Annotated in this window: 56 protein-coding genes and 1 tRNA gene (1 of these 57 cut by a window edge); 26 read left to right on the top strand and 31 right to left on the bottom strand. The window is 68.3% G+C overall.

The window, feature by feature from the left end:
* The 11 genes from QZ749_RS13005 to QZ749_RS12955 form a co-directional block, all read left to right on the top strand.
* A protein-coding gene (locus QZ749_RS13005; protein ID WP_296947472.1) for a methyl-accepting chemotaxis protein crosses the window boundary here: on the top strand, window positions 1–1,399 show its 3' portion. The gene continues 260 nt to the left of window position 1, outside the view; only the last 1,399 of its 1,659 coding nucleotides appear in the window; the start codon falls outside the window, past its left edge; its stop codon occupies window positions 1,397–1,399.
* A 42-nt stretch (window positions 1,400–1,441) separates the two neighbouring features.
* On the top strand, window positions 1,442–2,710 hold the full coding sequence (locus tag QZ749_RS13000; protein WP_296947469.1) for a cytochrome c: 1,269 nt from the start codon (window positions 1,442–1,444) through the stop codon (window positions 2,708–2,710).
* Window positions 2,707–3,168: a (2Fe-2S)-binding protein gene (locus QZ749_RS12995; protein WP_296947465.1), complete on the top strand. Its 462-nt coding sequence runs from the start codon at window positions 2,707–2,709 to the stop codon at window positions 3,166–3,168. The genes QZ749_RS13000 and QZ749_RS12995 overlap by 4 nt, the downstream gene beginning before the upstream one ends.
* The gene (locus tag QZ749_RS12990) at window positions 3,165–5,393 is read left to right on the top strand and encodes a molybdopterin cofactor-binding domain-containing protein (RefSeq protein ID WP_296947461.1); all 2,229 of its coding nucleotides are present in this window, start codon (window positions 3,165–3,167) and stop codon (window positions 5,391–5,393) included. The genes QZ749_RS12995 and QZ749_RS12990 overlap by 4 nt, the downstream gene beginning before the upstream one ends.
* 404 nt (window positions 5,394–5,797) lie before the next feature.
* Window positions 5,798–6,331 (top strand): carboxymuconolactone decarboxylase family protein, encoded by a 534-nt coding sequence (locus tag QZ749_RS12985; protein WP_296947459.1) that lies wholly within the window; start codon window positions 5,798–5,800, stop codon window positions 6,329–6,331.
* A 79-nt stretch (window positions 6,332–6,410) separates the two neighbouring features.
* Entirely contained in the window at window positions 6,411–7,250 is an 840-nt protein-coding gene (locus tag QZ749_RS12980) for an enoyl-CoA hydratase/isomerase family protein (protein WP_296947457.1), read from the top strand.
* A 47-nt stretch (window positions 7,251–7,297) separates the two neighbouring features.
* Entirely contained in the window at window positions 7,298–7,930 is a 633-nt protein-coding gene (locus QZ749_RS12975) for a glutathione S-transferase family protein (protein WP_296947455.1), read from the top strand.
* A 330-nt stretch (window positions 7,931–8,260) separates the two neighbouring features.
* Complete coding sequence (locus QZ749_RS12970) at window positions 8,261–8,737, top strand: alpha/beta fold hydrolase (protein ID WP_296947451.1); 477 nt, start codon at window positions 8,261–8,263, stop codon at window positions 8,735–8,737.
* Window positions 8,734–9,405, top strand: coding sequence for a peroxiredoxin-like family protein (locus QZ749_RS12965; protein WP_296947448.1), 672 nt, complete (start codon window positions 8,734–8,736; stop codon window positions 9,403–9,405). Before QZ749_RS12970 ends, QZ749_RS12965 begins: the two co-directional genes overlap by 4 nt.
* Before the next feature lie 58 nt (window positions 9,406–9,463).
* Window positions 9,464–10,186: an SDR family oxidoreductase gene (locus tag QZ749_RS12960; RefSeq protein ID WP_296947446.1), complete on the top strand. Its 723-nt coding sequence runs from the start codon at window positions 9,464–9,466 to the stop codon at window positions 10,184–10,186.
* Window positions 10,186–10,347 (top strand): hypothetical protein, encoded by a 162-nt coding sequence (locus tag QZ749_RS12955; RefSeq protein ID WP_296947444.1) that lies wholly within the window; start codon window positions 10,186–10,188, stop codon window positions 10,345–10,347. The genes QZ749_RS12960 and QZ749_RS12955 overlap by 1 nt, the downstream gene beginning before the upstream one ends.
* A gap of 285 nt (window positions 10,348–10,632) precedes the next feature.
* Here QZ749_RS12955 and QZ749_RS12950 read toward each other — a convergent pair whose 3' ends face one another.
* On the bottom strand, window positions 10,633–11,340 hold the full coding sequence (locus tag QZ749_RS12950) for an SDR family NAD(P)-dependent oxidoreductase (RefSeq protein WP_296947442.1): 708 nt from the start codon (window positions 11,338–11,340) through the stop codon (window positions 10,633–10,635).
* Between the two features lie 83 nt (window positions 11,341–11,423).
* On the opposite strand from QZ749_RS12950, the gene QZ749_RS12945 reads away from it, so the two are divergent.
* Together QZ749_RS12945 and QZ749_RS12940 are read left to right on the top strand one after the other, a co-directional pair.
* The gene (locus QZ749_RS12945) at window positions 11,424–12,347 is read left to right on the top strand and encodes a LysR family transcriptional regulator (RefSeq protein WP_296947440.1); all 924 of its coding nucleotides are present in this window, start codon (window positions 11,424–11,426) and stop codon (window positions 12,345–12,347) included.
* Window positions 12,348–12,475: 128 nt separating this feature from the next.
* On the top strand, window positions 12,476–13,654 hold the full coding sequence (locus QZ749_RS12940; RefSeq protein ID WP_296947437.1) for a beta-propeller fold lactonase family protein: 1,179 nt from the start codon (window positions 12,476–12,478) through the stop codon (window positions 13,652–13,654).
* A gap of 15 nt (window positions 13,655–13,669) precedes the next feature.
* On the opposite strand, the gene QZ749_RS12935 is transcribed toward QZ749_RS12940, so the two are convergent.
* Window positions 13,670–14,233, bottom strand: coding sequence for a sigma-70 family RNA polymerase sigma factor (locus QZ749_RS12935; protein WP_296947955.1), 564 nt, complete (start codon window positions 14,231–14,233; stop codon window positions 13,670–13,672).
* A gap of 55 nt (window positions 14,234–14,288) precedes the next feature.
* Entirely contained in the window at window positions 14,289–15,119 is an 831-nt protein-coding gene (locus QZ749_RS12930) for a DUF1109 domain-containing protein (protein WP_307726663.1), read from the bottom strand.
* 192 nt (window positions 15,120–15,311) lie between these two features.
* Here QZ749_RS12930 and QZ749_RS12925 point away from each other — a divergent pair, with 192 nt between their 5' ends.
* The 4 genes from QZ749_RS12925 to QZ749_RS12910 are packed head-to-tail and all read left to right on the top strand — an operon-like array spanning window position 15,312 to window position 17,873.
* Entirely contained in the window at window positions 15,312–16,133 is an 822-nt protein-coding gene (locus QZ749_RS12925) for a DUF1223 domain-containing protein (RefSeq protein ID WP_296947435.1), read from the top strand.
* On the top strand, window positions 16,130–16,726 hold the full coding sequence (locus tag QZ749_RS12920; RefSeq protein WP_296947432.1) for a cytochrome b/b6 domain-containing protein: 597 nt from the start codon (window positions 16,130–16,132) through the stop codon (window positions 16,724–16,726). Before QZ749_RS12925 ends, QZ749_RS12920 begins: the two co-directional genes overlap by 4 nt.
* 20 nt (window positions 16,727–16,746) lie before the next feature.
* The gene (locus QZ749_RS12915; RefSeq protein WP_296947430.1) at window positions 16,747–17,529 is read left to right on the top strand and encodes a molybdopterin-dependent oxidoreductase; all 783 of its coding nucleotides are present in this window, start codon (window positions 16,747–16,749) and stop codon (window positions 17,527–17,529) included.
* A gap of 56 nt (window positions 17,530–17,585) precedes the next feature.
* Window positions 17,586–17,873 (top strand): pentapeptide MXKDX repeat protein, encoded by a 288-nt coding sequence (locus QZ749_RS12910; protein ID WP_296947428.1) that lies wholly within the window; start codon window positions 17,586–17,588, stop codon window positions 17,871–17,873.
* 271 nt (window positions 17,874–18,144) lie between these two features.
* Here QZ749_RS12910 and QZ749_RS12905 read toward each other — a convergent pair whose 3' ends face one another.
* On the bottom strand, window positions 18,145–18,705 hold the full coding sequence (locus QZ749_RS12905; protein WP_296947425.1) for a carboxymuconolactone decarboxylase family protein: 561 nt from the start codon (window positions 18,703–18,705) through the stop codon (window positions 18,145–18,147).
* A 145-nt stretch (window positions 18,706–18,850) separates the two neighbouring features.
* Here QZ749_RS12905 and QZ749_RS12900 point away from each other — a divergent pair, with 145 nt between their 5' ends.
* Window positions 18,851–19,765, top strand: coding sequence for a LysR family transcriptional regulator (locus tag QZ749_RS12900; protein WP_296947423.1), 915 nt, complete (start codon window positions 18,851–18,853; stop codon window positions 19,763–19,765).
* Between the two features lie 18 nt (window positions 19,766–19,783).
* Here QZ749_RS12900 and QZ749_RS12895 read toward each other — a convergent pair whose 3' ends face one another.
* The 8 genes from QZ749_RS12895 to QZ749_RS12860 form a co-directional block, all read right to left on the bottom strand.
* Window positions 19,784–20,398, bottom strand: a complete 615-nt coding sequence (locus QZ749_RS12895; protein WP_296947420.1) for a TadE family protein — start codon at window positions 20,396–20,398, stop codon at window positions 19,784–19,786.
* Entirely contained in the window at window positions 20,385–20,855 is a 471-nt protein-coding gene (locus QZ749_RS12890; protein ID WP_296947417.1) for a hypothetical protein, read from the bottom strand. Before QZ749_RS12890 ends, QZ749_RS12895 begins: the two co-directional genes overlap by 14 nt.
* The gene (locus QZ749_RS12885; RefSeq protein WP_296947416.1) at window positions 20,852–22,240 is read right to left on the bottom strand and encodes a Tad domain-containing protein; all 1,389 of its coding nucleotides are present in this window, start codon (window positions 22,238–22,240) and stop codon (window positions 20,852–20,854) included. Before QZ749_RS12885 ends, QZ749_RS12890 begins: the two co-directional genes overlap by 4 nt.
* Window positions 22,241–22,577: 337 nt before the next feature.
* Window positions 22,578–22,651, bottom strand: a tRNA-Cys gene (locus tag QZ749_RS12880).
* 142 nt (window positions 22,652–22,793) lie between these two features.
* Window positions 22,794–23,486 (bottom strand): hydrolase, encoded by a 693-nt coding sequence (locus QZ749_RS12875; RefSeq protein ID WP_296947414.1) that lies wholly within the window; start codon window positions 23,484–23,486, stop codon window positions 22,794–22,796.
* Between the two features lie 188 nt (window positions 23,487–23,674).
* Complete coding sequence (locus tag QZ749_RS12870; protein WP_296947411.1) at window positions 23,675–24,949, bottom strand: LysR family transcriptional regulator; 1,275 nt, start codon at window positions 24,947–24,949, stop codon at window positions 23,675–23,677.
* A 62-nt stretch (window positions 24,950–25,011) separates the two neighbouring features.
* The gene (locus tag QZ749_RS12865; RefSeq protein ID WP_296947407.1) at window positions 25,012–26,244 is read right to left on the bottom strand and encodes a gallate dioxygenase; all 1,233 of its coding nucleotides are present in this window, start codon (window positions 26,242–26,244) and stop codon (window positions 25,012–25,014) included.
* A gap of 13 nt (window positions 26,245–26,257) precedes the next feature.
* Window positions 26,258–27,406 carry an aromatic ring-hydroxylating dioxygenase subunit alpha gene (locus QZ749_RS12860; RefSeq protein WP_296947404.1) on the bottom strand — a complete coding sequence of 383 codons (1,149 nt, stop codon included), beginning with the start codon at window positions 27,404–27,406 and terminating at the stop codon, window positions 26,258–26,260.
* Window positions 27,407–27,508: 102 nt separating this feature from the next.
* Between QZ749_RS12860 and QZ749_RS12855 the strand changes: the two genes are divergently transcribed.
* Window positions 27,509–28,459, top strand: a complete 951-nt coding sequence (locus QZ749_RS12855; protein ID WP_296947402.1) for a LysR family transcriptional regulator — start codon at window positions 27,509–27,511, stop codon at window positions 28,457–28,459.
* Window positions 28,460–28,602: 143 nt separating this feature from the next.
* Here the strand turns inward: QZ749_RS12855 and QZ749_RS12850 are convergent, their stop codons facing one another.
* From QZ749_RS12850 to QZ749_RS12790, 13 genes are all read right to left on the bottom strand, one after another.
* Window positions 28,603–29,031, bottom strand: coding sequence for a nuclear transport factor 2 family protein (locus QZ749_RS12850; protein WP_296947400.1), 429 nt, complete (start codon window positions 29,029–29,031; stop codon window positions 28,603–28,605).
* Window positions 29,018–29,737, bottom strand: coding sequence for an alpha/beta fold hydrolase (locus tag QZ749_RS12845; protein WP_296947398.1), 720 nt, complete (start codon window positions 29,735–29,737; stop codon window positions 29,018–29,020). Before QZ749_RS12845 ends, QZ749_RS12850 begins: the two co-directional genes overlap by 14 nt.
* Before the next feature lie 62 nt (window positions 29,738–29,799).
* On the bottom strand, window positions 29,800–30,483 hold the full coding sequence (gene ligK, locus QZ749_RS12840) for a 4-carboxy-4-hydroxy-2-oxoadipate aldolase/oxaloacetate decarboxylase (protein WP_296947950.1): 684 nt from the start codon (window positions 30,481–30,483) through the stop codon (window positions 29,800–29,802).
* A gap of 17 nt (window positions 30,484–30,500) precedes the next feature.
* A complete protein-coding gene (locus QZ749_RS12835; protein WP_296947396.1) occupies window positions 30,501–31,538 on the bottom strand; it encodes an amidohydrolase family protein in 1,038 nt (345 codons plus the stop codon).
* 1 nt (window position 31,539) lies between these two features.
* Window positions 31,540–32,667, bottom strand: a complete 1,128-nt coding sequence (locus QZ749_RS12830; RefSeq protein ID WP_296947393.1) for a 4-oxalomesaconate tautomerase — start codon at window positions 32,665–32,667, stop codon at window positions 31,540–31,542.
* Window positions 32,668–32,684: 17 nt separating this feature from the next.
* Window positions 32,685–33,638, bottom strand: coding sequence for a PDR/VanB family oxidoreductase (locus QZ749_RS12825; protein ID WP_296947390.1), 954 nt, complete (start codon window positions 33,636–33,638; stop codon window positions 32,685–32,687).
* A gap of 56 nt (window positions 33,639–33,694) precedes the next feature.
* Window positions 33,695–34,891, bottom strand: coding sequence for a formaldehyde dehydrogenase, glutathione-independent (fdhA, locus tag QZ749_RS12820; protein WP_296947388.1), 1,197 nt, complete (start codon window positions 34,889–34,891; stop codon window positions 33,695–33,697).
* Window positions 34,892–34,941: 50 nt separating this feature from the next.
* Complete coding sequence (locus QZ749_RS12815) at window positions 34,942–36,054, bottom strand: porin (RefSeq protein ID WP_296947386.1); 1,113 nt, start codon at window positions 36,052–36,054, stop codon at window positions 34,942–34,944.
* A 95-nt stretch (window positions 36,055–36,149) separates the two neighbouring features.
* Window positions 36,150–36,872, bottom strand: coding sequence for an ABC transporter ATP-binding protein (locus tag QZ749_RS12810; RefSeq protein WP_296947384.1), 723 nt, complete (start codon window positions 36,870–36,872; stop codon window positions 36,150–36,152).
* Complete coding sequence (locus tag QZ749_RS12805; RefSeq protein WP_296947382.1) at window positions 36,865–37,617, bottom strand: ABC transporter ATP-binding protein; 753 nt, start codon at window positions 37,615–37,617, stop codon at window positions 36,865–36,867. The genes QZ749_RS12810 and QZ749_RS12805 overlap by 8 nt, the downstream gene beginning before the upstream one ends.
* Complete coding sequence (locus QZ749_RS12800) at window positions 37,614–38,618, bottom strand: branched-chain amino acid ABC transporter permease (RefSeq protein WP_296947379.1); 1,005 nt, start codon at window positions 38,616–38,618, stop codon at window positions 37,614–37,616. Before QZ749_RS12800 ends, QZ749_RS12805 begins: the two co-directional genes overlap by 4 nt.
* Window positions 38,615–39,493 (bottom strand): branched-chain amino acid ABC transporter permease, encoded by an 879-nt coding sequence (locus tag QZ749_RS12795; RefSeq protein ID WP_296947377.1) that lies wholly within the window; start codon window positions 39,491–39,493, stop codon window positions 38,615–38,617. The genes QZ749_RS12800 and QZ749_RS12795 overlap by 4 nt, the downstream gene beginning before the upstream one ends.
* Before the next feature lie 196 nt (window positions 39,494–39,689).
* Window positions 39,690–40,865, bottom strand: a complete 1,176-nt coding sequence (locus QZ749_RS12790; protein WP_296947374.1) for an ABC transporter substrate-binding protein — start codon at window positions 40,863–40,865, stop codon at window positions 39,690–39,692.
* Window positions 40,866–41,178: 313 nt separating this feature from the next.
* Here QZ749_RS12790 and QZ749_RS12785 point away from each other — a divergent pair, with 313 nt between their 5' ends.
* Together QZ749_RS12785 and QZ749_RS12780 are read left to right on the top strand one after the other, a co-directional pair.
* Window positions 41,179–42,282, top strand: coding sequence for an aromatic ring-hydroxylating dioxygenase subunit alpha (locus QZ749_RS12785; RefSeq protein ID WP_296947372.1), 1,104 nt, complete (start codon window positions 41,179–41,181; stop codon window positions 42,280–42,282).
* Window positions 42,283–42,300: 18 nt separating this feature from the next.
* Window positions 42,301–43,071: a GntR family transcriptional regulator gene (locus tag QZ749_RS12780; protein ID WP_296947370.1), complete on the top strand. Its 771-nt coding sequence runs from the start codon at window positions 42,301–42,303 to the stop codon at window positions 43,069–43,071.
* 1 nt (window position 43,072) lies between these two features.
* On the opposite strand, the gene map is transcribed toward QZ749_RS12780, so the two are convergent.
* The 4 genes from map to QZ749_RS12760 all read right to left on the bottom strand — a co-directional run bounded on the left by map (window position 43,073) and on the right by QZ749_RS12760 (window position 45,530).
* A complete protein-coding gene (gene map / locus QZ749_RS12775; protein ID WP_296947367.1) occupies window positions 43,073–43,840 on the bottom strand; it encodes a type I methionyl aminopeptidase in 768 nt (255 codons plus the stop codon).
* The gene (locus QZ749_RS12770) at window positions 43,837–44,049 is read right to left on the bottom strand and encodes a ParD-like family protein (protein ID WP_296947947.1); all 213 of its coding nucleotides are present in this window, start codon (window positions 44,047–44,049) and stop codon (window positions 43,837–43,839) included. Before QZ749_RS12770 ends, map begins: the two co-directional genes overlap by 4 nt.
* Before the next feature lie 74 nt (window positions 44,050–44,123).
* The gene (locus QZ749_RS12765) at window positions 44,124–44,549 is read right to left on the bottom strand and encodes an Rrf2 family transcriptional regulator (RefSeq protein WP_296947365.1); all 426 of its coding nucleotides are present in this window, start codon (window positions 44,547–44,549) and stop codon (window positions 44,124–44,126) included.
* 63 nt (window positions 44,550–44,612) lie between these two features.
* Entirely contained in the window at window positions 44,613–45,530 is a 918-nt protein-coding gene (locus QZ749_RS12760; RefSeq protein ID WP_296947363.1) for a LysR family transcriptional regulator, read from the bottom strand.
* Between the two features lie 167 nt (window positions 45,531–45,697).
* On the opposite strand from QZ749_RS12760, the gene QZ749_RS12755 reads away from it, so the two are divergent.
* The 5 genes from QZ749_RS12755 to QZ749_RS12735 are packed head-to-tail and all read left to right on the top strand — an operon-like array spanning window position 45,698 to window position 50,952.
* Window positions 45,698–46,702 (top strand): hypothetical protein, encoded by a 1,005-nt coding sequence (locus QZ749_RS12755; RefSeq protein ID WP_296947359.1) that lies wholly within the window; start codon window positions 45,698–45,700, stop codon window positions 46,700–46,702.
* Window positions 46,699–47,256, top strand: coding sequence for a DUF4123 domain-containing protein (locus QZ749_RS12750; RefSeq protein WP_296947356.1), 558 nt, complete (start codon window positions 46,699–46,701; stop codon window positions 47,254–47,256). The genes QZ749_RS12755 and QZ749_RS12750 overlap by 4 nt, the downstream gene beginning before the upstream one ends.
* Window positions 47,250–47,597, top strand: a complete 348-nt coding sequence (locus tag QZ749_RS12745) for a hypothetical protein (protein ID WP_296947353.1) — start codon at window positions 47,250–47,252, stop codon at window positions 47,595–47,597. The genes QZ749_RS12750 and QZ749_RS12745 overlap by 7 nt, the downstream gene beginning before the upstream one ends.
* Entirely contained in the window at window positions 47,590–48,585 is a 996-nt protein-coding gene (locus tag QZ749_RS12740) for a peptidoglycan-binding domain-containing protein (RefSeq protein WP_296947350.1), read from the top strand. Before QZ749_RS12745 ends, QZ749_RS12740 begins: the two co-directional genes overlap by 8 nt.
* 18 nt (window positions 48,586–48,603) lie before the next feature.
* On the top strand, window positions 48,604–50,952 hold the full coding sequence (locus tag QZ749_RS12735) for a hypothetical protein (RefSeq protein WP_296947347.1): 2,349 nt from the start codon (window positions 48,604–48,606) through the stop codon (window positions 50,950–50,952).
* A gap of 138 nt (window positions 50,953–51,090) precedes the next feature.
* On the opposite strand, the gene QZ749_RS12730 is transcribed toward QZ749_RS12735, so the two are convergent.
* Window positions 51,091–53,526: a TonB-dependent receptor gene (locus QZ749_RS12730; protein ID WP_296947343.1), complete on the bottom strand. Its 2,436-nt coding sequence runs from the start codon at window positions 53,524–53,526 to the stop codon at window positions 51,091–51,093.
* A 231-nt stretch (window positions 53,527–53,757) separates the two neighbouring features.
* The gene (locus tag QZ749_RS12725; RefSeq protein WP_296947944.1) at window positions 53,758–55,059 is read right to left on the bottom strand and encodes an enolase C-terminal domain-like protein; all 1,302 of its coding nucleotides are present in this window, start codon (window positions 55,057–55,059) and stop codon (window positions 53,758–53,760) included.
* Window positions 55,060–55,375: the final 316 nt, after the last annotated feature.

Here is a 55,375-nt window from a genome sequence, read left to right as displayed (position 1 = left end):
CGGCTACGTGTCGCTGACGGGCATGGACGGCCGCCAGATCCAGAACCCGGGCAAGCCGGACAACGACGGCAAGGACATGAGCGCGTTCCGCTCGCCGGACGGCATCTTCGTCTACCGCGAGATCGCCCGCCTGGCCGCGTCCGACGCCGGCCAGGGATTCATTTCCTATCTGTGGCTGCGGCCGGGCCGGCAGGAGACGTCGTCCAAGCTGGCGCGCATCGACAGCTACAAGCCATGGGGCTGGGCACTGGTCACCGGCGTGTACGTCGACGACATCGAGGCGGCGTTCCGCGAGGCGCTGGGCCAGGGGCTGCTGGTGATCGCCGCGGCCTGCGCCTTGCTGTCGGCCATCGTCGTCGGCGTCAACCGCAGCCTGCAGCGCACCATCGGCGGCAGCCCGGAGTATGCGGCGGACGTCGCGCTGCGCATCGCGGCCCACGACCTGAGCATGACGGTGCGCACCGGCGCGGCCGACCGTTCCAGCCTGCTGTTCGCGATGAAGACGATGCAGGAAAACCTGGCCGGCATGATCGGCGCCATCCGTTCCAGCGCCGACACCATCGCCACCGCCTCGTCGCAGATCGCCGCCGGCAACGCCGACCTGTCGAACCGCACCGAATCGCAGGCCAGCTCGCTGGAAGAGACGGCGGCGTCGATGGAGCAGCTGACCCAGGCGGTGGCACAGAACGCCGAAAGTTCGCGCGATGCGAACGCGCTGGCCGTGTCGGCGTCCGACGTGGCGCGGCGCGGCGGCGGCGCCGTCGCGCAGGTGGTGCAGACGATGGACGCGATACACGCCAGCGCCGGCCGCATCGAGGCGATCATCGGCGTCATCGAAGGCATCGCCTTCCAGACCAATATCCTGGCGCTCAACGCCGCCGTCGAGGCGGCGCGCGCCGGCGAACAGGGCCGCGGCTTCGCGGTGGTGGCGGCGGAGGTGCGCAACCTGGCGCAGCGCAGCGCCGCGGCCGCCAAGGAAATCAAGGTGCTGATCGACGACAGCGTGCGCAGCATCGGCACCGGCGGCCAGATGGTCGCGCGCGCCGGCGCCACGATGGACGAGGTGGTGGGCAGCGTCGAGCGGGTCGGCGCCATCATCGCCGCCATCACCGCGGCCTCTGCCGAGCAGCGCACGGGCATCGGCCACGTGAACATCGCCATCACCGAGATGGATGCGGTCACCCAGCAGAACGCGGCGCTGGTCGAGGAAGCGGCCGCCGCCGCCGGCAGCCTGCACGAGCAGGCCGGCGCGCTTGCGCGCCTGGTCGGCAGCTTCCGCCTCGCGCACGACGCCGGCGCCGCCGTGCCCGCGACCGCGCCGTCCACGGCAGCAGCAGCAGCAGCGGCAGCGGCGGCGGCCGGCACACAGCGCGCGCCCGCGCTGCGCCTGGTGGCGTGACGGCGTCCTTTCCACCGACTCTTTCACCATGAACGGAACACGATGAGACTACGCATCACCGCCGCCGCCGTGGCGGCGCTCGCCGTCGCGGCGGCCGGCCTGGCCCTGTGGACGCGGGCCGAGCCGATCGCCCCGGTCGATCCACCCGCGGCGGCGGCCGCTCCCGCCGTGCTCGCCGCCGGCGCCCGCGTCGTGGCGCTGGGCGACTGCATGGTCTGCCACACCGCCAGGGGCGGTGCCGCCTACGCCGGCGGCCTGGGACTGGACACGCCGTTCGGCACCATCTACAGCACCAACATCACGCCGGACCCGGAGACGGGCATCGGGCGCTGGTCGGCGCAGGCGTTCCGGCGCGCGCTGCGCGAAGGCGTGTCGCGCGACGGGCACCTGCTGTATCCCGCCTTCCCCTACATCCACACCACGCGCATGTCGGATGCCGACATCGAGGCCAGCTACCACTACCTGATGTCGCGCGAGCCGGTGCGCGCGACGCCGCCGGACAACGCGCTGGTGTTACCGCTCAACTTCCGGCCGCTGCTGGCGTTCTGGAACATGCTGTACCTGCGCCCCGGCGACGCCGGCATTCCGGCGCGCCAGGCGACCCCGCTCGAGCGCGGGCGCTACCTGGTCGACACGCTCGGCCACTGCGCCTCCTGCCACAGCGGCATGAACCTGCTCGGCGGCGAGCGCCATCCGCCGTTCCAGGGCGGGAACATCGACGGCTGGGACGCGCCCGCCCTCACCCGCCTGACCGGCGGGGCCGCGCCGTGGACGCAGGCCGAACTGGTGGACTACCTGCGCGGCGGCCTGTCCGGCGCGCACGGCGCCGCCAAGGGGCCGATGCGCCCGGTGACCGAGCGCCTCGCCGGCGTGCCGCGCGAAGACGTGGACGCGATGGCGGCCTACCTGATGTCGATCCAGGATGCCGGCCCCGCCGCCGCGCCCGCGGCCGCCCCCACGCCGCCTTCCGCCGACCTGTCCGCCGACCTGCCCGGCAGGCGCCTGTTCGCCGCGGCCTGCGCCGGCTGCCACGCGCCGGCCGCGCCGATGATGCGCGTGGATGGCCGCCCCGGCCTGGCGCGCAGCAGCGCCGTGCTGGGCGAGCGGCCCGACAACTTCGTCCAGACCGTCCTGCACGGCATTCCCTGGGAAACCGGGTCGAAGGTGTACATGCCGCCGTTCGCCGACACGCTGAGCGATGCCCAGGTGGCCGAGCTGGCCGCCTATGTCCGCACCGGCCTCGCCGGCCGGGCCGCCTGGCCCGACACCGCCACCAAGAGCGCCACGCTGCGCAAGGAGACCCCGCAATGACGACCCGCGTCACCATCAACGGCAGGCCGCACGCGCTGCAGGCCGATCCCGCCACCCCGCTGCTGTACGTGCTGCGCAACGAGCTGCGCCTGAACGGGGCCAAGTTCGGCTGCGGCATGGGCCAGTGCGGCGCCTGCACCGTCATCGTCGACGGCAAGCCGGTGTTTTCCTGCCTGACGCCGCTGGCGGCCCTCGAGGGCCGCGCCGTGCGCACCGTCGAGGGCATGGGCAGCGCCGAGCGGCCGGGCAGGCTGCAGGCCGCCTTCATCAAGCACCAGGCGGCGCAGTGCGGCTACTGCATCGCGGGGATGCTGACGCGCGCGCAAGCCCTGCTGGACGCCCATCCGCACCCGAACGAGCAGCAGATCCGCCGCCACATGGAACCCAACCTGTGCCGCTGCGGCACGCACCACCGCATCCTGGCGGCGATCAAGGACGTCGCCGGAGGTGCCGCATGAACGCGCCCGACCACGCCCGCCGCGCCATCCTGAAGGGCGGCGCGCTGATCGTCGGCATCTCGCTGCTGCCCTCCGCCCTGGCCGAGTTCAACGCGATGGGCCTGCCGAAGCTGGCCAACCCGAAGCTGCCGGGCAGCCTGAAGAACACGCCGCTGCTGGACGCCTGGATCCAGGTCGCGCCGGACGGCAAGGTCACCGTCTGCAGCGGCAAGGTCGAACTGGGCACCGGCGTGCGTACCGCGCTGATGCAGGTGGCGCTGGAACCGCTGGAGCTGGCCCCGGCCGACATCCGCTTCGTCGGCGGCGACACGCTGCTGACGCCGAACGAAGGCTATACCGCCGGCAGCCACACGATGGCCGACAGCGGCACCGCGCTGCTGCACGCGGCCAGCCAGGTGGCGGCGCTGCTGCGCGCCGGCGCCGCCGCCCAGTGGCGGGTGGCGCCCGATACCGTGCGCCTGCAGGCCGGGCGCGTGCTCGGCGCGGGCGGCGCCAGCATGCACTACGGCGACGCGCTGAGGGGCCTGGACGGCGCCGGCCTGCACCGCGAAGCCGCGCCGACCTCGCCGTTGCGCGACCCGGCGCGCTACCGCCTGATCGGCAAGAGCGTGCCGCGCGTGGACATCCCGGCCAAGGTGAGCGGCGGCGCGGCCTACGTGCAGGACATGCGCCCGCCCGGCATGCTGCACGCGCGCGTGGTGCGCCCGCCGCGTCCCGGCGCGCGCCTGGCATCGGCCGACCTGGCCGGGGTGCGGCGCATGGCCGGCGTGCGCCAGGTGGTGCGCGACGGCGACTACCTGGCCGTGCTGGCCGACGACGAATGGCGCGCGATCGGCGCCATGAACGCGCTGGCGGCCAGCGCGCGCTGGGCCGGCGGCGCCGCGCTGCCGCGCCCGGACGCGATCCACGCCACGCTGCAGGCGCTGCCGGCGCAGGACATCGTGATCCTGGACAAGGGCGAGCGGCGCGCGCCGGCCGGACCGACTGTCGCCGCGCGCTACACCAAGCAGTACGTGCTGCACGGCTCGATCGGGCCGTCGTGCGCGCTCGGCCTGTTGAAGGATGGCGTGCTGACCGTCTGGACCCACACCCAGGGCGTGTATCCGCTGCGCGCGGCGCTCGCGGAAATGGTGCGCATGCCGCTCGAGAAGGTGCGCTGCATCCATACCGAGGGGTCGGGCTGCTACGGCCACAACGGCGCCGACGACGTGGCCGCCGACGCCGCGCTGCTGGCCTGCGCGGCGCCCGGCAGCCCGGTGCGCGTGCAGTGGATGCGCGACCAGGAGAACCTGTGGGAGCCGTACGCGCCGGCGATGGTGACGACGGTGCGCGCCAGCCTCGACGCCGGCGGCCGGATCGACCAGTGGGACTACGCCTTGTGGAGCGGCTCGCACAACGAGCGCCCCGGCAATGCCGGCAAGCTGCTGCCGGCGCGCCTGCTGGCCACGCCCTTCGTGCCCTCGCCCTCGCTGCCGATGCCGCAGCCGGAGGGTGGCGGCGACCGCAACGCGCTGCCGCTGTACGACATCCCGAACGCCCGCGTCGTCAACCACTTCCTGCCGGTGACACCGCTGCGCACCTCGGCCATGCGCTCGCTCGGCGCGCACCTGAACGTGACCGCGATCGAGAGCACCATCGACCAGCTGGCGGCGCTGGCCGGCGCCGATCCGGTGCGCTTCCGCCTCGACCACCTGGCCGCCCAGCCGCGCGCCCGCGCGGTGGTGGAACGCGCCGCCGCGCTGTTCGGCTGGAAGGCCGGCGCCAGGGCCGCGCGCCGGCACGGCCTCGGGTTCGGCTTCGGCCAGTACAAGAACCGCATGGCCTACGTCGCCATCGCGGTCGAGCTGGCGTTCGACGCCGACCGCGAGGAGGTGCGCATCCTGCGCGTGGCCTGCGCGGCCGACTGCGGCCAGGTCGTGAATCCCGACGGCGCCCGCAACCAGCTCGAAGGCGCCATCATCCAGTCCGCCAGCTGGACGCTGCAGGAGCAGCTGCGCTACGGTCCGCAGGGCATCGCCAGCTTCGACTGGAGCGCCTATCCGATCATGCGCTTTTCCGGCGTGCCGGAGCGGATCGACGTGGACTTGATCGACCGGCCGGGCGAACCCCTGCTGGGCGTCGCCGAAGCCGCGCAGGGCCCCATGGCGGCGGCGCTGGCGAACGCGCTGGCGCAGGCCGCCGGCACGCGCCGCAACGACCTGCCATTGCTGCGCCGGCCGGCGTGATCGTCCGTGGCCCCTGCCGCCGCGGGGCGCACGCGTCGGGACGGGCAGGCGCGGGAGAGGATGCGCAAGCCGAGGTCGCGCGGCGTGCACGCGGGCGTCAGGGTGTCCGGGATCGTCGACGTGAAGGGGAGCGCAGGACTCGACGCCGTCCGGGCGGTGTCGCAGGCGGGCCTGCGTTCCACCACTCCATGAGTCGGCGCACCACCGCGCATGCGTATCCCATCAGTCCAGCCGCATGGACATGCAGGCGCAGCCCCGAGCGCCTCCGGCGGCCCCCGCGGCGAGTTCTACGCTCCAGGGAATAAACCTTATGCCTCCCGGCTTGCTACTCTGAAAAGTCCGAAAACCTCATAGTTCGTCCTGTCGCAACACACCTCAACGACAGCAAGCACAAAGGACGAATCATGAAAACCTTCACCATCCCGACCGCCGCCACCGTCTCCCCCGCCAACCAGGCCATCTTCGAAAAACTGCAGAAAGGCCTGGGCATGGTGCCCAATCTGTACGCCACGCTGGCGTACTCCGAGCACGCATTGGGCAACTACCTGGCCCTGCAGAACGGCAAGAGCTCACTGAACCAGAAAGAGCGCGAAGTCATCAACCTGGTGGTCAGCCAGGTCAACGAATGCGCGTACTGCCTCGCGGCGCACACCGCGCTGGGCGGCATGGTCGGCTTCACCCCGGACCAGATCATGGCGATCCGCAAGGGCGGCGCGCCCTTCGACGCCAAGCTCGACGCCCTGGCCCGCCTGGTCAAGAGCGCCACCGAACGCCGTGGCCACGCCGAGCCGGCGCTCGTCGATGCGTTTTTCGCTGCCGGCTATACCGAAGGCCAGCTGGTCGACGCCGTGATGGTCATCGGCGACAAGATTATCACCAATTACCTGCATGCACTGACCCAGGTCCCGGTCGACTTCCCTGCCGCGCCGGCCCTGTAAAGCATCGCCTGCGAGCCGTCGGCGCATGGCGGACGGCTCGAGCATGCCCCCCCCGACCAGATACCGAGAGAGAACATCCATGCATACCTTGCGTACGCTCGCCGCCGCCCTCGCCGCCGCCGCCGGCATGACCAGCCTGGCCCACGCCGCCGATCCGGCCTACTTCACCCAGACCGACGACATGCGCATGACGCGCGACGCCCAGGGCGTCCTGCTGGTCGAGATGAACACGGGCGGCGGACCGTTCACGTTCACCGCCAAGGCCCACGAAGCCTTCGTCGACGCCTTCTATCGCATCAGCCGCGACCGCGATAACAAGATCGTCATCCTGACCGGCAAGGGCGGCCAATGGATGGGCGACATCGACTTCGCCTCCTTTGGGGACGTGAGCGACCCCGATGTCTGGTCCAAGGTGCATGACGAAGGCACGCAAATCGTCGAAAACATCGCCAACATCCGCGTCCCGATGATCTGCGCGGTCGAGGGCAAGGGCTGGGTCCACACCGAGTACTGCGCCCTGGCCAACGTGATCGTGGCCGGCGCCGGCGCCACCTTCGACGACGCCCCGCACTTCGCCGGCGGCATCGTTCCGGGCGACGGCATCTTCACGACCTGGTCCTACCGCATGGGTCCGACGCGTGCCGAAGCCCTGCTGCTCGACCCGAAGCCGTTCACCGCGGCCCAGGCCAGGGACTACGGGCTGGTGTCCGACGTGGTTCCGGATGGCCAGGCCGTCACCAAGGCGCGCGAGCTGGCCGCGCGCTACCTCGCCAAGCCGGAAGTCACGCGGCGCGACACCCGCACCTTGTTCATCCAGCCGATCAAGCTCGCGCTGATCCAGCAGACCGGCTACGGCCTGAGCCTCGAAGGCGGGAGCGCCGCCGCACTGGCCAAGTCGATGAAGGCCGCCAAACAATAATGAACGGGCCGGCATGCGCCGGCCTCACCTCATCCAAAGGACATGCCATGTACCAGCTCCACGCTTTCGCCACGCCCAACAGCATCAAACCCGTCATCGCCCTGGAAGAGCTGGGTCTCGACTACGAACTGCACGCCGTGAACGTCCGCAAGGGCGAACAACGATCCTCGCAGTTCGTCGCACGCAACCCGAACGCCAAAGTACCCGTGCTGACGGTGCTGGAAAGTGGGCTATCGATGTCGCTGACCGAATCGGCCGCGATCCTGGTCTATCTGGCCGAACGGCACGGGACGTTGTTGCCAGCGGCCGGCGAGGCGCGCGCCCGCGTCTTCGAGCAGCTGTTCTTCCACGCGTCCGCGATCAGTCCGGCGTTCGGTCAGGCCGGCTATTTCCAGAAGCTCGCGCCTGAGGTGTTGCCGCACGCGATCCAACGCTTCCATGGGGAAGCCCTGCGTACGCTGGGACTGCTCGACGGCGTGCTGGCCAGGCGCGAATTCGTCGCCGGCGACGCGTACTCGATTGCCGACATCGCGCACTTCGGCTGGATCTGGCGGCGCGCCTTTGCCGGCGTCGATCTCGACGCAAGCCCGCACGTCGCACGCTGGTTCGACAGGATGTCGCAGCGTCCGGCCGTACAACGCGCCATCACGCGCGTCGAAGCGCTCGTGCCGGCCACCTGACCACGGCATACATCGTTTCACTCACTTCAAGGGGACCATCCTGTCGATTGACACCCAGTCTCGCCGTCCGACCATCCATGCGACCGCCGCAGATGGCGTCGACGTGGTTTATCGCGAAGCCGGCCCTGCCGACGCGCCCGCCCGCCCTGCTGCTGCTGCACGGCTTTCCATCGTCGTCGCACATGTTCCGCGACCTAGAACGGCAACGCCTGCCTGGAGGGCCTCGGCGACGCCTGGGCGCCGATCCAGGCGTACTGGAACGATGCCAGCGTCGAAAACCGCGATGCCCTGCGCGACGCGCTGACGCTGGACGGCACGAAGTGGCAGTACGTGCACGGCGTCGCCGATCCCGCAAGCGTGGCGCCGGAAGCGTATCACCTGGACGCGGCGCTGATGCAACGCCCCGGCAACGCCGACATCCAGCTCGACCTGTTCCTCGACTACGCCAACAACCTCGCGCTGTATCCGGTATTCCAGCAGTTCTTCCAGTCGACGCAGGTGCAGACCCTCGTCATCTGGGGCAAGAACGATCCGTTCTTCATTCCGCCGGGCGCCGCAGCCTTCCGTCGCGACAATCCGAACGCCGAGGTCCGTCTGCTCGATACCGGCCACTTCGCACTCGAGACCCATGTCGACACGATCGCGGCCGAGATCCGGCGCCTGCTCGCGCGGGCCGCGCCCTGGGCCGGCCATTCCCGGCCGGCATACAGGCTATGCCGGCCAGGCGGCTACCGCCGGCCTCCCGCGACCGTCACCATCCGTCTTACCGAAACGCTTCACACACCCCGACAGGAGAACACATCATGACGCTGCAAGCCAGACTCGACGCCTTCAAAGCCGACTTCAAAGGCGGCAAAGCCCCTTATTTCGCCCCGCCCGACATCCATCCGATCATGGAACGCGCGACTGCCGAACTGGTCGCCTCCGGCCAGGCCGGCCGCGCGCTCAAGGCAGGCGACCGTGCCCCCAGCTTCACCTTGAACGACCCGGAAGGCAAGCCGGTGTCGTCGGCCGACCTGCTGGCCAAGGGCCCGCTCATCATCAGTTTCTACCGCGGCGTCTGGTGCCCGTACTGCAACTTCGAGTTGCAGGCGCTGCAGGAGACGCTGCCGCAATTCCAGGCGCTGGGCGCCAACCTGGTCGCGATTTCCCCGCAGACCGCCGCCAACAGCCGCAAGTCGCAGCGCCAGAACAAGCTCGACTTTCCCATCCTGAGCGATACGCACAACGATGTCGCCGCCGCGTTCGGCCTGCGCTTCGCCTTGCCGGACTACCTGGTCGACTTGTACAAGAACCTGAAGAACGACCTGCCGGCCTTCAACGACGACCCGGCCTGGACGCTGCCGATGCCGGCCCGCTACGTCGTCAAGCAGGACGGCGTCATCGCCTACGCCGAGGTCAACCCCGACTACACGCGTCGCCCGGAGCCGGACAGCATGCTGCCCGTCCTGCAGCGCCTGCTGGCGACCGCCTGATCCATCGACGAACCTCGTGCGGCCGGCATGCGCCGGTCCGCTTTTGCAGGAGCACACCATGACCAAACGAACCTTCCTCGTCACCGGCGCCAGCCAGGGCATCGGCCTTGCGATCTCCGGGCGACTCGCGCGCGCCGGACATCGCGTCGTCGGCCTCGCGCGCAATACGGAATGGCCGGACTTTCCCGGCACGCTGGTTGCCGTCGACCTCGCCGACCGCGCCACCACCGCCGCAACCCTCGACCGTCTCACCTCGCAGTACCGCTTCGACGGCGTGGTGAACAACGTCGGGCTGGTGCGGCCCCAGAGGCTCGGCGACATCGCGCTGGACGACCTGGATGCCGTGCTCGCCCTGAACCTGCGCCCTGCCGTGCAGACGGCGCAGGCGATCCTGCCCCACATGCGCGCGCAAGGCTGGGGACGCATCGTCAACATCGCCAGCCTGACGGTACTTGGCACGCCCGAGCGCAGCGCCTACGCCGGCGCCAAGGCCGCACTGATCACGTTCGCACGTACCTGGGCGCTGGAACTGGCCACCGCCGGCATCACCGTCAACGCGGTCGCGCCCGGTCCCACCGAGACCGCGCTGTTCCGCAAGAACAACCCGCATGGCAGCGAAGGCGAACGGCGCTACCTGAATGCGGTGCCGGTGGGACGCTTCGGCCAACCGGACGAGATCGCCGCAGCCGTCGCCTTCCTGCTGAGCGACGACGCCGGCTTCATCACCGGCCAGACGCTGTTCGTCGACGGTGGCGCGTCGGTAGGCAAGGCGATGATCTGATGAAAACCGTCCATGCGACGACGCAGGTCGACGGCCTGGACGTGTTCGACCGCGAGGCCGGTCCGCAGGACGGTCCGGCAGGCCTGCTGCTGCACGGCTTTCCGTCGTCCTCGCGCCTGTACGCGCCCCGCTCCAGCGGCTGTACCGCAGCGACCGGCTGATCGCGCCGGACTTGCGGGGCTTCGGCCACTCGGGCGCCGGCTCCCGGGCTGTTTCACGCCACCTTCGACCACCTGGCCGAAGTCATCATGGGCTTCGTCCGTCAGTTGCACCTGCAGCGCCATGCCGCGATCCCTCGTTCGACGTGGCTGCGGCGCATGCCGATGCGCGCGAGGTCGCGGGTGCCGAGGTCCGCTTGCTGCGCGCCGGGCCTCTCGCGCTGGATGAATGCGCCGACGCGATCGCCCGATGGTCGCGTTCGTTCATGGAGCGCCTGGCGTAACGCCTTACCAGGGCAGGACCTCGTCGCGATAGTTCACGTAGGCCAATCCGCCGCTGCCGCTGCGACGCGCGAGGGTATCGACGACACCGGCGATGCTGGTGTCGATGTCGAGCGGCGCGTCGGCACCGCCCATCTCCGTGCGCACCCATCCCGGCGCCACGACGAAGACGCTGCGGCTGTCGCCCTGGTGGCGGGCCACCCACGAACGCATCAGCGAGTTCAGGGCAGCCTTGCTGGCGCGATAGGCTTCCCAGCCGCCGTCGACGTTGGCCGCCACGCTGCCGAGCTCCGACGACATCAGGGCGATGGTGCCGTTGTTGCCCACCAGGTCGCCCAGCCGTTCCACCACGCGCATCGGCGACAGGGTATTGGTCAGCATGACGCGCATGAACTCGTCGTTCGATACGTCGCCGATGCGCTCGCTCGGATCGTTGCTCACGCCGGCATTGACGAACATGAGGTCGAAACGGCGCCCGGCGCAGCGCGCGCGCAAGGCCGCGATCTGGTCCGGCAGCGTGATGTCGAGCACCTCGATCTCGAGGTCCTGATGGTCGTTGCGCAGGGCGTGCAGCGGCGTGTCCTGGCTGCCGGCGCGGACGGTGGCGACCACGCGCCACCCACGCCGCAGGTATTCGCGCGCCAGCCCCCATCCCAGGCCGCGGGAAGCGCCGATGATGAGTGCAGTGTTCTGTTGGTTCATGCGATTCTCCATGGATCTGACGGCCGCATTGTCGCGCCACGCGATTCATTTGGCGATAACATGGACAGCATTTGATTTATGCCCAGGGATCATGAATGCAGAATCCTGACCAACACCTTCTCGCAGGAATGGGCGTGCTGTCGGCGATCGTCGACAGCGGCAGCTTCGGCGCTGCCGCCGAGGTACTCGGGATGTCGCAATCCGGTGTCAGCCGCGCCGTCGCGCGCCTCGAGACCCGGGTCGGCGTCCGGCTGCTCGACCGCACGACCCGCTCCGTCACGCTGACCGACGACGGACGGCGGCTGCTCGACCAGGTCATGCCGCTGCTGGCGGCGCTGGAAGAGGCCATGTCGACCGCACTCGGAGGCGCCGCGCGCGTGCACGGGCGCTTGCGTGTCAATGCCGATCCGTTCTTTTGCCAGCGCGTGCTGGCGCCTCACCTCGGCGATTTCCTCGCCCGCTACCCGGAGCTGCAAGTGGAAATCGTCAGCCGCGACCAACTCGGCGACATGGTCGCGGATGGATTCGACCTCGCGATCCGCTTCGGCGTGCCGCGCCCGTCCAGCCTGGTCGCGCGCAAGCTGCTCGAAACACGGATCCTGACCGTCGCGGCGCCGGCCTATCTGGCACGCTATGGACGCCCCGCCAAGCCGGAGGAACTCGCGAATACAGCGCATACCTGCATACGATACCGGGATCCGGAGACCGGACGCCCCTTCGAGTGGGAGTTCAAGCGCCGGCGCAGGACGGTCAAGGTCGATGTCGCGGGACGCCTCACCGTCAACGACGTCGCCACGATGCATGGCATCTGCCTGGCGGGCGAGGCGATCGCGCAGGTCATGACGCTGGGCGTCGAACCCTACATGGCCGATGGCCGCCTGGTGGAACTGTTCGCGGACTGGCCCGACGACGTGTTTCCGGTGTACGCGTACTACCCGTCGCGACACCACATGCCGGCCCGTGTGCGGGCCTTCCTCGATTTCGTCATCGCCATGACCGAAAAACTCGCCGCTCTGTAACCGCGGCGCGCGCCGCGGCGAACTATTCACTGGATCTGCAGCAGCCATCGCGACACGGCAGCGCGTGCAGTCCACGGCAGGCTTGTCCATCCCCGGTGCAGGCCAGATGCAACTCAGTGGAGAGTTCAATGAGCAAGCACTTTGCAGTAGCGGCCGCGGTTGCCGTCCTTCTCGCGGCCTGTGGCGGCAGCGACGACCACGCGGCGGCGGCGCCGGTCGCCCGGTTGTTCGCGCAGACGAACGACACGAACAACATGGTCCTGCACTACCTGCGCAATGCCGACGGCTCGCTCGTGCCGCAAGCGCCCGTCGGTACCGGCGGCAAAGGCACCAACGGCGTCAACTACTTCATGGGCAATACCGTTGGGCCGGACGCGCTGACCAGCAACCACAGCGTCGTGGTCTCCGACGATGGCCGCCGGCTGTTCGTGGCCAACGCGGGCGACAACACGGTCAGCGTGTTCTCGATCGCTCGGGCGGGCAGCCTGGCGCTGCAGGCGGTGTCGCCGACCGGCGGCATCCAGCCGACCTCGCTGGCGTTCACCAACGGCGTGTTGTACGTGACGCACCAGCGCGGCGCGAACGAGCTGGGCGCCTACCGGGTCGGCGACGACGGCAAGCTGACGGCACTCGGACAGTATCCGGTCCTGCAACAGGACGCGCTGCCGACCGAGGTATCGATCAGCCCGGATCGCAAGTACGTGGTCGTGAACGGCTTCCTGAGCGCACTCACGCCGGCCACGCCGGGCAACACGCTGCTGGCCTACCCGATCAATGGCGACGGCACGCTGGGCAAGGCCGTGAGCTCGGCCACGGTCGGCGTCGGTCCGTTCGGCGGCGTGTTCGGGCATGGCGACCAGGCCGGCACCTATGTGACCGCCGATGCGGCCGGCACGACCGCCACCTCGTACAGCTTCAGCGCGGGCGGCGCGTTCTCCGCATTGCGTGGACCGGTCAAGGTCGCCGGCCAGATGGCGCCGTGCTGGGTCGCGATCACGCCGGACAACCGATTCGTCTATGTCAGCAACGGCGGCGGCACGGTCTCCCAGTTCGCGCTCGACGCGACCGGCAAGCTCACGCTGGTCAATGCGACTGCCGCCGCAGAGCCGGGCGTCAAGGCCGGGGCATCCAGCTTCGCCGCCGATGCCTGGATCAGCCCGGACGGCAAGTACCTTTACCAGGACTATGCCGGCAACGACAAGATCGTCGTGTACAAGATCGGCACCGACGGTTCGCTCGCCCGCATGAGCGAACAGCCGGCAGGCACCCGGTCGGGCATCGGCCTGCAAGGCGCTGCGGGCATTTGAGCCAACGCCGGGGGCTCAGCGCTCACCGCGGATACGGGCTGCCAAGGCCTTCAATCCGCGGTGCACGCCGACCTTCACGGCCGATTCCGACATGCCGGTGCGGCTGGCGGTTTCGGCCACGGACAAGCCCTGCAGTTTCACCATCTCGATCGGCAGGCGTTGGCGGTCCGGCAGCGCCTCGAGCAAGGCGGCGACGTCGCGACGCGCGTCGCTGGCCTGCTCGGCCGACTCTTCGAACAGCGCCTGCGCATCCTCCAGCGGATCGTTGAGCGCATCGTGGCGCATGCGCGCACGCAGGAAATCCATCAGCTTGTAACGTGCGATCGCATACACCCAGGCGGTCACCGGCTGGCCGCGCCGGTAGGTCAGGCGCGCATTGTGCACCGCCAGCAGGGTCTCCTGCACGATGTCTTCGACCTGGTCCTGCATGTCGAACAGGCGCCGCCGCAGGAAGGCACGCAACCGTTTGGTCAACTCCTCCAGGAATTGGCGATAGGCGCGCGCATCACCATTCAGGCCCGCCAACAGCAAGGCTTGCAGTTGCTCCTCGAGGGGAGATCGTGGTCCGGTATCTTGCATCTGTGCCGTGGGTTCGGTGTGGTTCAAACGTTCTTCCTGTGCTCGATGGTCGGGCTCACCACCGCAGCAGGATCCGACCGAGGAGCGCACCCAGCGCCGCCGGCGCCAGCATGCCGAGCAGGTACCAGACACCCCAGAACGGCAACGTCATTTCCGGGCAATGCAGGCAGTACACGAGCAGGCCCTGCGCGCCGGCCAGCAAGCCGGCGGCGGCGCCTGCCTGGTGCGGCTTGGTCGGCGCAAGGCCGCGCAGCGCCCAGAACACCGCGCAAAACGCCGGCAAGGACAGGACCGTCACGCACAACGTGCAGACCCGCCAGGTATCGCCGAGAATCAAATGAGGGCGCATGGCCGGCGGCGCGGCGATCAGGATGGCGCCGGCGCCGATCCAGAGCGCTGCCAGGATGGCGGCCGACAATAGCCAGCCGGCGCCCGCGCTGCGTCCGGGCCGCGCCAGGTTCATCGTGACCGACAGCGTCGCGCCCAGCGCGGCAGCGGGAAACGCCAGCTTGAGCCAGAAGATGCCGGTCATCGCGACCTGGGCCAGGTCGGGACGCACGCCCAGCAGCGCAACCATCAGGATGCCCGCGCCGGACAGGCCGACGGCCAGCGCCAGCGCAAAGCGCTTTTCCACCGCGCGCGGGTCGACCGCGTCGATACCGGTCGCCAGCATCGCTACCAAATCATCCGTTTTCATGCCATTCCTCATGAGATACCGGCAGCATGCCGGTACATCCCTTCTTAGTTCGTCGCCCGGCGCATGCCGGTTACACGGCCCCGCGAAAATGCGCAAGACATGCTGGAGGGTGTAACCGAACGCCGGCTGGGCCCGTATTAGAGCATGGGCCGCGCGGGTGCGTAGACCATCGGCAGGCAGTGCCATCATGGTGATGCCTGCCGGCTCGCGAGGGAACACGCCATGCAGGAATAGCGACGATTCCTGGGTGGAATGTCCTGGTCGCCGGACATGGTGACGGGCCGCTCGGCCTGCCGGTTCGGAAAAAACTTGTCGTTGCATGTAACCGGCATCCCGATCGGCGCGAATTATCCAGCGTCATCCCCAAACGAGCGATCCTCTATGATTATTGTGCGTTACACCGCAGCGCTTGCCGGCGCCGTACTGCTGGCAGCCGCCTGGCCGGCGCCGCCGGCCCGTGCCGCTGCGATCTGCGAAGTCCGAAGCGGCCCGGGGACCGCCGCCCTGGTCGAGCTGTACACCAGCGAAGGCTGCTCGAGCTGCCCGCCCGCCGATCGGCGGTTGCGCGCCCTGCGCAGCCAGTTGCCGGCAGGCGCCCTCGTCGTTCCGGTCGGCCTGCACGTGACCTACTGGGACGGCCTGGGCTGGCACGATCCTTTTGCGCAGCCCGCGTTCGATGCGCGTCAGCGCGCGCTGCTCGACCAGCGCCGCGCCCGGGTCGCCTACACGCCGCAGTTCTTCGTCAACGGCGACGAACTGCGTGACTGGCAAGGCATGCTGACCGCCACGATCCAGCGCATCAACGCCCGGCCTGCGGCCGCATCGATCGCACTCAAGACCACGTCGGCCACGGGCCCTGAGGGCGGCTTGCGCCTGGACGTGCTGGCGCGTCTCGCCGATCCGCATGCGGCCGGCAAGCTGTACGTCGCCGTCACCGAAAGCGGCCTGTCCAGCCAGGTACGCCGCGGCGAGAACCGCGGCGTGAGCCTGCACCACGACGATACGGCGCGCTTCTGGCTCGGGCCCGTCGCGTTCACCCTGGGGCAGGCCGAGGTGCACCGCAACCTGGCCCTGCCGCCGCAGTGGCGCCGCAAAAGCCTGCAGGCACTCGCCTTCGTCCAGGACGACGACGCCCACGTATTGCAGGCGGTCGATACCGCCACTTGTACGACACCCATCGCCCACGCCGGGAGGCTCCCATGAAGGATTCACACGCGATCATCCATCCGGCCTGGCTGCGTATCGGCCACTGGCTCAACGTGGCCGCCGTGCTGGTGCTGGTCACCAGCGGCTGGCGCATCTACGACGCCACCGGCTTCCTCGGTTTCGCCATCCCCGCCAACCTGACGCTGGGCGGCTGGCTGGGCGGCGCGATCGCCTGGCATTTCGCGGCGATGTGGCTGCTGGTCGTGAACGGCCTCGTCTATCTCGCGCTCAACCTGGCCACCGGCCGCCTGCGCCGCCAGTTCTTCCCCATCCCGCCGCGCCAGGTGCTGAACGACTTCATCGCCGCGTTGCGCGGACGGCTGTCGCACGCCGACCCGCGCCATTACAACAGCGTGCAAAAACTGGCCTATGTGTTCGTCATGGTCGACAGTGTCGTGCTCGTGCTGTCCGGCCTGGTGCTGTGGAAGTCGGTGCAGTTTCCGCTGCTGCGCACGCTGCTCGGCGGCTACGAAGGCGCGCGCCGGGTGCATTTCTTCGCCATGGCCGGCCTGTGCGGCTTCATCGTCGTGCACGTGGCCATGGTCGCCCTGGTGCCGCGTACCCTGGTCGCCATGCTGCGCGGCCGCTGAATTCGATCGAGGACAAGGACATGACAGTTTTTAAACCACGTACCATCGTCGTGCCCGAAGACGGCGCGGCGATGCTCGCCGATGCGATCAAGCGCGTCGAGCAGCCATCGCGCCGCGCCTTCCTGCAGCGCAGCCTGACGCTCGGCGGCCTGGGCCTGTTGACCGGCTGCACGCCCGACAACCAGGAAAGCATCGAGCGCGCGCTCGCGTCGATCTCGCGTTTCAATGACCGCGTCCAGGCCTTCGTGTTCGACCCGACGCGCCTGGCGCCTACCTATCCGGACAGCATGATCACGCGTCCCTTCCCGTTCAATGCCTACTACGGCGAGGACGAGGTGCGCGTCGTCGACGGCGATGCCTGGCGCCTCGAGCTGTCCGGGCTGATCGCCGACCGCAAGCCGTGGACACTGGCCGAGCTGCGCGCCATGCCGCAGCAATCGCAGGTCACGCGCCACATCTGCGTGGAGGGCTGGAGCGCCATCGGCAAGTGGGGCGGCGTGCCCTTCGCGCACTTCCTGCGCCGCGTCGGTGCCGACCTCGGCGCCAGATATGTCGGCTTCAAGTGCGCCGACGATTACTTCACCAGCATCGACATGGCGACCGCGTTGCACCCGCAAACGCTGATGGCCCTGACCTACGACGGCCGGACGCTGCCGCCGCGCTACGGCTATCCGATGAAATTGCGCATGCCGACCAAGCTGGGCTACAAAAACCCGAAGCACATCCAGGCCATCTTCGTGACCAATACCTATCCCGGAGGTTACTGGGAAGACCAGGGTTACAACTGGTTCGGCGGCAGTTGAGCGCCGAACCCTGTCCGCACCACCCCCACCGTTGTATCCACCAGAAAGGAAATACCATGAAAGCATTTGCCGCCACCCTGATCGCTGCGTCCCTGTTGTCGGGCACCGCCTTTGCCCAGGATGCCATGAAGAAGGACACCATGAAGAAGGATCAAATGAGCCACGATGCCATGGCCAAGAACGGCATGAAGAAGCCGGCGAACAAGGATGCCATGGGCAAGGACGCCACGAAGACGGAGGCGATGGGCGGCGATGCGATGGCGAAGGATGGCGTGAAAAAAGACGCCATGGGCAAGGACGACATGAAGAAGGACGGGATGGGCAAGCGCGCGATGGGCCATTGATCGACCGCTCGACGTTGAATGACGATCCGGACCGCCTGGCCCGGATCGGCGCCCGTCATGCCACGCGTCCCCCCAGGACCGCCGCGATAAAAAGAACGCACGCGATGGCGGCCGCGGTCACGGCGACATACGCGATAATGGCGCGGGTTTGCGGTCCTGCGCTGTCGGAGACGGATGTCGCGGAGCCGAGGACGGCTGGATGGAGACGCATGTCGTTGCCTGTGGAGTCGTTAGCCAAGGGAAGCGCGGGCATGCGCCCGCCACGTTCGGTTCAGTATGGCGCCGGCTTGGTCCATTCATTGCCAGCCATGAATTTGTCCAGCTGGGTATCGACCAGGTGATTCGTGTAGTTGCTCATCACCTTGGTGGCCACGCCCAGCACGACCTCGAGCACGTTGCGGCGGGTGTAGCCGGCGGCCAGGAAGGCCTCGACGTCGGCTTCCGGCACGAAGCCGCGCTCGCGCACCACCAGCGTCGCGAAGCGGTGCAACGCTTCCAGCCTGGCGTCCGGCAGCGTGGTGCCGGCGCGCAGCGCGGCGATCACGCCAGCGTCCATCTTGACCATCTTGGCCAGTGTGGTGTGGCCCGCCATGCAGTAGTGGCAGGCGTGCTCGAAGTTCGCGGTCAGGTAGACGACCTGCTGCTCGTGCGGGGTCAGGCTGCTCTTGGCGAACAGGTCCCACAGGGCAGTATAGCCGGCCAGCAGTTCCGGCGATTCGGCCATGCTGGCCTGCAGGTTCGGCACGAAGCCGAAGGCCTGCTTGACGTCGCCGAGGATCGGCTTCGCCGCTTCCGGTGCGTTGTGCTGGGTATAGACGGTGAACGTGCTCATGATCGTGCTCCTCTTGGTTCGGTGGCGTTGCGGTAGATGAATCATCGCCGCCAATGGACCCGCAGGGTAGACAGGTTGCACGCATATAATCCATTCCTGCTCGGAATGCCGAGCAGGCACGTCGCCGTATTGAAAAAGGAATCAGATGGATCGACTGACTTTGATGGAAACCTTCGTCTGCACCGTCGAGACAGGCTCGTTTTCGGCGGCAGCACGCCGCCTCGACGTCGGCCAGCCGGCGGTGTCCAAGGCCATCGCCCAGTTGGAAGAACGGCTGCAAACGCGTTTGCTGCTGCGTTCGACGCGCGGCTTGACCACGACCGAAGCGGGTCAGGCCTATTACGAATCCGCCAAACGAGCAATTGCCATGGTCGACGAAGCCGATGGCGCCGCGCGTGGCGTCAACGCCGACCTTGTCGGCAAGCTCCGCGTCTGCGCCGCTGTCACCTTCGCCCGATTGCACATTATCCCGCACATCAAGTGCTTCCTCGATCGCCATCCCGCGCTGGAAGTCGAGATCATGCTCGACGACCGCCAGATCGACTTGCTCGAGAATGGCATCGACGTGGCTCTGCGGATGGGCAACCTGGGAGACTCGTCGATGACGGCACGACGAATCGCGACGGGGCGCCGCATGGTCGTCGCTGCGCCGACCTATCTGGCCGACCGCGGCGTACCAAGGATCCCGGCCGACCTGGCGCAGCATGAGGCTGTGGTCTACCTCAGCGATTCCGGTGGCGCGACGACATGGTCGTTCGAACGCGACAGCACCGAGCTGTCGGTGAATGTGAAGGGACGTTTGCGCGTGAGTGCGGCGGAAGGCGTACGTGCGGCCGTCTGTGGCGGCGTCGGCGTGGCGATCGTGTCGGAGTGGATGTTCGCGCCCGAATTGGCCAGCGGCGCGGTCGAGCAGCTGCTGCCCGAGTGGTCCTTGCCGACCATCGACTTGTGGGCAGTCTATCCGTCCGGACGCCTGGCCAGCGCGAAAGCCCGCGCATTCACGGCCTTCGTGCAAGACATCATGGTCCAGGAAACGGCGGCCGAGGAGGCGCCCGAGTAACGTCGGCGCCTTGCTTCATCAAGGGCAAGGTATGGATCCGATCGAATATCCCATTGTGTGCGCAGTCGCAATTGTCTCCGCCCTGGGCAACCTCAGTGACGATAGATCGACCAGCGGGAACAGCATGTCGTACGGCACGCGGTCGCATTGCTCGCCTTCGCCTGGCTGACATATCCTGACGCGCACCAATCGGATGCAACTTGGCCCGTATGGGTCCGCCAAGCAGTTGAGCCTGTTCCGAGCCGGGCATGAAGGCATGGCCGTGATCAACGTTGGCGTGAGAGTCCCACTGGAAGCATCACGCGAGAGCGACAAGTAATCGATCCGAATGTGAGCCGGCTTGACAGGCTTACCTAACACCAGATTGCCGTCGCTGCCCACTACCATGGCCTGTTGCCGAATGTTATTCAGCGTGCTCTGGTCAAAGGCTGATGTCGCCGCTGCGGCCGCAGCGCTTCGGGTTACTTCATGCAATGTATTGATGATGTACATCGCGCGGGCGAATTCGAGCATTCCAAAAACAATCACGAAAAAGGTAATGACCAGTAGCGAGAACTCGATGACGACCGCGCCGCGACTGAAGAGCCCCGATCGATAGCGCAGTACAAGCGTTGTATTTCTATGCGCCAACATAGCGAATACTCACTGGAATGATTATGCTAAATGGAATGCTATGAAATAGAACCGGATCTGTAATGGTCAGGATCGCAGAGATGTACACGACAGCCGGCGTGGACGAATCGTTACATGTCCGGATTGCGATCACCGTGGAATTGGCCGAGACCTTGTATCCACAATAGATTTCGGGATCCAGCGTGGCACCCGACGTCAGCTCCGCCGTCTCTTTGCTGATAATGTAGCGGGCCACTTGAGCGGCACCTTGGCTTTTTATCTCAGACAAAGGCGCAACAGACATGTAAAGCGTGGCATCGTGCAGCACCTTCTGCGCGACCGTGTATTGCCAAAAAAAGTTCGTTAGATAGTAAGCGACAGCGATGAGTGGAACGATGATAAAAGCAACGATCACCGTGAGCTCCACAGCCACGGAACCATGCTGGCGCGTCGCACTGTTGGAGAAATGAAGTTTCATCGGAATACAGCGACTTGACCCGCGATTAAAGGCTCCGGCCGCAAGCCGGCGAACTCTGCAAAAATCGACGTATCGGTCGCCGGGACCGTCATGAAGAACTTACCTATCGCAAGCACGTCGGCCAGAACGGGGCCGCTGGTCGACACCGGACAGCGCAACAGCGGCACGTTGAGGACACGGCGCTCCGCCACCCCCTTGATGCCGCCGGGCGGCAGCGCGGTATTCGAGGTATAAGGAGTCGATGGGTACGTACTTCCTGGTTTGACTGACGGCGGGCCCGGCTTGTAAAGAGTCGCCCAGTCCGAGGTGGAAAATGTCGAATATCCCGCCGTCGGCTCGGATACACCCTCTCGGTAGTCTGCATATTTCGCCGCTTTCGCGTACAGCCACAAGGGCCCGTACAGGTCAGGAGTTGTCGTGGACGGCGCCTCTTCAAACGGTAGATCTGCGATCGTGGCCAGTTTCGTCCCGGTCGCCACCGTCTGGGCCGCCTGCCCTTTCGGCACCACGCTTAACCAGGGGAGCGCGGTGGAAAAAGTGTAGGGCTTGACGTTCGTGTCAGGCGGTGCGGTCGCCGACGTACACGGGTCGACATACGACCCGAAGCGCGAGTTCAATTGCTGATAAACGGAAGCGAGCGGAAAGCTGCTCTCCACGGTTATTCTGCCGGCGGCTATGCTTGGAAGTGCCAGCGTGCCGGTGCATACGAACGGCCTGACGATGTCCAGCCGATTCATCAGGGATGTCCCTAATGAGCCCGGCGCAGCAATAGGGTTGACCAGGTAATTGGCGCCGAGACTATTGCTGTTGGGGTTCAATGCCATCAGGTCGTAACTCACGCCCCTGCGAAAGCCGTATTCGACCAGCTCGGCCCCGCGGGAGTCACCACGCTTGTCAGCCATCGCACAGATAGCTAGCGGCAGAATACCGATCGACTTGCGCCCAGCGACAGCGGTGCTTGTGACATGAAAGGATGCCGGCGCCGAGGGAAGTACTTGCAGAAGCGAAGTGCCCACGTCTCCATGTCGCGCAGCCAGTCGGCTTGTGTCGACTTTCACGAAAAACAGGTTAGCCGCAGCGCCATTAGCGCCTGCTCCAACCGCATCCGTCCAACCGTTGCCTCCAGCGCTGGCGCCAAAACTGATCGCCGCATCGTCCCACTCGACGCCTGCGGCGTTATAGCTATACAGACCTGTTGCTGCCGCCTCGGCCGCTGCGGAAATTGCCTTTTGAATTCCGGCATCCGTTCCGTTCAATTGACTGGCGGCGGCAAGAGCAACGGAATCGGCTACCGTCTGCAGCTCGACCTTCCGGTTGTAGATCATGCTCAGTGCGATCGTAAAGCCGAAAAATCCTACAATGATGAGTATCAAGGGCACGATCATGACCGCAAAGACGCCCCCCTGGAACAATGCAGGGGGTGGCCGTTTGCGAGGGTGCGGCCACATCTTCCCGCACGCTACGTCGATTTTTCGATGGGTCTCACGCATTCCCCGCCCCGCCCTTCATAGAGTTTATTGAACGAAAGATCTCCTTCGAAAAATTCTAAGGCAGGCATGACTGGGAAGATTGAGATGGGCCAACTGGCGAATGGAGTTCTGGATCGCCACCAGTTCAGTAGACGCGCGCCATCCACAGCGCCTTGTCGAGGGTGCGCGATCAATGTACTGCTCGAAAATCGATGACGTAGATCAGCGCAAAAGCGCTGATCTACCGATATGCTGGAGGCGAGGACAGGACTCGAACCTGTCTGGACGGCTTTGCAGGCCGTTGCATAACCGCTTTGCTACCTCGCCGAAGAAGAGCATACGTTTTTCGAGGCGGGCGGCATGTGCGGTCGATCAAACGCGGCCGGTTGACACGGCGCTCCCGGACGACGTCGCTGTATGGCGACGCCGCCGGGCCGGGCCGGTGCCGGCCGGGCGGCCACGCGGCAGTTCAGCGCACCGGCGCCGCCACCGGCGCCAGCAGCTCGTGGCCCGGCTGGGCGCGCTGGGGCGCCTTGTGCACCATCGTGTAGGCGTAGTCCACGCCCATGCCGTAGGCGCCCGAATGCTCCTTGGCGATCTTCATCACGGCGTCGTAGGTCTCGCGGTTCTTCCAGGCGCGCTGCCATTCCAGCAGCACCTGCTGCCAGGTCACCGGCACCACGCCGGCCTGCACCATGCGCTGCATCGCGTAGTCATGGGCGTCCTTCGAGGTGCCGCCCGAGGCGTCGGCCACCATGTAGATCTCGTAGTCGCCTTCCAGCATGGCGCACAGCGCGAAGGTAGTGTTGCAGACTTCCGTCCACAGGCCGGCGACGATGACCTTCTTGCGGCCGTTGGCGGCCAGCGCGTCGCGCACCTTCTGGTCGTCCCAGGAGTTCATGGAGGTGCGCTCGAGGATCGGCTTGCCCGGGAAGACGTCCAGCAGTTCCGGATAGGTGTAGCCCGAGAAGCTTTCGGTCTCGACCGAGGTGATGATGGTCGGGATGTCGAAGGCAGCGGCGCCCTTGGCCAAGCCGACGACGTTGTTCTTCAACGTCTGGCGGTCGATCGACTGCACGCCGAAGGCCATCTGCGGCTGGTGGTCGATGATGATCAGTTGCGAGTTCTGCGGGGTCAGGACGTCGAGTTTCGGGTTGGTCATGGCGGTTCTCCTTCGGTATGTGGTTGGTCACGATCATCGAACCGGTCGAAGCCGGGAAAACACACCTTGCTTTCCCTTTGCCGCTTCGTGTTCGATGCGATGACGTCAGTATGCCCGTCTCCCGCCAGGATAAAAAACGGATAAATTCGGCCCCTTTCATCGAAATTTTCGAACGTCCGCTTCCGCCATCATCCGGCCTGCTCCACCAGGGCGCGGATCGCCGCCATCAGCGCGTTCGCCCCAGGCGACGGACTGCTGTCGGCGCGCTGGGTGATGCCGATCACGCGTGTCGTGTTCGGCAAGGAGATGTCCAGGACGGTCAGCATGCCCGCGCCGATCTCGTACTCCAGCTGGCAGGCCGAGATCGCCGTCACCAGGTCGGTGTTGACGAGCACCCCGCGCAGCAGCGCCAGGTCGCTGGTCTCGACGGCCGCCACCGGGGGCACCAGCCCCTCCAGCTTGAACGCGAGGTCGAGCTGCTTGCGCGCCGGCGTGCAGCCGTTCGGCAGGATCCAGCCGAAGCGCTTGAGCTCGTCCAGCGTCGGCGCCGCGCGCTGCGCCAGCGGATGGCCGGCGCGCACGACGACCGACATGCTGTCGTTGAGGAGCGGCTCGCCGCGGAAGTCGCGCACCTGGTCGGCCGGCCGCAAGGCGCCGAAGATGAAGTCGATGTCGCCGGCGCGCAGCTTGGCGGCGAGCGAATCGTACGGTCCTTCCAGCGTCGCGATCTGCAGTTGCGGATGCTTGCCCAGCACGCCGGCGATGGCCTTTGGCAGGATCGTGGTGCGCCCCAGCGGCAAGGCGCCGACGACGACGCGGCCCTTGGTGGTGCCCTGCAGCGCGGCCAGGTCGGTCTCCACCTGGCGCAGTTCGAGCAGCGCGCGCTTGACGCGGAAGAACAGCAACTCGCCTTTCTCGGTCAGCACCATGCCCTTCGAGGTGCGGGTGAACAGCTGCATGCCGAGGGTGCGTTCGAGGTCGTTGATGGCGCGGCTCACGGCCGGCTGGGTGACGCCCAGGTCCTTCGCCACCGTGGGCATGTGGCCCGTCTCGGCCAGCTTGACGAAGGCTTCCAGGCGCGTTTCGTTGAACAGGCTGTTCGGAAAATGCAGGTTCAGCGCCTGGCTCGATGCCGGGGTCTTGCCCGAGATGTCGTTGATGCCGGCCTCGAACTCGCTCAGGGCGCGCCGGGCGCGGTACAGCAGTGCCGCCCCGAAGGCATTGCACAGCATGCCGGACGCCTTGCGCTCGAACAGCGCGACCTGCAGCGCGTCTTCCAGCGCCTGGATCGAGCGCGTGATCGCCGACTGGGCCTTGTACAGGTGTTCCGATGCCTTGGTCACGCTGCACAATTCGGCGACGGCGATCAGCGCCTTCAGGTGGCGGAAATTGACGAGGCAGGAAAAGCTGGCGCCGGGCGCCGCCGCCGCCGGTACCGACGCGGCTACGGATGCCGCAGTCATGGTCATTCGATCGTTCCCTCCATGGCGCTGGCGCGGCGCGTGCGCCGCGCCGGTCGGGCCCATCAGGCGGACGCCGGCACGCGCCGGGTCGCGAGGAAGTCCTCCAGGCTTTCGCCGCGCATGCTCGCGTAGACCTGCAGGTTCGACATCTTCTGCACCCGCGCGAACTTTTCCAGCACGAAGAAGGACACGCCGTACCTGACCAGGCCCAGCCAGTCCTTGCGCCGCACGAGGTCGCGTTCCTCGTCGGTCAGCCGCGACTGCGCGAACGCGGCCTCCAGGTCGGCCGCCACCAGCGCGCGGAACGTCGGCTCGCGGTGGCGCCAGAAGAAGCGGTTCAGGTGCAGCGCCTTGACGCTGTGCGCGATGTCGAAGGCGTAGGTGCCGGGGATGTCTTCCACGCCCCGCAGCTGGGGATTCGATTGCGCCAGGTGCGGCTGCGCCGTCGTGCCGCCCTCTTCCTCCTGTTCGTACACCGCCACCGCCATGTTCGTGGTCGTGGCCAGGTAGTGGTTCTGGTGCACGCAGCGGATCTTGTCGGTCAGCGCGCCGCGCATGGCCATCCACATGATGACTTCCGCGCTCTCGGCGCCGCCGCGGCGGATCAGGTCCGCGTGCGTCAGCGCGTTCAGTTCCTGCGGCCGGTCGACGAACAGGCTCAGGAAGGTCTCGTCCCAGTCGGTGTCGTTGAAGCCGGTGCGCTCGCCGTGGATCTGGTGCGACAGCCCGCCGGTGCCGACCACGACCACCTTCAGGTCTTCCGGGAAGGACTCGATCGCGCGGCGCACCGCCTGGCCCAGCTTGTAGCAGCGCGCCGCCGTCGGCAGCGGGTGCTGCAGCACGTTGATCGCGATGGGCAGGATCGCGCCCGGCCAGCCCGGCTCGTGCGGCCACATCAGCGCCAGCGGCGAATTGCAGCCGTGGTCCAGCGGGCGGTCCTGGAACGTGGCCATGTCGAATTCCTCGTTGACGAGGCGGTTCGCGACGTGCTCGGCCAGCCTGGCGTTGCCGGCGATGTTCGGCAGCGGCCGCCGGCCGGCGCCCTCGTCGGCCATGTCGAATTCCGGCGACACGCCGATGGCGAAGGTGGGATAGCAGTCGAAGAAGAAGCTGTTGGCGTGGTCGTTGTAGAAGAACACCAGCACGTCCGGCTTCTTTTCCGCGAGCCAGCGCGCGACCGGCTTGTAGCCCTCGAACAGCGGGGCCCAGGCCGGGTCGTCCTGGCGCTTGCGATCGTAGGCCAGGCCGATGGTGGGGACGTGGGAGGTACCGATGCCGCCGATGATGGTTGCCATGGTGCGCCTCCGCTCAGGCGGCCGCGCCGGCGGCGGCGGGGACCGGCTGCGCGGCGGCCGGGGTGGCGGGGCCGGCGTCGCCCCGCGCTTCCTCGTTGGCCAGCTTCAGCAGGATCCTGCGCATGGCGATGCCGGGACGGTCCGGGCCGAAGCTGAGTTCCTCGAACGGCTCGGTCTCGCGTTCCACCGTCTCCTGGATCCAGGTCAGCGCATCCACGTCTTCCTGGTAGGCTTTCACCGAGGCCTCGACCAGGAAGGCGTCGGCACCGGCATCGTCGAGGTTGCAGTCGCGGCTGTTGAACCACCAGTAGTGGATCGACCCCTGCTGGTCCGGCGTGTAGATGTGCGTGATGGTGAAGCGGTATTCCTCGCGCTCGCCCGCGCGCACGTCCTTGTTGACGATGCGCGCATGGGCGTAGTGCAGCGCCGGGCTGGCGAAGTAGCCGTCCGAGTGGCGGTCGACGATGCGGTCCTTCAGGTTCATCGGCACGCCGTAGATGTCCGGCGCCGGCGAATCGAGCAGCGCGCGCACCAGGTGCACGACGTCGCCCTCGACGCGCACTTCCATCGTCGACTTCGAGTACGCCGGGGTGCCGATGCCGGTGCCTGCGTGCAGGATCGGGAAATGGGTCTGGTCGAGCAGGTTCTCGTGCATGGCCACGTAGTTGGTGCCGACGTGGAACTGGCCGCTGACGGTCTTCCAGGCCGGATCGGCCAGCCACGGGGTGTCCGGCACGGTGGCCGGGTCGGCCTTGGCCGGATCGCCCATCCAGACCCACACCAGCGGCGCCTTTTCCACCACCGGGTAGGACGCGATGCGCGCGTTCGCCGGCGCATTGTTCATCGACGGCATGAACGTGCACTTGCCGTTCGGCGTGAAATGCATGCCGTGGTAGCCGCACACCACCTGGTCGCCTTCGAGGCGCCCCTTCGACAGCGGGAAATTGCGGTGCGGGCAGCGGTTCTGCATGATGACCGGCTGGCCGTCCTGGGTCCGGTACATCAGCACGGTCTTGCCCAGCAGCGTACGCTCCTTCAGTTCGCGGCCCACTTCGTCGCTCAGCGCCGCGACGTACCAGCAGTCCCTGACGAGCGGGGTGGTGTGGTCCGCCATCTGCTGCTTGCGGGCGGCCGGGACGGATGCGGGGGTCGGTTGCAACATGGTGATCTCCTCCTTATTGGTCTGTCTGCTATTTTATTGATGAATGACCTGATAAACTTATTCAAAATTTGAGTATCACTTTTCTCTTTCAGGCACAAATCGATGGATTCCTTCGTCAACATCAAGACCTTCGTGCTGGTCGCGCGCTACCGCAGCTTCAGCGAGGCGGCGCGTCACCTGGCGCTGGTGCCCTCGGTGGTGGCCAAGCGCGTCGCCAAGCTCGAATCGGCGCTGGGCACGCGCCTGTTCGACCGCACGACGCGCAGCGTGCAGCTGACCGAGGCCGGCGAAAAACTGTATGCGCGCGCCGGCGTGCTGGTGGCCAGCTTCGACGAGCTGATGACGAGCGTGGAGCGCGACGAATCGCAGCTGGTGGGGCACCTGCGCGTGATGGCGCCGAACACGCTGACGCTGGTGTGGCTGGGCCAGGTGTTCGCCGACTTCCTCGCGCGGCACGACAAGATCACGATGGAGATCACGCTGGTGGACGAGGCGGTGAACCCGGCCGAGCGGGGCGTGGACATCGCCATCAACGGCCGCAGCGCCAGCTACGAAGGCGTGGTCGACGTGCCGCTGTGCTCGACCGAGGTGGTCGCCTGCGCCGCGCCGTCCTACCTGGCGCGCAAGGGCACGCCGGCCTACCCGGCCGAACTGGCCGACCACGATTGCCTGGTGTTCCGCGCGAACGGCATGAGCTGGCAGTTCCACAGCCCGCGCGGCGCCATCCACATCGACGTCGCGCCGCGCCTGAACGCGGACGACAACATGACGCTGCTGCGCGCCGCGGTGGCCGGCATGGGCGTCACCGTGCTGCCGCGCTACATCGCGCGCAACGCGCTGGCGACCGGCGCGCTGGTCAAGGTGCTGGAGGAGTACCCGGTGCAGGAAAACTGGTTCAAGGCCTTCGTCCCGCGCCGCCGGCTGGGGGTGGCGCGGGTGACGGCGCTGCTGGACTACCTGAAGGCGCGGATGCAGAACGTCGACTGGGCCGCCGAGATCGTGATGGAGGCGTGGTTGCCGACGGCGGCGAAACGCGAGAGTCTGCCTGGCTGAATGCGCTAACACGTCGTCCCGGCGCAGGCCGGGATCCAATTTGCAGGCAGCGCCAGGAGATTGGGCCCCGGCCTGCGCCGGGGCGACGGTTTCCGTGCCGGCGCTCCTGTTTCAGTGAGCTGGACCCTGGCGGCAGTTTACACTCAAATCCAGAACATCCCGCGCCGCTCGGCGAACCGCCATCCCGCGTCGGTCAGCGCGAACCGGTCCCGGAACACCCCCGGCACCGGCACGCCCGCGGCCACGCCGGCCAGCACGCCGTCCGCCGGCCGCGTCGCCGACAACAGCAGGATGCGCGACCTGCCATGCGCCGTGCGCGCGTCCTGCACCTCGACCAGGATGTCGCTGCACACGTGGAAGGTCAGCGCGTCCGGTGGGCGCTTGCGGAAGGCGGCCAGGATCGCCGCGCGCCCGCCGATCGGCTGGTCCGGCGCGGACGGGCGGCACAGCACCGCGTCCTCGGTGAACAGCGCCGCCAGCTCCTCGAAGCGGCGCTCGTCGTTCAGGTAGGCGTAGCGCGCGACGAGGTCGGCGCAGGCCTGCTTGACCAGGTAATCCTCAGGCGTGGGCATGGGTCCTCCGCACGTCCATGGCCAGCCACGCGCGCAGCGCGTCGAGCACCGCGCCGGGCTGTTCCATCGTCGACATGTGGCCACAGTCGTCGACCAGGCGCAGCGCGGCGTGCGGTACCAGCGCCGCCATCTGGCGGTGGCGCTCGGGCGGGCTCCAGCCGTCCTGCTCGCCGCACAGGATCAGCGTCGGGCAGTCGATGGCGCGCAGCACGTCGGTGGCGTCGGGACGGCCCAGCAGCGCGCGCGTCTGCGCCGCGTAGATCTCGCCCGACATGCGTCCCACCATGTCGAACACGGCCTGCACCAGCGCCGGCTCGGCGCGGCGCCGCGGCGCCAGCATCGGCAGGCCCCAGGCCGCCGCGATCGAGTCGATGCCCTCGGCCAGGGCCTGCTCGACGAGGACCGCGCGGCGCGCCGCCTCGCCGGGCACGGCCGGCTCGAAACCGGTGTCCAGCAGGGCCAGGCGCTCGACGCGTTCGCGCGCCTGGCGCGCCACTTCGAGGGCGACCCGGCCGCCCATCGAATGCCCGGCCAGCGCGAAGCGCGCGGGCGCGTCCTTCAGCACGTGCGCGGCCATGGCCTGCAGCGAATCCTGCTCGACGAACTTCACGACGCGCACGTCGTGGTCGCGCCCGAGCGCCCCGGCCTGGGCTTCCCATACGACGTCGTCGCACAGCAGGCCGCACAAGAGAAAAATGGTTGTCATGGCTTGGATGTTGGTTGATGTGGTGATGTTCGCATGTCCGGGCACCGCCGGCCGCCGCCGGCTCAGTCGATGTACCTGAGGCCCGCCTTCGCCAGCGGCTCGCGCATGGCGTACATGTCCAGCCCCAGCACGCCGGCCGCCAGCTTCGCGCGCTTCTCGCCTTCCAGCGCCTCGCGCCGTCCGGCCGCGTCGGCCACGCGCGCCGCATCCGCTGCCGGCACCACGGCCACGCCGTCGTCGTCGGCCACGACCACGTCGCCCGGATGCACCAGCGCGCCGGCGCAGACCACGGGGATGTTGACGGAGCCGAGGGTGGCCTTGATCGTGCCCTTGGCGCTGATCGCGCGGCTCCATACGGGAAAGCCCATCTCCTTCAGGACGCGCACGTCGCGCACGCCGGCGTCGATGACGAGCGCGCGGGCGCCGCGCGCCATGAAGCTGGTGGCCAGCAGGTCGCCGAAGTAGCCGTCCGTGCACGCGGCCGTGACGGCGGCGACGACGATGTCGCCCGGCTGGATCTGCTCGGCCGCCACGTGCAGCATCCAGTTGTCGCCCGGGTGCAGCAGCACGGTCACGGCCGTGCCGGACACCTGCGCGTCCGGCCAGATCGGGCGCATGGCCGGGTGCATCAGGCCGACGCGGCCCATCGCCTCGTGCACGGTGGCGCTGCCCAGCCGGCCCAGGCGCTCGGCGGCGTCGCGCTCGGCGCGCACGATGTTGCGGTAGACGACGCCGAGTTGGTTCATCGCGGGAGTACTCATGTTTACCTTCCTTTCCGTTGCAAGGCCGCGTCCAGGCGCGGGAACACGCGGCGCGCATTGCCTTCGAAGATCCGGAAGCGGTCTTCGTCCGTCAGCGCCGCCGCCTCGATGTAGCGCCTGGTGTCGTCGTAGTAATGGCCGGTCTCCGGATCGATGCCGCGCACGGCGCCGATCATCTCCGAAGCGAACAGCACGTTCTTCACGGGGATGACCTTCGTGAGCAGGTCGATGCCCGGCTGGTGGTAGACGCAGGTATCGAAGAAGATGTTCTCCAGCAGGTGCGCTTCCAGCAGCGGCTTCTTCATTTCCTGCGCCAGGCCGCGGAACCGGCCCCAGTGGTACGGCACGGCGCCGCCGCCGTGCGGAATCAGGAACTTCAGGGTCGGGAAATCCTTGAACAGGTCGCTGGTCAGGCATTGCATGAACGCCGTCGTGTCGGCGTTCAGGTAGTGCGCGCCGGTCGTGTGGAAGCACGGGTTGCAGCTGGTCGAGACGTGGATCATCGCCGGGATGTCGTACTCGACCATCTTTTCGTAGATCGGATACCAGTGGCGGCTCGACAACGGCGGCGACGTCCAGTGGCCGCCGGACGGGTCCGGGTTCAGGTTGATGCCGACGAAGCCGTATTCCTTGACGCAGCGCTCCAGCTCCGGAATGCAGGTCCTCGGATCGACGCCGGGCGACTGCGGCAGCATGGCCGCGCCGATGAAGTGGTCCGGGAACAGCTGCGCCACGCGGTGGCACAGTTCGTTGCAGATCGCGGCCCAGGTGGCGCTGGTCTCGAGATTGCCGATGTGGTGGGCCATGAAGCTGGCGCGCGGCGAGAAGATCGTCAGGTCCGAGCCGCGTTCGCGCATCAGGCGCAGCTGGTTGTTCTCGATCGATTCGCGCAGTTCGTCGTCGGAAATCTTCAGCGCCGCCGCGCTCGGCGCCAGCGCCGGATCGGCGAGGCCGTCGATCTGGCGCCGGCGCCAGTCTTCCAGTGCCCGCGGCGCCGTGGTGTAGTGGCCGTGGCAGTCGATGATGAGGGGAGCTCGCATCCTATCGTCCTTCGTTGGTGTGGTCGGGTATCAGTACTTCGCCGCGCATGATCGGCCTGGCCGTGCGCAGCAGCGCGGCGCGCTCGACCCGCTGCGGATCGTCCGCGGCCAGGCCCAGCTCGACGCTGAATTCGCCGGTCGGATGCTCGACCGACACGGTCTTCGTGTCCCCCGGCGCCACCCGCGCGATGCCGTCGGCCACCGACCCCGCGAGCACGCAGGCGGTGGCGACCGTCACGGCCGCCAGCACGCCGATGGCGTCGTGGCAGACGTGCGGGATGAAGCAGCGCGTGGCCACCGCGCCGCCGGCCAGGGGCGGCGCGAGCAGGCACATCTTCGGATAGCTCTTCGCGGCCACGTCGCCCAGGCCCATCAGGCGTCCGGCGGCCAGGCGCAGCGCTTCCAGCCTGGCCTTGAGCGCCGCGTCGGCGTTCAGTTCGGCCACGGTCTCGTAGCCGCTGCGGCCCAGGTCGCGCGCGCGCATCAGCACCATCGGCATGCCGTTGTCGATGCAGGTGACGTCGATGCCGCCGTGACCCGCGCCGTCGGCGACGATCGTGTCGCGCACGCGCCCGGTGGGCAGCAGGCCGGCGCACACCGAGCCGGCCGTGTCGAGGAACGCGATGGTGATCGGCGCGGCCGTGCCGGGCACGCCGTCGATGCGGGCGTCGCCCGCATATTGCAGGCGCGCGCCCGGCGTCTGCACGGTCACGTCGCACTGCATGCCGGTGTTCAGGGTCAGCACGCGCGCCGTGGTGGTGCCCTCGCGCAGCGGCAGCAGGCCGCGTTCCAGCGCGAACGGCAGCACGGCCGCGAGCATGTTGCCGCAGTTGGGCGTGACGTCCACCTGGTCCGAATCCGGCTGCAGTTGGGCGAACAGGAAGTCGAGGTCGACGCCCGGCGTGGTGCCGGGACGGACGATGCCGACCTTGCTGGTGAGCGGATGGGCGCCGCCCAGGCCGTCGATCTGGCGGCGGTCGGGCGAGCCCATGGCGGCCAGCAGCACGCGGTCGCGCGCGGCCGGGTCGGCAGGCAGGTCGGATTCCAGGAAGAACGGGCCGCGCGACGTCCCGCCCCGCATCAGGGTGCAGGGGATGGCGCGCAGGTCGCTGGCGATGGCGGTGCTCATGATCGATTCCGATACGGTTACAGGTCCAGCACCAGGCAGGCCGAGCGGGCACGCGAGCAGCACGGCGTGAACTGGTCGTTGGCGGCCTTTTCCTCGTCGGTCAGGTAGACGTCGCGGTGTTCCGGTTCGCCCTCCAGCACGCGCGTGACGCAGGTGCCGCACACGCCCTGCTCGCACGACACCATGATGTCGATGCCGTGCCGCTGCAGCGCGAGCGTCACCGGCTGGTCGGCCGGGATCGTGTAGACCGCGCCGCTGCTGGCGATCTTCACCTCGAACGCGCGGTCGCCGCTCGTGTCGGCGGGAGCCGCGCCGAAGTACTCGAAGTGGACCCGCTCGTCCGGCCAGCCCCTGGCGCGCGCCATGGCGGTCACGAAGTCGATGAAGCCGCCCGGCCCGCAGACGTAGACGTGGGTGTCCGGCGGCGCGGCGTCCAGCACCGCCTGCAGGTCGATGCGGCCGCCCTCCTCGCTGTCGAAGTGGAACCGCACCCGGTCGGCGAAGGACGAGCCGGCGATGCGCGCCACGAACGCGGTGCGCTCCGGCGCGCGGGTGCAGTAGTGCATGTCGAAGGCGGCGCCGGTGCGGGCCAGGCGCTCGGCCATGCACAGGATCGGCGTGACGCCGATGCCGCCGGCCAGCAGCAGGTAGTGGCCCGCCGGGACCAGCGGGAAGTGGTTGCGCGGCGCCCCGATCTGCACCACGTCGCCCTCGGCGATGGTGTCGTGCACGGCGACGGAGCCGCCGCGCGACCGCGGGTCCTTCAGCACCGCGATCTGGTAGCGGTGGGTGTCTTGCGGGTCGTTGCACAGCGAGTACTGGCGCACCAGGCCCTGCCCCACGTGCACGTCGATGTGGGAGCCGGCGGAGAACGGCGGTAGCGGCCGGCCATCCGCGCTGGCGAATTCGAAGCTGACGATGTCGTCGGCTTCCCTGGTCTTCTTGACGACCTTGACGGCGAGTGTATTCATGGTAGTTCCAGGTTCGGAGAGGCGTGCCCCGGCCGCCGGCCGGGGCACGGGGTGCGTCAGGCGGCCAGCAGGCGATGCGGGTCGATGACGAATTTCTTCGGCACGCCGGCGTCGAACTCGCCGTAGCCGGTGGGCGCCTCGTCCAGGCTGATCACCTGCACGTTGACCACTTCGGCCACGTTGATGCGGTCCCACAGGATCGCCTGCATCAGCCCGCGGTTGTACTTCATGACCGGGGTCTGGCCGGTATGGAAGCTGTGCGACTTGGCCCAGCCCAGGCCGAAGCGGATCGACAGGCTGCCGTGCCTGGCGGCGCTGTCCACGGCGCCCGGGTCGTCGGTCACGTACAGGCCCGGGATGCCGATCCGGCCGGCCGCGCGGGTGACTTCCATCAGCGAGTTCAGCACCGTGGCCGGCGCCTCGTGCTGGGCGCCCGCATGGCCGTGGCCGCGCGCCTCGAAGCCGACGCAATCGACGGCGCAGTCGACTTCCGGCGTGCCCAGGATCTGCGCGATCTGGTCGGCCAGCGTGGCATCCTGCGACAGGTCGACGGTCTCGAAGCCGACCGCGCGCGCATGCGCCAGGCGCACCGGATTGACGTCGCCGACGATCGTCACCGCCGCGCCGAGCAGGCGCGCCGAGGCCGCCGCCGCCATGCCGACCGGGCCGGCGCCGGCGATGTACACGGTGCTGCCGGGACGCACGCCGGCCGTGACCGCGCCGTGGTAGCCGGTGGGCAGGATGTCGGACAGGCAGGTCAGGTCGCGGATCTTGGCCATCGCCTTGTCGCGGTCCGGGAACTTGAGCAGGTTGAAGTCGGCGTACGGCACCATCACGTACTCGGCCTGGCCGCCGATCCAGCCGCCCATGTCGACATAGCCGTAGGCGCCGCCGGCGCGCGACTCGTTGACGTTCAGGCACACGCCGGTATGCTGCTCCTTGCAGGTGCGGCAGCGTCCGCAGGCCACGTTGAACGGTACCGAGACCAGGTCGCCCTTCTTGAGCGTCTCGACGTCGCGCCCGACTTCCAGCACCTCGCCGGTGATCTCGTGGCCGAGCACGAGGCCGACCGGCGCGGTGGTGCGGCCGCGCACCATGTGCTGGTCCGAGCCGCAGATATTGGTCGAGACCACGCGCAGGATCACGCCGTGCTCGATCTTGCGCCCCTTCGGGTCTTCCAGTTTCGGGAACGGGATGTCGTGCACTTCGACCTTGCCCTGCCCCATGTAGACTACGCCGCGGTTTTCCGCCATGTCTGCCTCCTTGCTTGTTTGCTGGTTAAGTCGTTGAAAGGTTCCGGCGCTCAGAACGCGTGCCGGATGCCGGCCGTAAGGCCGTTCTGCGATCCTCCCGCCACCACGGTGGCGCCGGCGCTCACCGCCACCGCGGCGGCCCCGCCGTTGCGCACGCGGCCGGCGCCCGCGTAGACCACGGTGCGCTTGGAGAAGTTGTAGTTGGCGCGCAGCAGATACATGTTCGTGTCGTTGGCGCTGCTCTTGAAGTCCAGGCGCGCGACCTGGGCGTCCAGCACGACGGCCGTGCTCACGCCCCAGCTGGCGCCGACGTAGGCGAGGTCGCTGCGCGGGGTGGCGGCATTGCCCTCGTTGTCGCGGCGCACCAGGCCGCCGCCCACCTTGACCGGACCGAACCTGCCGTAGGCGCCCAGGTGCCAGCGCGTGTCGGACAGGTTGCTGCGGTTGGGGCCGAAGGCCGCCGCGGCGCCGGTGCCGCCGTTGTACGTGTCGTAGCCGGCCGTCACGCCCCAGCCCTTGGTGTCGTAGGCGAGCATGGCGTTCCAGCCGCGGCAGGCCTTGCTGTCGGCCGCGTTCTCGCCGCCGCAGTTGGTCGCCGACGGGCCGCCGGCGGCCGAGGCGTCGCGTCCCAGCGTGTAGCCGGCGCCCACGGTGACGCCGTTGAACGTGCCCTTGTACGAGATCGAATTGTCGTTGCGCAGGTTCGGCAACAGCAGGTCGAGCGCGCCGATCGACATCTGCGCGGGGCCGATGACGTCGGTGTCGAAGAAGGTGAAGTACAGCATGCTGTAGGTGCGGCCCAGCGACACGAGGCCCCAGTCGCCGGCCAGGCCCACCCAGGCCTGGCGGCCGAACAGGCGCCCGCCCTGGTTCAGGCCGCCCGTATCCGGCTGGAAGCCGTTCTCCAGCGTGAACACGGCCTTCAAGCCGCCGCCCAGTTCCTCGGTGCCGCGAAAGCCGATCCGCGACGGGAACTGGCCGCCGGACAGGCCCGGCATGCGCGTCACGCCGGCGCCGTTCGGCGCGGTATTGTTCAGGTGCTCGAACGCCGCGTCGATCAGGCCGTAGACCTGGACCTGCGTCTGCGCCCGGACCGCCGGCGCCGTCACGGCGCTTAGTATGGCCAGCATGGCCAGCGCGCCCTTGTTGATGCTCGTCTTCATGGTGTCTCCTCCGTTGTAATCGCCGCGCGGCAGCTCGCTTCTTGTATGGTTTGCTGCTTCGATGATGATCCCGACAGCGCGCGGCAGGTGCGCCGTCAGTCTGTTGCGATGCTGTCCTCCTGCGCGAGCCCGAGCAGGCGGCCCATGTGCGCCTCGTCGGCCAGGAAGGCGGCGCTCGTGCCCTGGTGCACGATGCGGCCGCGGTCGAGCACGACGACGCGGTCGGTCACTTCCAGCGCCATGTGGGCGTGCTGTTCCACCAGCACCAGCGCCAGGCCGCTGTCCTTCAGGGCCTTGATGGCGTCCAGCAGCACGTCCATCATGATCGGCGACAGCCCCTCGAGCGGCTCGTCGAGCAGCAGCAGGCGCGGGTTGCCCACCAGCGCGCGGCCCATCGCCAGCATCTGCTGTTCGCCGCCCGAGAGCTGGTTGCCGAAATTGGCGCGCCGTTCCTCCAGGCGCGGAAACAGGTCGTAGACTTGCGCGACGTTCCACGGCCCCGGGCGCAGCGCCACGCGCAGGTTCTGTTCGACGCTCAGGGACGCGAAGATCTCGCGCTCCTGCGGCACGTAGCCCAGGCCGGCGGCGTTGCGGCGGTGGCTGGCCAGCGCGGCGATCTCGCTGCCCTGCAGGCGGATGCTGCCGCGCGACATCGTCGTCAGCCCCATCAGCGTGGCGAGCAGCGTGCTCTTGCCGACGCCGTTGCGTCCCAGCAGGGCCAGCGATTCGCCGGCATCCATGGCGAGCGCCAGGTCGTCGATGACGACGGCGTCGCGGTACCCGGCGCGCAGGCCGGCGATCTCGAGCAATCTAGTCATGGTGGCGCCTTCCCAGGTACACGTCCCGCACGCGCTGGTCGTTGCGGATCTCGTCGACCGAACCCTCGAGCAGCACCGCGCCCTCGACCAGCACCGAGATGCGGCGGGCGAAGCGGAACACCAGGTTCATGTCGTGTTCGATGAAGACGATCGACATCGCGTCCGGCAGGCGCTCGAGCAGGTCCAGGATCATGCCGCTCTCGCCGTTCGGGATGCCGGCCGCCGGCTCGTCCAGCAGCAGCACCTTCGGCTGCAGCGCCATGGCGATCGCGATCTCCACCAGCCGGCGCTGGCCGTAGGCCAGGTCGGCGATGGTCTTCGAGGCCAGCGCCAGCAGGTTCAGCTCGTCCATCAGGCGCACCACTTCCTCGGCCACGGCCCGGTCGCCGCCGGTGCGGCCCCACGGCTTCCAGCTGCGGCCCAGGCGCTGCGCCACCGGGATGGCGAGGTTCTCGGCCACGGTCAAGCCGTTGAACAGCGTGTTGATCTGGAAGGTGCGCACCAGGCCGCCGCCGACGCGGCGCTGCGCCGACGCCGAGGTGATGTCGCTGCCGTTGAGCAGGATCGCGCCGCTGCTGGGCTTGAACATGCCGGTGCACAGGTTGACCAGCGTGGTCTTGCCCGCCCCGTTCGGGCCGATCAGCGCATGGCGCGCGCCGTGGGCGATCCGCAGGTCGACGCTCTTGGTCACCTGGATCGCGCCGAAGCGCTTGCACAGGCCGCGTGTCTCGAGTGCGTAGCTCATGGCTTGCCTCCCTGGCCGCGCCGCGCCGCCAGGCGCCAGCGCCGGCCCAGCGTCATCAGGCCGCCGGGCGCGAAGCGCACCAGCAGGATCAAGGCCAGGCCGACGAAGAACATCCAGTGGAAGGGATTCACCTCGGCCGCGCGGTCCAGCATCAGCATGTACAGCGGAATGCCGATGAAGGCGCCGTACAGGCGGCCGACGCCGCCGATGATCAGCATGATCAGGATGTCGCCGGAAAGCTGGAAAGTCAGGCGGTCCAGGCTCACGTTGCGGGTGATCTGCGCCGCCAGCCCGCCGGCGATGCCCGCCAGGAACGCCGACAGCGTGTAGGCCGCGACCAGGCGCAGGTGCACCGAGGCGCCCACCAGGTGCATGCGCCGGGTGTTCTCGCGGATGCCGCGGATCGACAGGCCGAACGGCGAGTTGGCCACCGTGCGCACCACCAGGAACACGAGGAACAGCACCCCCAGCGCGTACAGGTAGGCGGTCTTGCCGAACAGGTCGAACTGGAAGGCGCCGAACAGCGGGTCGACGGCGATGCCCGACAGGCCGTCGGCGCCGCCGGTGACGCTGCCCCAGGCGTTCGCCACCTCGTGCAGCAGGACGGTCACGACCATGGTCAGCATCAGGAGCGCCAGGCCATGGGTGCGCAGCAGCAGCCAGCCGGACAGCAGGCCGACGACGCCCGCCGCCACGCCGGCCGCCAGCAGGCCGCCGAACGCTTCCGGCGCCACGTGCAGGTTCCAGTAGCCGGCGGCGTAGGCGCCGACCCCGAAGAAGGCGGCGTGGCCCAGCGTGTTGATGCCGGCGAAGCCGAGCGCCAGGTCGAGCGAGAGGCCGAAGATCACCATCACCAGGATCTGGGCGCCCAGCGACAGGTAGGTGTCGAAGGCGAAGAACGCGCCGATGGCGACGACCCAGGGCAGGACGTCCATCGCGCCGAGGCGGTAGTGCGGCAGCGCGCCGGCGGGCAGCAGGGTACGGGAGGTATGGATATTCATGCGGGTCTTCCGAAAAGTCCGTGGGGGCGCAGCAGCAGGAGCAGCAGCGTCGCCAGGTAGATCACGATGCCGCCACCGGCCGGCAGGTAGTAGCGGCCCAGGGTGTCGACGAGGCCCAGCATCAGCGCCGCCAGCAGCGTGCCCTTGATGCTGCCCAGGCCGCCGACCGAGACGACGATCAGCACCAGCACCAGGTAGTGCAGCGCGTAGAACGGTTCGAGCGGGAAGATGTCCGCGCCCAGCGCCCCGCCCAGGCCGGCGAAACCGCAGCCGATCGCGAAGGTCAGCGCGAACAGCGCCTTGACGTCGATGCCGATGCAGCCGGCCATGCGGGCGTTGTCGACGGCGGCGCGCAGCCGCGCGCCGGCCTCGGTGCGTTCCAGCGCCAGCCAGATCAGCGCGCCGCAGGCGGCGGCCACCGCGATCAGGAACAGGCGGTACACCGGCAGGCCGACCGGACCCGCCTGCCAGGTGGTGCGCAAGGCGTCGGGCACGGGGATGTTCTGGATCGAGGAGCCGAACAGCGCGTTCGCGCTGGCGATCATGACGAAGGTCAGGCCGATGGTCATCAGGACCTGGCCCAGTTCGCTCTGGCCGTAGACCCAGGAATACACGGTGCGTTCGAGCACGGCGCCGATGGCCATCGTGCCCAGCACCGCGAGCGGCACGGCGGCGGCGAACGGCAGGTCCGCCAGCGCGGTGAGCGCATAGGTCAGGTAGCCGCCGATCATCGCGAAGCCGCAGTGGGCCAGGTTGACGACCCGCATCACGCCCATCGTGATGGACAGGCCGACCGAGATCAGGAACAGGATCATGCCGAAGGCGATGCCGTCGAACAGCACCGTCAGCAGGGAAGCGAACATCGAGGAAGACATCTGGCCTCCTCCTTCAGGGGTGCCGGCGGGCGGGCGCGGACGCCGCGCCCCGGCGCGTGGTGGAACGTGGTGACGACATGGGGACTCCATCGCTGACAGGGAACATCGCGGGCGATACGGCGCCGCGCCCCGCGTCGCGGGGACGGGCGGGGACGGGCCGGACCGGGTCCGGGCCGCGCGGGCGGCCCGCGGCGGATCACTCCATCTTCGTGCCGGGATCCCGGATCGCCGGATAGGTCTTGAACGGCTGGTTGACGTAGGCGCCGCCCACCTTTTCGACGCGGCGGATGTAGACGTTCTGCACCAGTTCGCGCGTGGCCGGATCGACGGTCACCGGACCGCGCGGGCTTTCCCAGGAATAGCCCTTGATGGCGGCCATGGCCTTGTCGCCGTCGCGCTTGCCGTCGGTGGCGCGGATCATCTGGAAGATCATCTGCATCGCGTCGTAGGCCGAGATCGAACCGACGTTGGGGACGCGGTCCTGGCCGTACTTCTGCTTCAGGCCGTTCACGAACTGCTGGTTGGCCGGGGTGGTGCTGGCCGGCGAATAGTGCAGCGCGGTGACGATGCCGGCGGCCGCGTCGCCGTAGCCGGCCAGTTCGCTTTCCTCGGTCTCGGCGGTCGCCTCGAGCTTGATGCCGGCCTTGTCCAGGCCGCGCTCCACGTAGGCCTTGATGAACGCCACCGACAGCGGGCCGACCGGCATGAACATGTACATGGCGTCCGGCCTGGCCTCCTTCGCCTTCTGCATGTAGGTCGAGAAGTCGGTCGTGTTCAGCGGGACGCGCAGTTCGCCCACGATGGTGCCGCCGGCCTCGGTGAAGGACTTGCGGTAGGCGATCAGCGCGTCGTTGCCCGGCGCGTAGTCGGCCGCGGCCAGGAACACGCGCTTGATGCCCTGCTCCGCCGTCCACTTGGCCAGCGGCGTGGCCACCATCCACTGGGTATAGCCCGAGCGCAGCAGGTAGGGCGAACGCGCCAGCACGCCGGACGTGCCCGAGTTGTTGATCACCGTGGGCACCTTGGCCTGGGTGGCGACGTCGACGACGGCCATCGCGGTCGGCGTGAATTCCAGGCCGGCGATGTACTGGACCTTGTCGCGCACGACGAGTTCCTCGGCCAGCTGGCGCGCGCGGGCGGGATTGTTGCCGCCCACGTCCTTGTAGACGATCTTGACGGTGTGCTTGCCGGCCTTGCCGTTCTGCTGTGCGACGTAGAGGTCGGTGGCTTCCTTGATGTGCTTGCCCCAGCTGCTGTAGGGGCCGCTGAACGAGGCGATGACGCCGACACGGATTTCGTCGGCGTGGGCCGCCGGCATGCCGAACGCGAGGGAACATCCGGCCAGCAGGGCCGGAGCGAGGCGGAATTTCATCGTTGTCTCCAAAAGTAGGATCGCGCATGCACGTTCGTCGCCGTGCTTGTCGTGTGGTGGTGGTGCTCGTCTGGCGCAATCGGTAGGACGATTATTGCGCTTCCGGCCATGCCGCCCCATGCCGTTTTCATGACGACCGCATCGAAAAAAGTTATCGCCCCGGCCGGCGCCGATGTATACAAGCCGCCGGCGGCGCCGCCGGCGATGCGCAAATTCGCCCGCGCGATGCGCAAATTAGATAACGCCGCCCAGGGCCGCTGTATACAATCCGTCGCCTACCCGACACGTATCCGACAAGGAAGGAGACCCCCGCATGTACCCGAAAAACGCCTGGTATGTCGCCTGCACGCCCGACGAGATCGCCGACAAACCCCTGGGCCGCCAGATCTGCGGCGAGAAGATGGTGTTCTTCCGCGGCCCGGGCGGCAAGGTCGCGGCCGTCGAGGATTTCTGCCCGCACCGCGGCGCGCCGCTGTCGCTGGGCTTCGTGCAGGAAGGCCGCCTGGTGTGCGGCTACCACGGCCTGGAGATGGGCTGCGACGGCAAGACCGTGGCCATGCCCTGCCAGCGCGTGCGCGGCTTTCCCGCCAACCGCAGCTTCGCCGTCATCGAGCGCTACGGCTTCGTCTGGGTCTGGCCCGGCGACCGCGAACAGGCCGATCCCGGCAAGCTGCACCACCTGGAATGGGCCGAGCATCCGGAATGGGCGTACGGCGGCGGCCTCTATCACATCGCCTGCGACTACCGCCTGATGATCGATAACCTGATGGACCTGACGCACGAGACCTATGTGCATGCCACCAGCATCGGCCAGAAGGAGATCGACGAGGCGCCGGTGAACACCAAGGTCGAGGGCGACGAGGTGGTCACCAGCCGCTTCATGGAGAACATCGGCGCGCCGCCGTTCTGGCGCATGGCCCTGCGCGGCAACGACCTGCCGGACGACCAGCCGGTCGACCGCTGGCAGATCTGCCACTTCCTGCCGCCCAGCCACGTGCTGATCGAGGTCGGCGTGGCGCTGGCCGGCAAGGGTGGCTACCACGCCGACCCGAAGTTCAAGGCCAGCTCGATCGTGGTCGACTTCATCACGCCGGAAACCGAGACCTCGCACTGGTACTTCTGGGGCATGGCGCGCAACTTCAAGCCGCAGGACCAGGAACTGACCGCCTCGATCCGCCAGGGCCAGGGCAATGTCTTTTCCGAGGACCGCGAGATGCTCGAGCGCCAGCAGGCCAACCTGCTGCGCTGGCCGGAGCGCAAGCTCCTGATGCTGAACATCGACGCCGGCGGCGTGCAGTCGCGCCGCGTCATCGAGCGCATCCTGGCCGAGGAACGCGGCGTGGCGGCGGCCAGCGCGGCCACTGCGGCTACCGCGGCCACTGCGGCCACCCCGGCCGCCCCGGCGACGGCCGCCTGAGCGCGCGGCGCCTCTACCATGTCCACCCTGCCCGCGGCGACCGGGACGGCGCCGGGCGCCTCCCAGACCGAGCGCGCCATCCTGGGCTTGCGCGATGCCGTGCTGCGCGGGCACTACCGTCCCGGTGCGCGGCTCGCCGAGGTCGACGTCGCCGCCCACCTGGGCGTGTCGCGCACGCCGGCGCGCGCGGCGCTGCAGCGCCTGGCGGCGGAGGGATTGCTGGAAAACGTGCAGCCGGCCGGCTACGTGGTGCGCGCGTTCTCGGCGCAGGACATCGCCGACGCGATCGAGGTGCGCGGCACCGTCGAGGGCCTGGCGGCCCGGCTCGCCGCCGAGCGCGGCGTACCGGACGCGCTGCTCGAGCGGATGCGCGACTGCCTGGCCGGGATCGACGCCGTGCTGGCCGGCGCCGGTGCGCCGGCGCTCGCGCTGGACGCGCGGCTGGAACGCTATGCGGCGCTGAACGAACGCTTCCACGCGCTGGTGCTGGAAGCGTCGGGCAGCCCCATCGTGCAGGACACGATGGCGCGCACGGTATCGATGCCGTTCGCCTCGCCCAACGCCTTCGTCGCGGCCCAGGCCCGGCGCCCCGGGGCGTTCGCCATCCTCCAGTGCGCGCAGATGCAGCACCATGCCATCGTCGACGCCATCGCCGCGCGCGCCGGCGCGCGCGTGGAAGCCCTGATGAAGGAACACGCGCGCATCGCGCACCGCAACCTGGAGGCGGCGCTGCAGGACGCCGGCGCGCTGGAACGGGTGCCCGGCGGGCCGCTGATCCGGCGCGCCTGAATCAGTTGGGCATCCGTTCCCCGGCGCGCAGCGTCAGCACGCGCACGCCGGTGCGCGTGACGGCGACGGTGTGCTCGAACTGGGCCGACAACTGGCCGTCGCAGGTGACCACCGTCCAGCCGTCGTCCTCGGTGCGCACCGCCTCGCGGCCCTGGTTGAGCATCGGCTCGATCGTGAACACCATCCCCTCGCGCAGCACCAGGCCCGTGCGCGGGCGGCCCCAGTGCAGCACCTGGGGCGGCTCGTGCATCTCGCGGCCGATGCCGTGCCCGCAATAGTCGCGCACCACCGCATAGCCGTGGCGGCGTGCGTGGCGCTCGATGGCGTGGCCGACGTCGCCCAGCCGGGCGCCCGGACGCACGGCGCGGATGCCCTTCCACATCGCCTCGTAGGTCACCTGCACGAGCTTCTTCGCCGCCGGCGCCACCGCGCCGACCAGGTAGGTCTTGCTGGAATCGGCGATGTAGCCGTTCTTTTCCAGCGTGATGTCGAAGTTGACGATGTCGCCGTCCCGCAGCACGTCGGCCGTGGACGGCACGCCATGGCAGACCACGCTGTTGCGCGAGGCGTTCAGCGTGTAGGCATAGCCGTACTGCCCCTTGCTGGCCGGGCGCGCCTGCAGGTCGTTCACGATCATGCCTTCGACCAGGTCGTTGACCTCCATGGTGCTCATGCCCGCCAGGACGAGGCGGTCGAGCCGGCCGAACACGCTCGCCAGCAGCCGGCCCGATTCGGCCAGCAGCGCGATTTCCTCGGGACGCTTGGTCATGCCAGCGCCATCCTGAGCGGTGGCTCGACGACCCCGGCGGCGCGCAGCTCGCGCGCCACGACCTCGTTGAAGCTGAGCGTGGGATGCAGCTCGCACAGCATGCCGATCTTGAGCCAGAACGCGGCCTGCGCGTTGATCGAGCGGCACGACACGGTGCTGGCCTTGCGCAGCTGGTCGTGCAGCTCGTCGTCGATGTTCACGATGCCCATCATATCCTCCGTATATTTTTAATATACGAAGTATATATTCATGAACGGACAATGCGCAAGGATGCCGACCGCCCTCAGCCCGCGCGCCGGATGGCCGCGACGACGTCTGCGAGGGTCCGGCGCGCCAGGCTGCCTTCGAAGCCGTCCTGGGCGTCGCGCAGCACGTCGCCCAGGCAGCCCTTGATGTTGCGGCTGACCCGGCAGCGCTCCTCGACCGGATAGGCGTGCACCGCGAACGCCGCCGGCGCCTCGCTGGCCCGGTAGATGTCGAGCAGCGTGATCGCTTCCGGCGCGCGCGCCAGCGCGCAGGCGCCGCCCTTGCCGCGCGTCGTCGTCACCAGGCCCGCCTTGGCCAGCTTCGACACCACGCGGCGCACGAAGGTCGGATCGGCGTTGACGCTGCCGGCCAGCACCGCCGAGCGCACCGGCTCGCCCCCGCTCAGGCCGAGCGCGGCCATCACGTGGGAAGCGACGGAAAACTGGACATTGACCTGGGACATAAGGTGAGAATATTCAGCACAATTCACGCTGTCAAGCCGGCATCGCGCGCGGCGCGGGCGCCGTCAGCGGCCCGCACGCGCATCGATGGTCGCGAACACCTCCACCGCCCAGTCGATGAACACGCGCGCCTTCGCGTTCAGGTGACGGTTCTGCGGATACATCGCGTACAGCGGATGGGGCGGCTGGCGCCACTCGGGAAATACCAGCACCAGTTCGCCGCGCTCCAGCCAGGGCTGGACCTGGTGGCGGAAGTTCTGGGCGATGCCCAGCCCCGCCACCAGCGCCGTCAGGTGCGCCGTGCTCTCGTTGACGGCCACGCCGCTCCTGGGCTGCACCACGACCGTCTCGCCGTCGCGCTCGAAGCGCAGGTCGATCGGCCGGCCCGTCAGCGACGAGTAGTAGCCGACGATGTGGTGGCGCCCGTCCTGCAGCTCGGCGGGATGCGCCGGCAGGCCGTGCCGCTCGACGTAGGAACGGTGCGCGCAGATCACGAATTCCAGGTCGCACAGCTTGCGCGCGATGAGCGAGCTCTCGGCCAGCACGCCGGCGCGGATCACGCAGTCGATGCCCTCGCCGACCATGTCGGCCGGGCGGTCGCTCACGCCCAGCTGCAGCTGGATGTCCGGGTACCTGGCCGTGAAGGCGGGCAGGCGCGGGATCAGCGTGAAGTTCGCCAGCGAGGAGCCGATGCCCACGCGCAGCCGTCCGCGCGGCTGGGCGCGCGTGCGCCGCGCCTCGGCGTCCATCTCCTCCAGCTCGGCCAGCAGGCGCAGCGCGCGTTCGTAGTAGGCCGCGCCCTCGGGCGTGACGGTGGCCTGGCGCGTGGTGCGCTGGACCAGGCGCGCGCCGAGCATCTGCTCGAGATCCTGGATCAGCTTGCTGGCGGTGGAACGCGGGATCTCCAGCTGGTCGGCGGCCTTGCCGAAGCTGCCGGATTCGGCGATGCGCACGAAGGTGCGGATGGCGAGCAGTTGGTCCATGGCGATCCCGGGGCGTGAAGCCTTCGATTGTACATCCCTGTGGACAATCACTCCAGTCCAGGGACATCCCGGCATGCGGGTGCAGAATCCGCCGGACGGGCATGTTGCCAGGCTCACAACTGCATGCTATCGTGCGCCGATACTTGTCCGGACTCAGTCCCCGCCCCATGTTGCATCCCCTGGCCAGCCTGTGGCGCCATCCGAAGCGCGTCTCGTTCTACGCGTCGCGCGCGCTGGCCGGCCAGGACATGTTCCAGGAAGGCGCGCCCGGACCGGCGCCGCTGGCGGTGCGGCGCCGCTTCGCGTCGGCCGGCGCCGCCGCCGACTACCTGCGCTACTGGCTGGGCGAACCGGCCGCGCGCGCCGAACTGCGGTCGCTCCTGTACCGCTGCGGCCCGTCGCTGGCGAGCGCGCAGGCGGACGCGGACGGCTGGCTACGCGCGCTGACGGCGCGCATGGCGGCCGGCACGGTCGTCGTGGTCGAGGAAGACCTGCGCGCGGCCCTGCCGGCGCGGCTGGTGGCGCCGACGCCCGCCGCCGCCGCCGCCGCCGCCGTCGAGGACCTGCCGCCGTTGAGCGCCGTGACGGCGAGCGCGGTGGAGACGCAGACGCAGACGCAGACGGAGACGCAGACCGAGACGGAGACGGAAGCGCAAGCGCAGACGCCCGCGCCGGCGCAGGAGGCCGCAGCCGCGCCCACGGAGGCGCTGGCGGCGACGCTCGCGCAAGAAGACGCGCAAGCGGCGGCAGCCGCCGCGGACCAGGTCGCGCAGGCGCAGGCGCTCGAGGAGGCCGCGCAGGACGGCACGCCGTTCTGCGAGATCTGCGAAGCGGCGCGCGCGGCGGCGGCCGCGCCGCAGGAACCGGAGCCGGCGCAGGCGCCGGAGCCGGAGCCGGATTATCCGGCCGAACAGGTCGCGCAGGCGCAGACGCTCGAACAGGCCGCCCGGGACGGCACGCCGTTCTGCGAGATCTGCGAGGCGGCGCGTGCCGCGGTCGCCGCGGCGCCGGACGCGGAGCCGGAACCGGAACCCGTGTCGGCATATCCGCCCGAGCAGGTCGCCCAGGCACGGACGCTCGAACAGGCGGCCCGCAACGGCAGGGCCTTCTGCGAAATCTGCGAGACGGCAGCGCAGGCAACCGGGCAAACTCCCCCAGGAAGCAAAACATGAACGACATGATCATGCAGTCCCTCGACGCCCTCCTCTGGCCCGGCAACGCCGGCCGGCACGTCCACTGGGTGATGGACGGCGCGCGCGATCCCGCGATCGCCGGCCTCGTACGCGCCAGCGGCCTGGAACACGCCTGCCTGTTTTCCGGTCCGCTGCACCCGCGCCTGGAAGCGGCCGCGCCCTATCTTGTGCGCCTGCCGCCGGATGCGCCCGCGACCGCGCAGCTGCTGCGCCGGGGCTGGGGGCAGTCCTGGGGCATCCTGGCCAGCGCCGGTGCCGGCGTCCCGTTCGACACACTGCGCCTGCACCTGAAGAAGTTTTTGCGCGTAAAGACCGAGGACGGCAGGACGCTGGCGTTCCGCTACTACGATCCGCGCGTCCTGAACGTGTTCCTGCCGACTTGTACCAGCGAGGAATTCCGCGACTTCCTCGGGCCGATGGCGGCGCTGCTCGCCGAAACCGACGGCGGCGCCGGCGTCCGGGCGTTCGACCTGGAGGACGATGCCATGCGCGTGAAGGACCATCCGCTGCAGCCGGAGGACGCCCCGTGCTGACGATCCGCGCCGAACAAATGCAGGCTTTCGACCGGGCCAGCCTGGACGGGTTCAAGCGGCGCTTGCGCGACAGCCTGGCCCCGCTGCTGCCGGAGACGGACCTGCACGTGCTGGTAGAACGCGGCGTGGCGGACGCGCCCGCGTTCGGCCTGGCGAGCGAGCGCGACATCGCCCGCTTCGTCGAGATCACGGGCACCGTCCTGGGCGCGTTCCCGGATGGGCGCCTGCCGGTGCCGGCGCTGGCCATCCTGATGTCGACGGGCCTGGCGCCGTCCGACAAGCTGGACCGTTATGAAGCGTGGGCGCGGTCGCAGGGCCGGCGCGCGGCAAGCGATGCCTGACCCGTTCGACGACCAGCCGGCCGGCACCTCCGTCCAGCCCTGTCCGTACGCACGGCAGCCGGCGGCGCCATCGCAGTGGCTGGAAATCGAACTGGTCGGCGAGGACGGCGGCGCCGTCCCGTGGGAAGAATACGCTGTCTTCCTGCCGGACGGCACGCAGGCATCCGGCTTCCTGGATGGCGACGGCTTCGCGCGCCTCGCCGGCCTGGCCGATGGCGCCAGCTTCGGCATCGTCTTCCCGCAGCTCGACCGCGATGCGCTGGCATTCGTCGAAGCGCTGGGGCCACGCGCGCACCCGGGACCGGCGACCGGCGCCGCCGAACCGCACGCGCTGCTGCCGGCCGGCGCCTGGCATACCGTGGCGCAGGGCGAGAACATCGAGAGCATCGCCTACGCCTGCGGCCACTTTTCCCCGACCGTCTGGGAGCATCCCGCCAACGCGGCGCTGAAGGCGCGGCGCGGCGACGCCAACGTGCTGCAGCCCGGCGACAAGGTCTTCGTCCCGCCGCTACGCACGCCGGCCCATGATGCGGCAGGCGGTCGCCGTCATCGCTTCCGCCGCCGCGGCGTGCCGTCGATCTTCCGCTTCCGGGCCCTGGTGGCCGGCCACCCGCTCGCCGGCCAGCCCTATGTCGTCGAGGTCGACGGCGAGCCGGCAGGCCAGGAGCGGCGCGGCAGTACCGACGCCGACGGCATGCTCGCGTGCTTCGTGCGCCCCGACGCGCCGCGGGCGCGGGTCGCGATCGGCAGCGCGCCGCTGCTGTGGACCTTCGAGGTGAGCCTGCGCACGGTCGATCCGATCACGCAGGCCTCGGGCATCCAGGCCAGGCTGGCGAACCTCGGCTACGCGGTGCCGGCGATCGACGGCACGCTCGACGACGCCACGCACCAGGCGCTGCTGGCATTCCAGGCCCACGAAGGCCTGGAGCAGACCGGCGAACCCGACCAACCCACGCGCACGCGCCTGCAGGCCGTGCACGGCAGCTAGCGACAGGAGCACGGCATCATGATCAGGATCGAAAAAGGCCCGGCGCCGGAAGAGCTGGACGAGGTGAACGCCGAGCTGACGAAGGCGAACCTGAAGATCCACAAGAAGCACGGCGCCAAGACCAAGGTGTCCTCGACCAAGAAAAAAGGCGGCACGGCGGCCGACACGGTCTACATCACGGCCGCCTACCGCTCCGCCGAAGTCAAGAACCGGCTGGTGCAGACGCACTTCGGCAAATGCGCCTATTGCGAGACCCGCATCCTGAGCGTCAGCCACGGCGACGTCGAACACTTCCGTCCCAAGGCCAAGTACACGGGCGAGTCGCAGACCGGCACCGGCTACTTCTGGCTGGCCTACGACTGGCGCAACCTGTTCCTGGCCTGCGACATGTGCAACGAGACCTACAAGGGCACTTATTTCGCGCTGATGCCGGCGGTGGAGGGGCTGATCGCGTCGTCCCGGCGCCTGGACGCCGGCGAGGACGTGGAAACGGATCTGGAAGAAGATGCCGTCCTCATCGATCCCGCCATCGAGAACCCCCGCGCCTGGCTCTCGTTCGACGTGGTGCGCGGCACGGCAGAGGTCAACGAGGACGTGCCGGAATTCGCCGTGGCAGCGGCGCGCGTCGGCAAGATGGTACGCGAGCTGGGGCTGAACCGGATCGACCTGGTGACCGCGCGCCACCGACATATCGCATTCCTGCGCTCCATGTTCATCATGGCCTGCCAGGACATGATGGGCAGCGCGGACGTGCGCAACGCGCTCTTCGGGGTCGCCGGCAAGATCGGCACCTTGAAGGCGGATGCCGGAAGCGGCGAGCAGTCGCAGAAGGACCTGGCGAGCTACTGCGAAAGCATCTACGGCAACAGTCCGACGACCAACCTGTGGCAGCCTCCTTCCCGCTTCGGCAACGCGCTGGAAGCGATGCGCTGGCTGGCCTTCAGCGTGTCGCCGATGGCGGAATTCTCGGCCTTGTCGCAGGACTGCATCCTCGCATGGATGAAGGAACTCAACGGCACCTCGCTGCAGGCAAGAGGAACTACCATGGGAACACCGTCCAGCGTCGACTATACCTCGTCGGTCAACGACCGTTCCTGGCCCCCACTCTCGATCGCCCCCGTCGGTGCCCACCGCGCCGCCTTGCAACAATCGCTGCAAGCATATATGGATGGCAAGCTCAAGATGAGCAACGACATGCGCGAGGCGGCGCGGCAGATGTACTACAACGAATTGAACGACTTGCTCAAGGAAATCAACACGTTTCACGACCAAAAGAATTTCGCGCCCGGCGCGGCGGCGGACCGCTACATGGGCTGGTATGTCGATCTCGAAGTGATCAACGAGCAACTGGAAGCCCTGGGGAGCAGCACGTGCCGCGGCCAACGAACGGCCTTGCTGGCTGTTCTCGATGAAAAGATAATCGCCGCAGGCAAGGCCGGACTACCCGATAGCGACAACAAGCTGCAAGAGCTCTATAAGCGCTTCGGGCAATGGTACGGTGATGCGGGCCTCCTGGAACAGTGCTGGCAGGCCGCGCTACGGATCGTGACGCTGGGCCGGGAGCTGGCCGACAGGCTGGAACAAGTGACCGTCCCGCCGCAACAGGCCGATGATGTGTCGATGATGTCGGATGCCCCCACGATCGACGTCTTCGACACGCTTCGCGGCGTAGCCGACGACTTGACGGCGCTCTCGCCCGCGTTCGAGGACGACATTGCCGTCATCCAGGCACGTTACGGGGAATGGCTGGCGCGAACGCTCACGCCGCAGCAGGCAAACCATGCCCTCGTCACCTTCCTGAATCCCAATGCAAAGCGCGGCCAGGAACTCTTCTCCCTGCTCCAGCACTACCAGCCGTACGTACCGCAGCTCCTGTCGGCATTCCGGCAGACCGGCGCCCTGCGCGACGACATCGACGACCTGATCGGACGCTACAACGATGCCGGCATTCAGCCCGGCTCCTGGCGCATGGAGACGCTCCATTCCATCTCCAATATCCTCCATCGGGCGGTCGACGCGCGGAACGACGGCAAGCCGGCGCTCGTCGACAGGAGCGATGCCATCAAGGCGCCGATGCCGACGAGGGACGATCCATCCCTCCACAACGAGGCTTCCACCAACCATGTCTACAAGCCCGAGCCCGCCATCGACTGGTACGTCGACACCGCAAAGACGAGGAAGGAGACGATGCTGGCAAACAGAAAAGGGGGTAATCGCAAGCTGGGACGCAGGCAGCAAGCGCTCGTGGACGAAGACACGCGCGTCGATGCCCTGATCGCCAGCCTGCAGGCGCAAGCAAAAGCCCAGCGCGCCGTGGCGGCCTCGTTCGACGACGACGGCGAGATCGAGCACTTCGCGTCGGATTGACCGGCGTGCCCGCGCCGCCTGCCGCCGGCAGGATCCATGGCGCACCGCAGGCGGTCCGGACAGGATCTGGCCGTCGTCCAGGCGCGGGCCGGCGCGACGGTCTTGCTGCGAACGATCCTGTTTCAGTCGGCTAGAACCCTAGAACACCACGTCCAGCTTCACCGCGATGTTGCGGAACGCATTGCGCTGCGGCGTCCAGGTCGTCGTATTGACGGTGGCGACCGGGTTCGGCGCGCTCGCATTGAAGTTCGCCAGCTGCACGGTGCGGTTGCTCATGTAGCGCTTGTCCATCAGGTTGTTCACGCGCACGCTGAACGTGTACTTGCCGGCGTGGTCGCGCAGGCCGAAGCCGGCGTGGAAATAGGTCGTGGGCTGGACGTGGTTGATCGGGTTCTGGTCCAGGTTGGTGACCATGTCGCTGGCGTAGTTGACGCTGCCGGTGACGAAGCCGTCGAAGCTGCGCCGCGGCATGCGCACGTCGTAGCGGAAGTTGACCGTGGCCTTGCGGCGCGGCGCGAACGGCATGCGGCCGCCGCTGACGTCCTGCGTGTTCTGGTTGCCGAATTCCGGATTGCGCAGGATGCAGCCGGCGTTGAAGCCGCCGTTGGGGCTGCCCGGCACCTGGTAGCACTGGGCGTTGCGGAATTCGGTGATCGTGGCGTCGGTGTAGGCCCAGGCGGCGTTGACCAGCAGGTTGGTCGTCACCAGCGCGTTCACGTCCAGTTCGACGCCCTTGGTCTCGACGCCCGGCAGGCTGTTCAGGCGGGTCTGGTAGATCAGCGTGTCCGGGATGTAGCTGCCGGAGTTCTGCTGGTAGTCCTTGAACTTCGAGCTGAACGCCGTCGCCGCCACCGTCACGCGGTTGGCCAGGAAGCCGCCCTTGATGCCCACCTCGTAGCTCGTCGCCGTCTCCGGCTTGACCGGCTGCTGCGCGGCCGTCAGCGCGTTGAGCGAGCTGGTGATGTCGTAGGCGTGCCCCTTGTAGCCGGTGGACACCGACACGTAGCCCATCAGGTTCGGCAGGAACTGGCGCTGCAGGCTCAGCTTGCCGGTCACGTGCTCGTCCTTGTTGCCCAGGCTGGAGAAGTTGTTCACCGCGACGAACGGGCTGCCGAACGGCAGCGCCGCCGGGTTGCCCGAACCGCGGAAGCGGTAGCCGGATTCCTGCTGGTTGTAGCGCGCGCCGGCCGTCAGCGTCGTGCGCGGCATGAATTCCCAGCTGCCCTGGCCGTAGACGGCCTTGTTGATGTTGTAGGTGTCGCCGTAGAACTCGGTGGGGCTGGTCGCGGACAAGCCGTACTCGCCGCGCTTGAAGTAGCGCGACAGCTCGTTCTTGCCGTACCACAGGCCGGCGACGTAGCGCAGCGGTCCCTGGTCGCTGGACGTGTAGCGCAGTTCCTGGGTGCGCGAGACGACGTCGAAGCGGCCGTGCTGCTCCGACCCGGCATTGATCCCGGCCGGCAGGTTGCTGCCGGTGATCCGGTAGTACAGCATCACCGGCATGTCGGTGAAGTCCTGGTCGCGCGAATCGTTGGCGTGGTAGCGGTCGGTCGAGGTGATCGAGGTCAGGGTGCCGCCGTTGGGCAGTTCCCAGTTCACGCGCAGGCCCGCGCCGCGCGTGGTCGAGTCCTGGCCCGTGAAGGTGTCGTTGCGGATGTTGATGTTGTCGCGGTCGGCCGAGATCCCGTCCAGCACCGTCGCGATCGGGAATGCCGGGACGTTGTTCAGCAAGCCGTTCTGCACATTGGTCCCGGTGATGCCGCGCAGGACCACGACGCAGCAATCGGTCAGCGTGTGGTTGTAGCGCGGCGAGAAGTCGACGCTGAGCGTGTCGAACGGACGCCAGGTCAGCTTGGCCAGGAAGGTCTTGCCCTTGGCGCCGTTGGTCATCTTGTCGGTCGTCAGGTTGTGGACGTTGCCCGGGAAGTCGTTCTGGCTGGCGGCGATGCGAAAGCCGAATTTTTCCGAGACGTCGCCGCCGATCGAGGCGCCCAGGCGCCACTCGCGGTCGTCCGACAGCAGGATGCTGGCGCGCGACTTGATCGGTCCCGAGATCGGCTTGGTGACGATGTTGATCGCGCCGGCGATGGCCGACTTGCCGAACAGGGTGCTCTGCGGCCCCTTGAGGATTTCCACGCGCGACACGTCGGTTAGGTCGCGGAAGGCCTGCACCTGCATGCCGATCGGGATGTCGTCGACGATCACGGCCACGTCGGACTCGACGCCGATGCCGATCGACTGGGTGCCGATGCCGCGCATGTTCAGGCCCGTGTTGGCGGGGTTGTCGGACTGGGTCTTGGTCAGCGCCGGCGACAGCTCGATGATGTCGTCCAGGTCGCGCACGTTATTGCGCTGCAGGAGTTCCTCGCCGATCACCGAGATCGACTGCGGCACGTTCTCCAGCTTCTCGACGCGCTTGTTGGCGGTCACCACCACCTGTTCCAGGCCCGGCGTTCCTGCCTGTCCCGGTCCCTGCGCGGCTTCCTGCGCAACGGCCGGCCGGGCCAGCCCCGCCACGGCCAGCGCCACGGCGAGGGCCATCGGACACATCGTCAATTTTTCGTTTCGCGGCATGTTCGTCTCCTGCTTTTTTATGGGTTATGTGTGTAATCGATGCAGCGCCGGGGCAAGGGTCTATCTGGCTGAATACGCTGGAACAACATGCTATTGTTCCTGACTGCACGTCGCCCCGGCGAAGGCCGGGGTCCGATTTGCAAGCATCGCGGCAGCGCTCGAATATTGGGTCCCGGCCTGCGCCGGGACGACGGTCTCGCTGCCAACGACGCTGTTTCAGCCAGGCAGGCCCTAACGCACCATGCACGGCCTCTTGCTGTCGAACTTCCAGTCGTGGATCAGGTACTGCATGCCGACGGCATCGTCGCGCCCGCCCAGTCCCATCGACAGGTACAGGCGATGGGCGGCTTCCACTGCCGCCATGTCCAGTTCCACGCCGAGGCCGGGCGCGGTCGGCACGCGCACCATGCCCTCCTCGATGCGTAGCGGGGCGCGCGTCAGTTGCTGGCCGTCCTGCCAGATCCAGTGGGTGTCGACGGCGGCGATCGGGCCCGGCGCGGCGGCGGCGGCGTGGGTGAACATCGCCAGCGACACGTCGAAGTGGTTGTTCGAATGCGAGCCCCAGGTCAGCCCCCAGGCCTGGCACATCTGCGCCACGCGCACCGTGCCCTGCATGGTCCAGAAGTGCGGATCGGCCAGCGGGATGTCGAGCGCGCCCAGCTGGACCGCGTGCACCAGCTCGCGCCAGTCGGTCGCGATCATGTTGGTGGCGGTGCGCAGGCCGGTGGCGCGGCGGAACTCGGCCATGATCTCGCGCCCCGAATACTCGCCTTGCGGGCCGCACGGGTCCTCGGCGTAGGCCAGCACGCCGCCCATGTCGCGGCACAGGCGGACGGCATCGTCCAGCAGCCAGCAGCCGTTCGGGTCGAGCGTGACGCTGGCCTGCGGAAACGCGTCCTTGAGCGCGCGCGCCGCCTCGATCTCCTGCTCGCCGCGCAGCACGCCGCCCTTGAGCTTGAAGGTGCGAAAGCCATAGCGCGCCTGCGCGGCGCGCGCCAGGGCGACGATGGCGTCGGTGTCCAGCGCGCGCTCGTGGCGCAGGCGCAGCCAGTCGTCGTCCGCGTCCGGCGCGGCGGCGTACGGCAGGTCGGTGGCCTGGCGGTCGCCGATGTAGAACAGGTAGCCCAGCATCTCGACGCGGTCGCGCTGGCGCCCTTCGCCGAGCAGGTCGGACAGCGGCACGTCCATGAACTTGCCGAGCAGGTCGAGCAAGGCGCATTCGACCGCGGTGACGCTGTGGATCATCACGCGCTGGTCGAAGGTCTGGCGCCCGCGCCCGCCGGCGTCGCGCCCCGCGAACGCGTCGCGCATGCTGCGCAGGACGGCGTTCCAGGCGCCGATCGGCCGGCCGACCACCAGGGCGCGCGCGTCCTCCAGCGTGCGGCGGATCGCTTCGCCGCCGGGCACCTCGCCGACGCCTTCGTTGCCGCTGCTGTCGCGCAGGATCACGAGGTTGCGCGTGAAGTACGGCGCGTGCGCGCCGCTCAGGTTGAGCAGCATGCTGTCGCGCCCCGCGACCGGCACGACGGTCATGGAAGTCACGCTGGGCGTGCCGTGGGTAGCTGGCGCTGGCGGAGTCGAAATGGGGGTCATGGATGCCTGCAAATGGATGGTACCGGTATCAAGGAGGATTCATGATACCGGTATCTCAAAATGCGTGTCAACGCATCGATGAAGATTTTTTTGGCGCTGTTCGCGTTAATTGTGCGAACCATCCGCTGCGCTGGCAGTCTCACCCATTGTCGAGGTAACTCATGGGGAGGCAGCAATGCAGGCTCTGGCGTTCGACGACGTGATTGCCGTACTCGAAGCGTTACCGCTGTGCACGCAGGATCTCGTGCGCCTGCGC

This window comes from uncultured Massilia sp., from assembly GCF_913773735.1.
Lineage (GTDB): Bacteria > Pseudomonadota > Gammaproteobacteria > Burkholderiales > Burkholderiaceae_D > Telluria.
This window is presented reverse-complemented; position numbering and strand designations above follow the sequence as displayed.

Coding starts and splice junctions, on each gene's coding strand:
- QZ749_RS13000 (WP_296947469.1), top strand. CDS start 1,442: ATGAGACTACGCATCACCGCCGCCGCCGTGGCGGCGCTCGCCGTCGCG.
- QZ749_RS12995 (WP_296947465.1), top strand. CDS start 2,707: ATGACGACCCGCGTCACCATCAACGGCAGGCCGCACGCGCTGCAGGCC.
- QZ749_RS12990 (WP_296947461.1), top strand. CDS start 3,165: ATGAACGCGCCCGACCACGCCCGCCGCGCCATCCTGAAGGGCGGCGCG.
- QZ749_RS12985 (WP_296947459.1), top strand. CDS start 5,798: ATGAAAACCTTCACCATCCCGACCGCCGCCACCGTCTCCCCCGCCAAC.
- QZ749_RS12980 (WP_296947457.1), top strand. CDS start 6,411: ATGCATACCTTGCGTACGCTCGCCGCCGCCCTCGCCGCCGCCGCCGGC.
- QZ749_RS12975 (WP_296947455.1), top strand. CDS start 7,298: ATGTACCAGCTCCACGCTTTCGCCACGCCCAACAGCATCAAACCCGTC.
- QZ749_RS12965 (WP_296947448.1), top strand. CDS start 8,734: ATGACGCTGCAAGCCAGACTCGACGCCTTCAAAGCCGACTTCAAAGGC.
- QZ749_RS12960 (WP_296947446.1), top strand. CDS start 9,464: ATGACCAAACGAACCTTCCTCGTCACCGGCGCCAGCCAGGGCATCGGC.
- QZ749_RS12955 (WP_296947444.1), top strand. CDS start 10,186: ATGAAAACCGTCCATGCGACGACGCAGGTCGACGGCCTGGACGTGTTC.
- QZ749_RS12950 (WP_296947442.1), bottom strand. CDS start 11,340: ATGGAGAATCGCATGAACCAACAGAACACTGCACTCATCATCGGCGCT.
- QZ749_RS12945 (WP_296947440.1), top strand. CDS start 11,424: ATGCAGAATCCTGACCAACACCTTCTCGCAGGAATGGGCGTGCTGTCG.
- QZ749_RS12940 (WP_296947437.1), top strand. CDS start 12,476: ATGAGCAAGCACTTTGCAGTAGCGGCCGCGGTTGCCGTCCTTCTCGCG.
- QZ749_RS12935 (WP_296947955.1), bottom strand. CDS start 14,233: ATGCAAGATACCGGACCACGATCTCCCCTCGAGGAGCAACTGCAAGCC.
- QZ749_RS12930 (WP_307726663.1), bottom strand. CDS start 15,119: ATGATGGCACTGCCTGCCGATGGTCTACGCACCCGCGCGGCCCATGCT.
- QZ749_RS12925 (WP_296947435.1), top strand. CDS start 15,312: ATGATTATTGTGCGTTACACCGCAGCGCTTGCCGGCGCCGTACTGCTG.
- QZ749_RS12920 (WP_296947432.1), top strand. CDS start 16,130: ATGAAGGATTCACACGCGATCATCCATCCGGCCTGGCTGCGTATCGGC.
- QZ749_RS12915 (WP_296947430.1), top strand. CDS start 16,747: ATGACAGTTTTTAAACCACGTACCATCGTCGTGCCCGAAGACGGCGCG.
- QZ749_RS12910 (WP_296947428.1), top strand. CDS start 17,586: ATGAAAGCATTTGCCGCCACCCTGATCGCTGCGTCCCTGTTGTCGGGC.
- QZ749_RS12905 (WP_296947425.1), bottom strand. CDS start 18,705: ATGAGCACGTTCACCGTCTATACCCAGCACAACGCACCGGAAGCGGCG.
- QZ749_RS12900 (WP_296947423.1), top strand. CDS start 18,851: ATGGATCGACTGACTTTGATGGAAACCTTCGTCTGCACCGTCGAGACA.
- QZ749_RS12895 (WP_296947420.1), bottom strand. CDS start 20,398: ATGTTGGCGCATAGAAATACAACGCTTGTACTGCGCTATCGATCGGGG.
- QZ749_RS12890 (WP_296947417.1), bottom strand. CDS start 20,855: ATGAAACTTCATTTCTCCAACAGTGCGACGCGCCAGCATGGTTCCGTG.
- QZ749_RS12885 (WP_296947416.1), bottom strand. CDS start 22,240: ATGATCGTGCCCTTGATACTCATCATTGTAGGATTTTTCGGCTTTACG.
- QZ749_RS12875 (WP_296947414.1), bottom strand. CDS start 23,486: ATGACCAACCCGAAACTCGACGTCCTGACCCCGCAGAACTCGCAACTG.
- QZ749_RS12870 (WP_296947411.1), bottom strand. CDS start 24,949: ATGACTGCGGCATCCGTAGCCGCGTCGGTACCGGCGGCGGCGGCGCCC.
- QZ749_RS12865 (WP_296947407.1), bottom strand. CDS start 26,244: ATGGCAACCATCATCGGCGGCATCGGTACCTCCCACGTCCCCACCATC.
- QZ749_RS12860 (WP_296947404.1), bottom strand. CDS start 27,406: ATGTTGCAACCGACCCCCGCATCCGTCCCGGCCGCCCGCAAGCAGCAG.
- QZ749_RS12855 (WP_296947402.1), top strand. CDS start 27,509: ATGGATTCCTTCGTCAACATCAAGACCTTCGTGCTGGTCGCGCGCTAC.
- QZ749_RS12850 (WP_296947400.1), bottom strand. CDS start 29,031: ATGCCCACGCCTGAGGATTACCTGGTCAAGCAGGCCTGCGCCGACCTC.
- QZ749_RS12845 (WP_296947398.1), bottom strand. CDS start 29,737: ATGACAACCATTTTTCTCTTGTGCGGCCTGCTGTGCGACGACGTCGTA.
- ligK (WP_296947950.1), bottom strand. CDS start 30,483: ATGAACCAACTCGGCGTCGTCTACCGCAACATCGTGCGCGCCGAGCGC.
- QZ749_RS12835 (WP_296947396.1), bottom strand. CDS start 31,538: ATGCGAGCTCCCCTCATCATCGACTGCCACGGCCACTACACCACGGCG.
- QZ749_RS12830 (WP_296947393.1), bottom strand. CDS start 32,667: ATGAGCACCGCCATCGCCAGCGACCTGCGCGCCATCCCCTGCACCCTG.
- QZ749_RS12825 (WP_296947390.1), bottom strand. CDS start 33,638: ATGAATACACTCGCCGTCAAGGTCGTCAAGAAGACCAGGGAAGCCGAC.
- fdhA (WP_296947388.1), bottom strand. CDS start 34,891: ATGGCGGAAAACCGCGGCGTAGTCTACATGGGGCAGGGCAAGGTCGAA.
- QZ749_RS12815 (WP_296947386.1), bottom strand. CDS start 36,054: ATGAAGACGAGCATCAACAAGGGCGCGCTGGCCATGCTGGCCATACTA.
- QZ749_RS12810 (WP_296947384.1), bottom strand. CDS start 36,872: ATGACTAGATTGCTCGAGATCGCCGGCCTGCGCGCCGGGTACCGCGAC.
- QZ749_RS12805 (WP_296947382.1), bottom strand. CDS start 37,617: ATGAGCTACGCACTCGAGACACGCGGCCTGTGCAAGCGCTTCGGCGCG.
- QZ749_RS12800 (WP_296947379.1), bottom strand. CDS start 38,618: ATGAATATCCATACCTCCCGTACCCTGCTGCCCGCCGGCGCGCTGCCG.
- QZ749_RS12795 (WP_296947377.1), bottom strand. CDS start 39,493: ATGTCTTCCTCGATGTTCGCTTCCCTGCTGACGGTGCTGTTCGACGGC.
- QZ749_RS12790 (WP_296947374.1), bottom strand. CDS start 40,865: ATGAAATTCCGCCTCGCTCCGGCCCTGCTGGCCGGATGTTCCCTCGCG.
- QZ749_RS12785 (WP_296947372.1), top strand. CDS start 41,179: ATGTACCCGAAAAACGCCTGGTATGTCGCCTGCACGCCCGACGAGATC.
- QZ749_RS12780 (WP_296947370.1), top strand. CDS start 42,301: ATGTCCACCCTGCCCGCGGCGACCGGGACGGCGCCGGGCGCCTCCCAG.
- map (WP_296947367.1), bottom strand. CDS start 43,840: ATGACCAAGCGTCCCGAGGAAATCGCGCTGCTGGCCGAATCGGGCCGG.
- QZ749_RS12770 (WP_296947947.1), bottom strand. CDS start 44,049: ATGGGCATCGTGAACATCGACGACGAGCTGCACGACCAGCTGCGCAAG.
- QZ749_RS12765 (WP_296947365.1), bottom strand. CDS start 44,549: ATGTCCCAGGTCAATGTCCAGTTTTCCGTCGCTTCCCACGTGATGGCC.
- QZ749_RS12760 (WP_296947363.1), bottom strand. CDS start 45,530: ATGGACCAACTGCTCGCCATCCGCACCTTCGTGCGCATCGCCGAATCC.
- QZ749_RS12755 (WP_296947359.1), top strand. CDS start 45,698: ATGTTGCATCCCCTGGCCAGCCTGTGGCGCCATCCGAAGCGCGTCTCG.
- QZ749_RS12750 (WP_296947356.1), top strand. CDS start 46,699: ATGAACGACATGATCATGCAGTCCCTCGACGCCCTCCTCTGGCCCGGC.
- QZ749_RS12740 (WP_296947350.1), top strand. CDS start 47,590: ATGCCTGACCCGTTCGACGACCAGCCGGCCGGCACCTCCGTCCAGCCC.
- QZ749_RS12735 (WP_296947347.1), top strand. CDS start 48,604: ATGATCAGGATCGAAAAAGGCCCGGCGCCGGAAGAGCTGGACGAGGTG.
- QZ749_RS12730 (WP_296947343.1), bottom strand. CDS start 53,526: ATGCCGCGAAACGAAAAATTGACGATGTGTCCGATGGCCCTCGCCGTG.
- QZ749_RS12725 (WP_296947944.1), bottom strand. CDS start 55,059: ATGACCGTCGTGCCGGTCGCGGGGCGCGACAGCATGCTGCTCAACCTG.